General features: G+C 45.2%; 54 protein-coding genes, 1 pseudogene, 2 CRISPR repeat arrays and 1 other annotated feature (2 of these 58 running past the window's edge). Of the genes and pseudogenes, 8 read left to right on the plus strand and 47 right to left on the minus strand.

Translation table 11 applies throughout. From position 1 onward, the window contains the following. The 13 genes and pseudogenes from cas3 to G9G53_RS10660 form a co-directional block, all read right to left on the minus strand. A protein-coding gene (gene cas3 / locus G9G53_RS10605) for a CRISPR-associated helicase Cas3' (RefSeq protein WP_165147467.1) crosses the window boundary here: on the minus strand, positions 1 to 2,214 show its 5' portion. It extends 270 nt beyond the left edge of the window; the window shows 2,214 of its 2,484 coding nt (coding positions 1–2,214); its start codon is at positions 2,212 to 2,214; the stop codon falls past the left edge of the window. A 3-nt stretch (positions 2,215 to 2,217) separates the two neighbouring features. After that, complete coding sequence (locus G9G53_RS10610) at positions 2,218 to 2,532, minus strand: hypothetical protein (RefSeq protein WP_165147470.1); 315 nt, start codon at positions 2,530 to 2,532, stop codon at positions 2,218 to 2,220. Between the two features lie 532 nt (positions 2,533 to 3,064). Then, positions 3,065 to 3,432: a CRISPR direct-repeat array (repeat unit 32 nt; unit sequence ATTTCAATCCACGCACTCACATGGAGTGCGAC). A gap of 215 nt (positions 3,433 to 3,647) precedes the next feature. Beyond that, a pseudogene (gene cas1, locus G9G53_RS26910) lies at positions 3,648 to 4,115 on the minus strand (CRISPR-associated endonuclease Cas1); the annotation flags it as partial. Beyond that, positions 4,116 to 4,247 carry a hypothetical protein gene (locus G9G53_RS26915; RefSeq protein WP_425312600.1) on the minus strand — a complete coding sequence of 44 codons (132 nt, stop codon included), beginning with the start codon at positions 4,245 to 4,247 and terminating at the stop codon, positions 4,116 to 4,118. Between the two features lie 19 nt (positions 4,248 to 4,266). Beyond that, a CRISPR array of direct repeats spans positions 4,267 to 4,708; the repeat unit is 32 nt. A 246-nt stretch (positions 4,709 to 4,954) separates the two neighbouring features. Next, on the minus strand, positions 4,955 to 5,764 hold the full coding sequence (locus tag G9G53_RS10620) for an SDR family oxidoreductase (protein ID WP_039273536.1): 810 nt from the start codon (positions 5,762 to 5,764) through the stop codon (positions 4,955 to 4,957). Positions 5,765 to 6,029: 265 nt separating this feature from the next. After that, positions 6,030 to 6,866, minus strand: coding sequence for a hypothetical protein (locus tag G9G53_RS10625; RefSeq protein WP_165147473.1), 837 nt, complete (start codon positions 6,864 to 6,866; stop codon positions 6,030 to 6,032). Positions 6,867 to 6,878: 12 nt separating this feature from the next. Further along, complete coding sequence (locus G9G53_RS10630; RefSeq protein WP_013309992.1) at positions 6,879 to 7,631, minus strand: vWA domain-containing protein; 753 nt, start codon at positions 7,629 to 7,631, stop codon at positions 6,879 to 6,881. A gap of 84 nt (positions 7,632 to 7,715) precedes the next feature. Next, a complete protein-coding gene (locus tag G9G53_RS10635) occupies positions 7,716 to 9,761 on the minus strand; it encodes a hypothetical protein (RefSeq protein WP_165147476.1) in 2,046 nt (681 codons plus the stop codon). 201 nt (positions 9,762 to 9,962) lie between these two features. Next, positions 9,963 to 10,238 (minus strand): WXG100 family type VII secretion target, encoded by a 276-nt coding sequence (locus tag G9G53_RS10640; RefSeq protein WP_013309990.1) that lies wholly within the window; start codon positions 10,236 to 10,238, stop codon positions 9,963 to 9,965. 247 nt (positions 10,239 to 10,485) lie between these two features. Beyond that, complete coding sequence (locus G9G53_RS10645) at positions 10,486 to 11,022, minus strand: WXG100 family type VII secretion target (protein WP_029517064.1); 537 nt, start codon at positions 11,020 to 11,022, stop codon at positions 10,486 to 10,488. Between the two features lie 5 nt (positions 11,023 to 11,027). Next, positions 11,028 to 11,870: a hypothetical protein gene (locus G9G53_RS10650; protein WP_029517063.1), complete on the minus strand. Its 843-nt coding sequence runs from the start codon at positions 11,868 to 11,870 to the stop codon at positions 11,028 to 11,030. A gap of 16 nt (positions 11,871 to 11,886) precedes the next feature. Then, entirely contained in the window at positions 11,887 to 15,882 is a 3,996-nt protein-coding gene (gene essC, locus G9G53_RS10655; RefSeq protein WP_165147479.1) for a type VII secretion protein EssC, read from the minus strand. 67 nt (positions 15,883 to 15,949) lie between these two features. Beyond that, positions 15,950 to 16,270 (minus strand): hypothetical protein, encoded by a 321-nt coding sequence (locus G9G53_RS10660; protein ID WP_029517061.1) that lies wholly within the window; start codon positions 16,268 to 16,270, stop codon positions 15,950 to 15,952. Positions 16,271 to 16,659: 389 nt separating this feature from the next. On the opposite strand from G9G53_RS10660, the gene G9G53_RS10665 reads away from it, so the two are divergent. Continuing rightward, the gene (locus G9G53_RS10665; protein ID WP_013370782.1) at positions 16,660 to 16,899 is read left to right on the plus strand and encodes a hypothetical protein; all 240 of its coding nucleotides are present in this window, start codon (positions 16,660 to 16,662) and stop codon (positions 16,897 to 16,899) included. A gap of 129 nt (positions 16,900 to 17,028) precedes the next feature. On the opposite strand, the gene G9G53_RS10670 is transcribed toward G9G53_RS10665, so the two are convergent. Beyond that, positions 17,029 to 17,178 carry a hypothetical protein gene (locus tag G9G53_RS10670; protein WP_023988262.1) on the minus strand — a complete coding sequence of 50 codons (150 nt, stop codon included), beginning with the start codon at positions 17,176 to 17,178 and terminating at the stop codon, positions 17,029 to 17,031. Positions 17,179 to 17,394: 216 nt separating this feature from the next. Between G9G53_RS10670 and G9G53_RS10675 the strand changes: the two genes are divergently transcribed. Next, on the plus strand, positions 17,395 to 18,414 hold the full coding sequence (locus G9G53_RS10675) for a hypothetical protein (RefSeq protein ID WP_029517060.1): 1,020 nt from the start codon (positions 17,395 to 17,397) through the stop codon (positions 18,412 to 18,414). Between the two features lie 118 nt (positions 18,415 to 18,532). Here the strand turns inward: G9G53_RS10675 and G9G53_RS10680 are convergent, their stop codons facing one another. From G9G53_RS10680 to G9G53_RS10690, 3 genes are all read right to left on the minus strand, one after another. Beyond that, complete coding sequence (locus G9G53_RS10680) at positions 18,533 to 18,871, minus strand: L,D-transpeptidase (protein ID WP_029517059.1); 339 nt, start codon at positions 18,869 to 18,871, stop codon at positions 18,533 to 18,535. A gap of 82 nt (positions 18,872 to 18,953) precedes the next feature. After that, a complete protein-coding gene (rsgA, locus tag G9G53_RS10685; RefSeq protein WP_029517058.1) occupies positions 18,954 to 20,051 on the minus strand; it encodes a ribosome small subunit-dependent GTPase A in 1,098 nt (365 codons plus the stop codon). 479 nt (positions 20,052 to 20,530) lie between these two features. After that, positions 20,531 to 21,127 carry a DUF2087 domain-containing protein gene (locus G9G53_RS10690; RefSeq protein WP_165147482.1) on the minus strand — a complete coding sequence of 199 codons (597 nt, stop codon included), beginning with the start codon at positions 21,125 to 21,127 and terminating at the stop codon, positions 20,531 to 20,533. A 295-nt stretch (positions 21,128 to 21,422) separates the two neighbouring features. Here G9G53_RS10690 and G9G53_RS10695 point away from each other — a divergent pair, with 295 nt between their 5' ends. From G9G53_RS10695 to G9G53_RS10705, 3 genes are all read left to right on the plus strand, one after another. Next, on the plus strand, positions 21,423 to 22,394 hold the full coding sequence (locus tag G9G53_RS10695) for a YpdA family putative bacillithiol disulfide reductase (protein ID WP_165147485.1): 972 nt from the start codon (positions 21,423 to 21,425) through the stop codon (positions 22,392 to 22,394). Between the two features lie 22 nt (positions 22,395 to 22,416). Further along, positions 22,417 to 22,860 carry a DUF441 domain-containing protein gene (locus G9G53_RS10700; RefSeq protein ID WP_029517055.1) on the plus strand — a complete coding sequence of 148 codons (444 nt, stop codon included), beginning with the start codon at positions 22,417 to 22,419 and terminating at the stop codon, positions 22,858 to 22,860. A 115-nt stretch (positions 22,861 to 22,975) separates the two neighbouring features. Next, the gene (locus G9G53_RS10705; RefSeq protein WP_165147488.1) at positions 22,976 to 23,488 is read left to right on the plus strand and encodes an ADP-heptose synthase; all 513 of its coding nucleotides are present in this window, start codon (positions 22,976 to 22,978) and stop codon (positions 23,486 to 23,488) included. 133 nt (positions 23,489 to 23,621) lie between these two features. Here the strand turns inward: G9G53_RS10705 and G9G53_RS10710 are convergent, their stop codons facing one another. Then, positions 23,622 to 23,924: a HesB/YadR/YfhF family protein gene (locus tag G9G53_RS10710; protein WP_039273555.1), complete on the minus strand. Its 303-nt coding sequence runs from the start codon at positions 23,922 to 23,924 to the stop codon at positions 23,622 to 23,624. A gap of 583 nt (positions 23,925 to 24,507) precedes the next feature. On the opposite strand from G9G53_RS10710, the gene G9G53_RS10715 reads away from it, so the two are divergent. Both G9G53_RS10715 and G9G53_RS10720 read left to right on the plus strand, forming a co-directional pair. Continuing rightward, positions 24,508 to 26,265, plus strand: coding sequence for an ABC transporter ATP-binding protein (locus G9G53_RS10715; RefSeq protein ID WP_165147491.1), 1,758 nt, complete (start codon positions 24,508 to 24,510; stop codon positions 26,263 to 26,265). Further along, positions 26,265 to 28,352 (plus strand): ABC transporter ATP-binding protein, encoded by a 2,088-nt coding sequence (locus G9G53_RS10720; protein ID WP_165147494.1) that lies wholly within the window; start codon positions 26,265 to 26,267, stop codon positions 28,350 to 28,352. The genes G9G53_RS10715 and G9G53_RS10720 overlap by 1 nt, the downstream gene beginning before the upstream one ends. A gap of 124 nt (positions 28,353 to 28,476) precedes the next feature. On the opposite strand, the gene G9G53_RS10725 is transcribed toward G9G53_RS10720, so the two are convergent. From G9G53_RS10725 to G9G53_RS10745, 5 genes are all read right to left on the minus strand, one after another. Then, positions 28,477 to 29,445, minus strand: coding sequence for an S-layer homology domain-containing protein (locus G9G53_RS10725; RefSeq protein WP_165147497.1), 969 nt, complete (start codon positions 29,443 to 29,445; stop codon positions 28,477 to 28,479). Between the two features lie 107 nt (positions 29,446 to 29,552). Beyond that, positions 29,553 to 30,269 (minus strand): hypothetical protein, encoded by a 717-nt coding sequence (locus G9G53_RS10730; protein WP_165147500.1) that lies wholly within the window; start codon positions 30,267 to 30,269, stop codon positions 29,553 to 29,555. Then, positions 30,266 to 31,183, minus strand: coding sequence for an ATP-binding cassette domain-containing protein (locus tag G9G53_RS10735; protein ID WP_165147520.1), 918 nt, complete (start codon positions 31,181 to 31,183; stop codon positions 30,266 to 30,268). The genes G9G53_RS10730 and G9G53_RS10735 overlap by 4 nt, the downstream gene beginning before the upstream one ends. A gap of 30 nt (positions 31,184 to 31,213) precedes the next feature. Next, positions 31,214 to 32,944 carry an arginine--tRNA ligase gene (gene argS, locus G9G53_RS10740; RefSeq protein ID WP_165147523.1) on the minus strand — a complete coding sequence of 577 codons (1,731 nt, stop codon included), beginning with the start codon at positions 32,942 to 32,944 and terminating at the stop codon, positions 31,214 to 31,216. A 62-nt stretch (positions 32,945 to 33,006) separates the two neighbouring features. Continuing rightward, positions 33,007 to 33,263: a binding site (T-box leader), on the minus strand. Positions 33,264 to 33,340: 77 nt separating this feature from the next. After that, entirely contained in the window at positions 33,341 to 33,670 is a 330-nt protein-coding gene (locus G9G53_RS10745) for a four-helix bundle copper-binding protein (protein WP_165147526.1), read from the minus strand. A gap of 261 nt (positions 33,671 to 33,931) precedes the next feature. Between G9G53_RS10745 and G9G53_RS10750 the strand changes: the two genes are divergently transcribed. Continuing rightward, a complete protein-coding gene (locus G9G53_RS10750; RefSeq protein WP_029517048.1) occupies positions 33,932 to 34,447 on the plus strand; it encodes a MogA/MoaB family molybdenum cofactor biosynthesis protein in 516 nt (171 codons plus the stop codon). Positions 34,448 to 34,513: 66 nt separating this feature from the next. On the opposite strand, the gene G9G53_RS10755 is transcribed toward G9G53_RS10750, so the two are convergent. The 24 genes from G9G53_RS10755 to yfmF all read right to left on the minus strand — a co-directional run. Further along, positions 34,514 to 35,977 carry a nicotinate phosphoribosyltransferase gene (locus G9G53_RS10755; protein WP_165147529.1) on the minus strand — a complete coding sequence of 488 codons (1,464 nt, stop codon included), beginning with the start codon at positions 35,975 to 35,977 and terminating at the stop codon, positions 34,514 to 34,516. 118 nt (positions 35,978 to 36,095) lie between these two features. Beyond that, the gene (locus G9G53_RS10760; protein WP_165147532.1) at positions 36,096 to 36,662 is read right to left on the minus strand and encodes a cysteine hydrolase family protein; all 567 of its coding nucleotides are present in this window, start codon (positions 36,660 to 36,662) and stop codon (positions 36,096 to 36,098) included. A 67-nt stretch (positions 36,663 to 36,729) separates the two neighbouring features. Then, entirely contained in the window at positions 36,730 to 37,518 is a 789-nt protein-coding gene (locus tag G9G53_RS10765; protein ID WP_023988247.1) for an NUDIX domain-containing protein, read from the minus strand. A 65-nt stretch (positions 37,519 to 37,583) separates the two neighbouring features. Continuing rightward, positions 37,584 to 38,006, minus strand: coding sequence for a PaaI family thioesterase (locus G9G53_RS10770; RefSeq protein WP_025719091.1), 423 nt, complete (start codon positions 38,004 to 38,006; stop codon positions 37,584 to 37,586). 122 nt (positions 38,007 to 38,128) lie between these two features. Continuing rightward, complete coding sequence (locus G9G53_RS10775) at positions 38,129 to 38,581, minus strand: RicAFT regulatory complex protein RicA family protein (protein ID WP_165147535.1); 453 nt, start codon at positions 38,579 to 38,581, stop codon at positions 38,129 to 38,131. Between the two features lie 81 nt (positions 38,582 to 38,662). After that, a complete protein-coding gene (gene miaB / locus G9G53_RS10780; protein ID WP_165147538.1) occupies positions 38,663 to 40,216 on the minus strand; it encodes a tRNA (N6-isopentenyl adenosine(37)-C2)-methylthiotransferase MiaB in 1,554 nt (517 codons plus the stop codon). Positions 40,217 to 40,511: 295 nt separating this feature from the next. Then, positions 40,512 to 41,084 carry a phosphate propanoyltransferase gene (gene pduL, locus G9G53_RS10785; protein ID WP_013309962.1) on the minus strand — a complete coding sequence of 191 codons (573 nt, stop codon included), beginning with the start codon at positions 41,082 to 41,084 and terminating at the stop codon, positions 40,512 to 40,514. A 142-nt stretch (positions 41,085 to 41,226) separates the two neighbouring features. Further along, positions 41,227 to 42,315, minus strand: a complete 1,089-nt coding sequence (locus tag G9G53_RS10790; protein WP_165147541.1) for a low temperature requirement protein A — start codon at positions 42,313 to 42,315, stop codon at positions 41,227 to 41,229. Between the two features lie 177 nt (positions 42,316 to 42,492). Beyond that, positions 42,493 to 43,572 (minus strand): dipeptidase, encoded by a 1,080-nt coding sequence (locus tag G9G53_RS10795; protein WP_165147544.1) that lies wholly within the window; start codon positions 43,570 to 43,572, stop codon positions 42,493 to 42,495. Between the two features lie 121 nt (positions 43,573 to 43,693). Continuing rightward, positions 43,694 to 43,954 carry a stage V sporulation protein S gene (locus G9G53_RS10800; RefSeq protein WP_007430104.1) on the minus strand — a complete coding sequence of 87 codons (261 nt, stop codon included), beginning with the start codon at positions 43,952 to 43,954 and terminating at the stop codon, positions 43,694 to 43,696. A 129-nt stretch (positions 43,955 to 44,083) separates the two neighbouring features. Beyond that, positions 44,084 to 44,878 carry a TIGR00282 family metallophosphoesterase gene (locus G9G53_RS10805; protein WP_013309959.1) on the minus strand — a complete coding sequence of 265 codons (795 nt, stop codon included), beginning with the start codon at positions 44,876 to 44,878 and terminating at the stop codon, positions 44,084 to 44,086. A 77-nt stretch (positions 44,879 to 44,955) separates the two neighbouring features. Further along, complete coding sequence (rny, locus tag G9G53_RS10810) at positions 44,956 to 46,500, minus strand: ribonuclease Y (protein WP_013309958.1); 1,545 nt, start codon at positions 46,498 to 46,500, stop codon at positions 44,956 to 44,958. A 374-nt stretch (positions 46,501 to 46,874) separates the two neighbouring features. Then, positions 46,875 to 47,624, minus strand: coding sequence for a regulatory protein RecX (locus tag G9G53_RS10815; protein ID WP_069011415.1), 750 nt, complete (start codon positions 47,622 to 47,624; stop codon positions 46,875 to 46,877). A 195-nt stretch (positions 47,625 to 47,819) separates the two neighbouring features. Then, positions 47,820 to 48,881, minus strand: a complete 1,062-nt coding sequence (gene recA / locus G9G53_RS10820) for a recombinase RecA (RefSeq protein ID WP_023988239.1) — start codon at positions 48,879 to 48,881, stop codon at positions 47,820 to 47,822. 241 nt (positions 48,882 to 49,122) lie between these two features. After that, positions 49,123 to 50,391: a competence/damage-inducible protein A gene (locus G9G53_RS10825; RefSeq protein ID WP_039273576.1), complete on the minus strand. Its 1,269-nt coding sequence runs from the start codon at positions 50,389 to 50,391 to the stop codon at positions 49,123 to 49,125. Positions 50,392 to 50,486: 95 nt separating this feature from the next. Continuing rightward, entirely contained in the window at positions 50,487 to 51,074 is a 588-nt protein-coding gene (gene pgsA, locus G9G53_RS10830; protein WP_013309954.1) for a CDP-diacylglycerol--glycerol-3-phosphate 3-phosphatidyltransferase, read from the minus strand. Between the two features lie 209 nt (positions 51,075 to 51,283). Further along, a complete protein-coding gene (locus G9G53_RS10835) occupies positions 51,284 to 51,775 on the minus strand; it encodes a YajQ family cyclic di-GMP-binding protein (protein ID WP_013309953.1) in 492 nt (163 codons plus the stop codon). Positions 51,776 to 51,919: 144 nt separating this feature from the next. Continuing rightward, the gene (locus G9G53_RS10840; protein WP_023988236.1) at positions 51,920 to 52,084 is read right to left on the minus strand and encodes a hypothetical protein; all 165 of its coding nucleotides are present in this window, start codon (positions 52,082 to 52,084) and stop codon (positions 51,920 to 51,922) included. A gap of 84 nt (positions 52,085 to 52,168) precedes the next feature. Continuing rightward, entirely contained in the window at positions 52,169 to 53,269 is a 1,101-nt protein-coding gene (locus tag G9G53_RS10845) for a RodZ domain-containing protein (protein WP_029517040.1), read from the minus strand. 30 nt (positions 53,270 to 53,299) lie between these two features. Then, positions 53,300 to 54,073: a DUF3388 domain-containing protein gene (locus G9G53_RS10850; RefSeq protein ID WP_013370747.1), complete on the minus strand. Its 774-nt coding sequence runs from the start codon at positions 54,071 to 54,073 to the stop codon at positions 53,300 to 53,302. Between the two features lie 227 nt (positions 54,074 to 54,300). Continuing rightward, positions 54,301 to 54,555 carry a DUF3243 domain-containing protein gene (locus G9G53_RS10855; RefSeq protein ID WP_013309950.1) on the minus strand — a complete coding sequence of 85 codons (255 nt, stop codon included), beginning with the start codon at positions 54,553 to 54,555 and terminating at the stop codon, positions 54,301 to 54,303. Between the two features lie 102 nt (positions 54,556 to 54,657). After that, on the minus strand, positions 54,658 to 55,425 hold the full coding sequence (ymfI, locus tag G9G53_RS10860; RefSeq protein ID WP_029517039.1) for an elongation factor P 5-aminopentanone reductase: 768 nt from the start codon (positions 55,423 to 55,425) through the stop codon (positions 54,658 to 54,660). Positions 55,426 to 55,445: 20 nt separating this feature from the next. Then, on the minus strand, positions 55,446 to 56,726 hold the full coding sequence (gene yfmH / locus G9G53_RS10865) for an EF-P 5-aminopentanol modification-associated protein YfmH (RefSeq protein ID WP_165147547.1): 1,281 nt from the start codon (positions 56,724 to 56,726) through the stop codon (positions 55,446 to 55,448). A 2-nt stretch (positions 56,727 to 56,728) separates the two neighbouring features. After that, a protein-coding gene (yfmF, locus tag G9G53_RS10870; protein WP_029517037.1) for an EF-P 5-aminopentanol modification-associated protein YfmF crosses the window boundary here: on the minus strand, positions 56,729 to 57,671 show its 3' portion. It continues 338 nt past the right edge of the window; the window shows 943 of its 1,281 coding nt (coding positions 339–1,281); its start codon lies off the right edge, out of view — the gene reads right to left on this strand; the stop codon is at positions 56,729 to 56,731.

The raw sequence follows: 57,671 nt of genomic DNA on the forward strand, positions 1-57,671 counted from the left end.
AATTACCGCGGTAGTATGATCCTTAATGACTTGAAAATGGTCCGCTGCCGTCCTATAGCTATTCGCTAAGAATAAGGGAAGAATCGTCTCATTTTCTTTGCAATAAGATTGAAAATAAGTATTTTCTATACGATTGCCATATAATAGCTCAGTCATATTTTTTCTCAATTTAGGAATAAAATAATTTAAGTCGGTCTTTAACTCGGAATAATATTTTTGAAAATATATTTCCATGGACTGAGCTGATAATACGTTTCCGCCTAAGCAAGTTTTGTTACATTTTAAGTCAATAAACATTTTTCTAGAAATCTCTTTACCTATTCTGATTTCTTTTAATCGCTTGAGATCTTCTTCTTCATGATCAATGACATATACTTGCTTCATTCTTTCTTCTCCGTGGCGATTACATCTGCCCGCCGCCTGAGCAATGGAATCCAAACCAGCCAAGGACCGAATGACACACTTAAAACTGATATCCACTCCCGCTTCAATTAATTGTGTACTGATGCAAACGACAGGCTCTTTATGTTGCAGGTGATTTTTAACTTCCTCCAATATGGAATTGCGATGAGCTGGACACATGGATGTACTTAAATGGTAGATCGGGGCTGTACCACTTCCTTCTTTTAATCTGTGATATAGGTTTTTCACCACCGTTTTTGTATTTAAAATAACGAGCACGCTTTGTTCATCAGCAAGTCTTTCCTCAACAAAGTCGGTAAGTTTCTCCGTATTAAATTTCATATCCGTTGCTTTATCCACAATTTCAACCCGCTTAAACGCTTCTATAACATGGTTCAGGTCATGCACCATTTCTGCATCTGGTTCAATTTCTAGCTTGTTATGTACAAAATCTAATTCGGGTTGTGTAGCCGTGCAGAGAACAATACTTGAATGAGCATATGTTTTCAAAAAATTTACTGCTTGATTAAATAATGAAATACAGTGAGTAGGGACTTTTTGTACTTCGTCAAAAATAATGACAGACTCGCTTAAATTGTGAAGTCTACGAATATTTCTACTGCCACCAGCATAAAAAACATTTAAAAATTGCACCATTGTGGTGAAAATGATCGGCGAATCCCAATTGTCCTTAGCCAGCTTTAATTTTTGACGCGTACTCACAACTACATCTTCAAGCTCATTACTCTCTCCCTCTTCTACATCGTCCATGGCTACATTAGAGTGATGTTCCAGAACATTCGCATCGTCCACTATTATTTTGCGAACCTCTCGGGCATTTTGTTCAATAATGGTCGTAAATGGAACGACATAAATAATATGTTTCTTCTTATATGTTACAGCATGTTTTAAGGCATAACGAAAGCTGGCGAGCGTCTTTCCACCGCCTGTGGGGATCGAGAGTGTATGTATTCCAGAGGGCCTTTCTGCAAACTGTTCGCATTGTTCGGACATTTCTTTTCGAAGTAGATTAATAGGTGTATTGGCATCCTTGGCTGCTTGTAGGGATTTGATGTGCATCATTAATTTTTCGTAATACCCATGAAACAACTTTTGATGATTCATGGCTTCAACTGCGATCTTATCGCCTGTGTTCTTATTTTCTTCAAAGCAGCGAGTATTGGTTCGATCTGCATCTATCAAAGCGCTAAACACAAACTTGGATAAATACATCAATTTGAGTTCAAAATCTGCCCCATCATCTCGGTTCATATATTGATCCAACTCAGCCTTTGCTTGATTCACATAATCAAAAAATGTAGATTTCTCCATGACCTGCTTATAGAAAAGCGCTACTGCATCTTCAAATCCCGCTATCTCTAGGTCACGCACCCGATACAAAAGTTTTGATTCAAGCTGTGGGTTTAGAAAATCCTGCAAATAAGAATGGTGAGAAATAATAGCGTTTGCTACAACTTCAGTCAATATATATTTGATAAATAAATCCTGTTTATCGAATGTGCCTTGAGGTTGAATGTGAAAAAGATTAAATAATAACTTTCCACCCGCACTAGAATGATCTACACTTCCTCGCTTCGGTGGATTGTCAGGATTTTGTACCGCCAAACGTATGTAATTTTGAAACTTTTCCGTGTACTTCCCCAAGTCATGAAGCATGCCAGCGAGTCCGGTGATATGTCGAATACCTATTTTGTCTCCATAGGTTTCTGCTAATTGTCGGGTTTCCAATAGATGTTCGGCAACCGTTTGAATCTCTTGGTCGCTTTCCCGTATGTGGGCGATATATTGCATTTTTTAATCTCCTTTAATTTTCTTCGTGAATAACCTCTTCCAAGTAATGACTAACCACATCGGAAGCCAAAAAAGCATAAATAAAATATAGATCGCAGCAATAACACCTTTCTGACCTATTAAATGATAAAGATCATGTAGAGATTGATAAAGACCCTCTCTAGCTGTTGACAGTTCCTCATCGTTTTCCTCTGGGTTCTCTTGCTGCATTTCCTGTGCACGTTCAGTTAATTCCTTAGATACAAACCAATATCCCACGATAAGGCCTATACCTAGATAGATATAAAAATATAGACCAGGAATAGATAATAAATTCAACTATTTTCCCCCTTTGAGCAAATACTTAAAATGTGTAATCGTGTCATAAGGTACAATATCGATAGCATCTACAATCCCCACTTGGACATTCCTCGTTGTTAAGTGAATCCATAGATAATGATAATATAATTGTCCTAGCGTTGTAATTTCTCTTCCTTTCCTCTCTTATCTACTTAATTTAAGGATTTCGGTTTCACACCCATAGCGCAATATTCATTTTATGACTTTTGGGTGTTTATTGTGAAGAGACTTGTATTTCGCTTAAAAATACTAGACTCTCTTCCACTTACTAATCATATTAGATCTATTCTCGTTATGTAAACAAATATTATTTATAGTCATGTGGAAATAGTATTTTAGAGAGAACTAAACTAATAATCTTAAAGTTCATAAAACAAATTATATATTGACTCCAAACATGTAAAGCCTCCTGGGAGTTATTATGCAAGGTTACGAACACTATAGATACTTCAACCACATACTCGTATAGAGTACGACCAATGACCGCCTGCGGCACTGTTGGACATTTGTGATTTCAATCCACGCACTCACATGGAGTGCGACTTAACGCCGATACATGGAGAGAGCTTGAGGATATATTTCAATCCACGCACTCACATGGAGTGCGACTAAATCCGATGAATGGTTGGCAGTTAATTTAGATATTTCAATCCACGCACTCACATGGAGTGCGACTTTCCTACATGGAGCCCTTCTGCATCAGCATATATAATTTCAATCCACGCACTCACATGGAGTGCGACCGCGCTCTGTCCGCGGCAATGGGAACCCGTTAACATTTCAATCCACGCACTCACATGGAGTGCGACCCTCCAACAGCAGCAGCGCCCTAACCTGGTCTTCGCTATTTCAATCCACGCACTCACATGGAGTGCGACCGCGAAAATGCAGTAATTCATACCCTAATGATATCAATTCCACGCATTGTCGCAAAAACTGATGCCAAAAAGGCTTGTATCAACCATTGACTTTTACTGAAGGTAACTCATTCAATTACTTTTCGACAAATTTCGAGGTGCGAAGGACCCTGGTTTTTTATGTGAGCTTCACATTCGCACCTTACAAAATCAGTGGGCTTTCCATATCGTATACTTCTGGGAATAGGACACCAGCCCCCAAGACATTTTCTCATTCAAATAAGAATAAATAATTTTTTCCTGTTTCCGTTCCTGCCATGCCTTCAATACGATTTTCCTCGTATCATCGTCCATCATGACGGCCCCGTTTTCTTTTTTTAAATCCTTTGCCATTAATCAATTTTTTGTTAATCAATGTAAGGACAAAACGAAACGGTCGACATATACTCCTCGAAGCTCTTCCATCGCATCCAGTGCTAATGAGGCTCGTCCTAGACGATCTCTATGCAGAAAACCTACATAAGCATCCAAGCCCACAGCTTCCAGTGCCGATTTCATATCGTTGGACAGCAGTCTATAGGCAAAAGATAATAGGGCACTCACATTATCTAACGGAGGGCGTTTATGGCGTCCATGCTGCAAGATCAGCTCATCGAGAACGGAATTGTACTGAACTGCCACCGTCCCTTCCAAGCCACGTAAAATCTACAGTTCCTCTACTTCACGGACCTCTTCATGTTTTCGGATAAAGAGGCGCTCTCCACTTATACGACCAAGTGGCGACTGCTCCGTCATGATCCACGTACTCACATAGAGTGCGACTAGTGGCATAGGCACTAATGGCAACTCCCAATATATTTCAATCCACGCACTCACATAGAGTGCGACGAATCATTGGAGCTTATTTTCACTCTGGCGAAAGAGATTTCAATCCACGCACTCACATAGAGTGCGACTTCAGGCCACATCACCGCTGATTACTGGCAGGCGTGGCTTATTTCAATCCACGCACTCACATAGAGTGCGACTAATATGATCTTATTGTAATAAAAATTAAAAACATGATTTCAATCCACGCACTCACATAGAGTGCGACATCGGCACGCACTATTCACATTATTGCAACTGAAATATTTCAATCCACGCACTCACATAGAGTGCGACTATTGCTCAAAAAGATGCCCTTGACCTCAAGGATATTTCAATCCACGCACTCACATAGAGTGCGACATACTGAGATGATCTAATTGGATTAAAGTTTCATCTATTTCAATCCACGCACTCACATAGAGTGCGACAGCGAAAATGAAGGAATTAATACCCTAATGATATCAATTCCATGCATTTCCGAAAAAAACGATGCCAAAAAAGCTTGAATCGACTATTGACTTCTAACGAAGAAAGCTAATTTAAAACCATTTCGACAAATTTCGAGGTGCGAAGGATCCAGTTTTTTTATGTGAGCTTCACATTCGCACCGTAACCAAGACAATACACTCAGGATACCACAAAACATTTCTCTGTCCCAGAGAATGCTCTATTTTCTAAAACAATAACGACTCTGCCCCGTCAATGACAATTTGTGCGCCAGTAATGTGACGCGAATGATCTGAGGCCAAAAATGTTACCAAATCAGCTACCTGCTCGGGTTGACCCGGTCCATCAGCCAACGGTTGTCCTCCTTCGGGAAACTTGACGGGGATGGTAATTTGCTTTAACCCTTCCGATTTCTCCGTGGTTTCATCAATATTTGTCGAAATGGCACCTGGATAGATGACATTCACACGAATACGGAACTTGGCCAGCTCCAGCGCAGCCATTTTAGCAAAACCGGTTTGACCCGCTTTCGATGTGCTGTAGGCTGACATCCCAAAGCTGGTAAAGCGCTGATTTCCATTAATGGAGCTGGTAATAATAATGCTGCCGCCACCGTTCTTTTTCAAATGTGGTATTGTATACTTCACCGTTAGGAAGGTGCCGTCCAGATTCGTAGACAACGTTTGGCGCCAATCCTCAATGCTCAGATCCTCAATCGGTCCGACGACCCCGTTAATCCCCGCATTAGCAAAAATGATATGCAGTCCGCCAAATAATTCAACCGCTTCCAGGACTGCTTTTTCCACACGCACCGGATCGGCAATGTCCACGTCAAAAGCCCTCGCTGATCCTTCACGTATAGCATTAATTTCTCTTTCCGTCTCCAAAATACGATCGCTACTTACGTCAAAAAGAGCGACATTTGCTCCTTCTCTAGCCATTTGAATGGCTGTTGCCTTGCCAATGCCAGAACCAGCTCCCGTGATTAGAGCCGTTTTGCCTTCAAAGCGTGCGCCTCCTGCATATGTGTAGCTCATATGTATCGCTCCCTTTCAGTAATCTGTATAATCACAAGATTACCCAAAAGGATATACTTTATAATCACCATTTTTGCGCATTTTTTGCTATTCTTTTGCGATATTTAAGAAAAGTACGAATATTACGCGCATTAGCGCGTCTTTCCTTCTCCTCCTCGTTACATTCTATAAATATCTTAACGAATCGTAATGTTCTATGTATTCATCAAAAAAAGGACGTATACATCCATATCCATGGTTGTATAACGTCCTTTTGCTTATTCATTTACCACTGCAGCTCAATAAATGCAGCATCATCATCAAGTCCCCCGGTGTGGGATGCATCCAGCAATACCTGTATCTGCTCATCAGGGACAGGCTCGCGAATGGGGTCCAAATCGGATAAACCGTCCGTATATACCTGTAATCTCATCGGCATATCTGCGGATATGCTTCTTTCGTACCAATGAGGCTTCCCTCCAATCGGCCCACGGCTTGTAGACCAGCGCTCCGCTGTAGAGAAGGTATGATCGAATAGCTCGCTGATTTCCTCGGCACCATTCCATAGTCGCAAACGTGAGTCCCCTTGCCAGGCAAGTCGGAGACGACCACGGCTACCACGCTTCGGCAGTTCGATTTTACCGCAAATATACATGGACTGGCTACCTTGACGACGTTTATCTTCCAATACCGAACGCATTAAGCCTGATTCGTGATCCAAAGGTTGCCGATCCAGTTCCTCTGCCGCTGTACCTGCCAAACGTTCAAGGTACACTCTCAATTGATCAGCAGACAGATCTTGTCCCCGTTCCATCCAATCCAGTAAAGAAGAACCCAGATAGCGGGCCGCAAAATCTCCTCGGTAACTGAGCCCGACACCATCACACAAGACAAAACAACAGACGGATTTATGAATACGTACTGCGGCGAAATCCTGTCCGCTTTCTCCCATACTGGCAGATTCGGCAGACCTTCCATAGCCATAACGACACATAAAACGACTGTGATGAGATGATAAAGGCTGATCGCCTGTCTGAGAGCTTATGTAAGCAAATTGCTGAGTCAGCCTTGCATTCATTCCCTTTTTTTTGCTCACGAGGAGCAGGGACAGCAGTGGATTCATGCTTTTACCTCCTTACCGTACAGGCGTTGCGGCCGACATTTGGAACCCAATGGACACCAGTTCCGCACAGGTTCCGGGTAGCATCATAATGGCTCCTTCACCTAACTGATAATCTGCCTCAAATAGCATTTCCCGATAGCTTTCAGGCAGCACAGAAGACATATCACGCAATTTCACAGCATGTTCATCCTGCAACGGCGTATTATGTGTTAGACCTTTCCAGCGACGGGGGTCCTGAATAGGCGTTTCCAGCAACCTGTCGGATAAAAATATATTTTCCACCAGTACATTACCGTCCGGTACACTCATGCTCATAATACGCTTCGCAATCGGTTCCGGATCATCACCTGTGGAAACTCCATCTGTCATATGACAGACCAAAGGTGCAGGACAGTCCTGCATCCCTGGTAATTCCGCTTGCAAAATACGCTCAGCTTGCAAGAAGGCCTTTGCTGAATCTGAAAACCGTTTGGGTGTCAAATCGGGCAACGAACCAATGGCCGCGATTTCATCAATTCCCTTGACACCATTCAGCAGGTCATACACATCGTCACTATAAGCCAAAATCGCAATCCGATAGCGCGCTGTCAGCCGATTTCCTTTGGTTGACCGAAAAACCATCTGCCGGATCGCCAACGATATAGCTTCATATACAACGTCAATACGCCGCCGCCCCTCCATCAGCATGTTCATCGACGCGCTGATGTCAATCAGGTAAATGATCAGGGCGGGAGTGCGTTGTGAAGCCTGTATTGTATAATTCATGATTTGTACATGCTCCCCTCAGTTACCTTCTATCTCCATCTGTTTCGTATCTATCATTCCGTCCATATATAGACATATGAAATATTAAATTTTAGGCAGTCTAAAATTCGTGTCTCCTAAAAAGTTATAAATAGAGGAGGCCCGATATCCCACTTCACCTACCGAACGATAATAAGAAGGATTACTATCATATAGTGTTCTAAAACGCTTCGCAAAGCTCTTTGCCTTCGCAGCGCTGCCACCTTCCTGAGAGGCATACGCCTTGTTGTACAGGGAAATAAGCTGAAGAACGTTCTCCTTGTTTCGTGCATGCATGGACTCTTTTTGCTTTTGTTCCGCCTCGGCTGCTGCCTTACGAGCTGCCTCTTCCTGGGCGGCGCGGGCTTCCTGCTCTTTTTTCAAAGCCAAGTATTTTTCATACTTTGCCTGTTGATCATACGCTTTTTGCTTCGCCAACTTGGCAGCCGCCTGCTTATTTTGTTCCTTTTGAGCGAGATAAGCTTCATATTTAACCTGTTGAGCGATAAGGGCTTGCTGTTTCTTCTGCTCTTCCTGTTGCTTTTGAACAGCAAGTGCCTGTTGTTTGGCCTGCTGTTCCGCTTCCTGGCTTTGTTTCTCCGTCAGCAATTTTTGAGCAGCTTCCTGCTCGGCTGCCAGCTTTTCCTCGGCCGCCTTTGCAGCCTTCGCTGCCTCTTCCTGCTTGGCTGCCTCGATTTGCCGCTGATTGGACTGATCTGCAAGAATATTCACGGCTGGGATTCCAGCTGCCAATAGAACGACTGCGGCCGCAGTTGTCACGATAAACGCTTTGGAGCGATACCAGGCCTTTGTTTTTTCAGGTTGCTCTGGCGTCATGGGATTCAACTGCTCCTCTAGTCCTGTGATCGCAGCTGACACCTCCACATGCAAAGGACTGCCGTCTTCTACAAAATGATACAACGACCGGTATACTTCCAGCGCTGCAGCAGGTTTGTTTTGCTGCTCCAAATCACGTGCCTGTCGGAACAGCTTGTCCGTTACCCCACGCTCTCCTTGCTCCAGGGCGACCTGATTTAGCAGTGCAGCCTGTTCAGTCTTGAGCGGTGCAGGCGCTGACAAAGAGGATGCAGCTTCACTGGAAAGGCCACCCACCGCTGCCGATTCTATTGTTTCTGTCGCAGCAGGTTCCGGTTCTATAGCCTCAACTGAAATTTCCTGCTCAGTAACCGCATTAAGTACAACCAGCCATTCGCCAAAAGTAGGGCAACTGCTTAAATCCTGACTATCCCAAGCACGGCTGAACAATTCTACCACCTTGCTGCCCCAACGAGATTCCAGCGATTTTCGTAAAATAAAATAACGTTCGCAAGGCGTCTGCATTTCATGCTGATCAAAATAACTTTCGCCCCACGCTTTGTCGACTACTACACGGTCAGACCAGCCTAACATTTCTCCTATAATGATTGCCCCTGCAAAACGGTCTGCATACGCACTCCACAACCCGCTGTGGACGGTACGATGGGCGGCATACCCTGGCGAACCTGCCAATAGAGCGTCTGGACGATCCATTTTAGTACTATACATTTGTTCCACGTCCACCAATTCCACAGCTGACGTGCCTTCAGGCAGTTCCACTTCAGAAAAAAACGGAAGCATCACATTCGGCGCCGATAAATCGCAGTGCGCCAATCCTTTTTGCTCCATAGCTGAACCGATCCCTGCCAATGCTCTGGCTAAAGCCAGACTATCGGAAGCCTCAAGCTGACGCTGATCTGTGAGACAATCGAACCATGTCATACCGTGAACCCATGGCATCAGTACCGCATACAGCAAATCAGGCTGCTCGGCAATCAGACTTCCGTTTCTTTCTGGAGTGAGCACATCACGCTTGCATACCTGCAAACCGGGAATATCCCCGTATGCTTCCATATGCTCAGATTGATAAACCATAGCCGGGATGCGGAACTTCGGAAAAAACACCTTAAGGGCTTTTGCCTCATGTGGCGCTCCGTTTTTGGCATTTAGCTGGTATACAATTCCCTGACGCCCTGCTTGAGCATAGGCTAAACCGGGTGCAGCGGGATGTCGTCCAACCACATAAGCTGTGCCGTTTATGATCAATTCGTCTCCCGGATTCGGTTGAAAAGACATGAAACATCCCTCTCCTTACATCATTCAGTATGCTAGTTTTCCTCACCTTATTATATACATCTATGGATGGCAAGAAAACCGGGTATCCGAAGATCGCCCGGTTTTTCCTGAACATCCTGTGCCAAACCGTGAGGAATGGCTCACATATTGCTTCTTAATAGAGTGGTATATGATAAGTTAATGCCTATCAGGCAAGACAACTTATTTCGTTTGGTCAACCGTGCGGAATTTGTTAGCGATAGCTGTCAATTCTTGACTGATGCTGTTCAAAGTCGTTACGAAAGCTTGCATTTGTTTGCTAGCTTCCTGAAACTCTTGGAAGAAGCGTTGTTTAGTCATACCTTCCCATTGACCTTCCATACCTGAGATGGACTGTGTCAAACTGGAAACGATCTGCTGGCTTTGCTCACCACTTTGTTTAAATTGGTTAGCCACCTGATCAACCTGTTCTGGGGTAATTAAAATGCGTCCTGCCATTTTTTGAGTCCTCCTTGATGATAAATAATGTTTTTGTTTATCTGGTTCAAATTGTACTATGGCTATTTAATTCCCTACAAAAGGCAAAGGACCTAATTGTAACAATCCCACTTTTTAACTATAAAACAGCACCTAACAGTATAATATTAACAAAAAAACACCTAATAAGTCCCATAAAGCCGGGAATTGTGGAACGAGCTCAAGTAATTTTGCAATCGATCCAGATTGTCCCGGAACGCGATCCCAACTAAGCGACAGGCTGATCTCTTACTGTAGACGGATCAGTAAAATACCAATCCTGCGGACTGCTAGAAGACGCCTGCATCAGAATATCCTGATGCAACGTTTCTACATCCGAAGACTGTACACCAGAAATGGCATGTACGACAGACTGCGGGTTAGAAATCAGGCTGCTTCCTTCCGAAGCTTGCCCAGGCAGAATAGACGGTGATTGCTGATTCGACCAATCGAGCATCGTGACGGGTCGTCCCAATGGTTGGCTGGCAAATGACAGTATCGTTTGATAGTTGTGGTCAACAGACTGAAACTGCTCTGCCTTTCGGTTCAGTTGTGTACCTGATGTATGGAGGTAAGCATGGATCTGTTCTGACATCCGCTTGGCCTGCATCCAATGATTCAAGATCGCCTCGCGTGCAGATACATCCCAATCCAGCGATTGTAACGCTTGCTCCAAACCTGCTGTTAACTGTTGAATTTGCTCCGCCGCATGCTGTAGCTGCCCGCTAAGCCCCCGAAGCACATCCGGTTCAACTCGAATGCGCATATCCATCACCCTTCTTCTGTCACTTCTTCATTCACTGCCGACTGTTTCAACCAATTTAATAATAAATCCACAAACTGATCTCTTGAAGCCATAGCTGCAATCAGCCAGTCCCCGTTACCACTAGAGCTCATCCGAAATATCCAGTTCATTGCAGGACACAGGACAAAGGCTGCCCGTTGTGATTCCCACTCCCTGCCGTTCCAAACCAGCAATTGCAGTTCTCCCTCAGCTACACGGGAACTCAAAGACTGAGCCAGTCTTGCAGACCCCTCTGCATCTCCGCTAGCCTCGGTCAGTTTACTGCTGATCAAAGACACACTTTCCCCTGCCGATTGCTCGTAAATTTTATTAAACGCCTGCTTGGAGAACATTAGTGCGGGGGATTCAGGCACAAGTCGATCTACCCAACCCATTTTATCAATCAATGTCTCGCAAGCCTTTTCCACATTACCCAGATCGTACAATCGATACTCATCGGGTTCATCAGCGGATTTCACGAGTTCCACTACACGCTCGTTCGTGCAATGGAGATAGCCTTCAAATTGCTTACCTCCCCGCACATAGCGTATACGGCAAGCCCTGTTGGATAATCCCGCGATAGCGACTCTTGAAAAAACAGTAGGAGGCATTGCTAGCTCTTTGCCCTTATCTACCCGCTTTAGATAACCCTTTTCCAAAAGAGTAGCTTTTACTTGCTCCCACTCTTCCGCCAACTCCTCTGCTAGATAGCCCTTAAACGGATCTTCCACCCCAAGCAGTCGGTCAGAACCCAATACGCCTGCCAGAAAAAACAGTTCCTTCGCCTTGAGGGTTATTAACTTCTGCTTGGAAGCTTGAAACGTTAACATTATGAGCCACCTCCCTTCAAACTACAACATGCCATCGGTCACGAATTTTCGTTATCCAATCCTCACAGCTCACTTGCTCTGAGAAGGGAATTGCCGCTTTTATCCTGGTAAATTTGCGCCGTACGTAGTACCCCTGCCCAGGTGGCAGGACTTTTAGTCCACCAGTAGCGGCGTTCGCCTCCGAATAAGGGATACGAAAGAACGATAGATCATTCGAATCTAGTGTTCCAAATAGCATACCGCTTTGGCTTGCCTTGACATCATTAAACCAGTCCACACCAAAGGTAGGAAAATCAGATGGCACACCCGAGAGCACGACATGCACATTGCGATCACGTCCCAACCGTACAATGGCGGAGAGCTGATCCTTTATCATAAAATCATTCAGTTGCTTGCTTAACATATCCGCATCATCAATGACCAGGAGCAATTCGGGATCATTCCCCTCCTTGTTCCGTTGTTGAACAATATCATACACTTGCTGTACCAGAGGTCCCATTTCTTCCTCACTTTCAGCAGCAGCCTTAACATGAGGAAGATGTCGTAATCTAGATAGTCCCCCGCCTCCATAGCGTGTATCGATCGTATAGACTTCCAATTGATCGGGTGATGTATAATAAGCCAGCGATATAATCCAGCTCATTAGAAAGGAGGTTTTTCCACCCTCCATTGGACTACCCACAATAAAATTGGGCCCTTCTTTCAGATTCAGGAGAAAAGGCTCAAGATCGTCACTCTGTAGGCCTACAGGTACTTCGTAAGGTAGTGCGCCCGATGGTCCACTTGTCCGATCCCACTGCTGAAGCAGTTCCGATAGTGGAATCCGCTCAGGTAATGGTAGGATAGCTGGTGCGTGCTTGCCTTTCCATTCCTGCACAATGCCAGCAATATTGCGGCGTAGCCGTGCTGATCGCTCCGCCTCATCTTCTCCTGGTGAGGGCAGTGCCGTCTGGAACTCCAGCGGAGGAACATGCCCTTTAACCAGAGCGCGACCTGGAATTAACGGTCCTGGCGTTTTGGCTGGTCGCCCTACCGCATAGTAATAGTCACTCGGGTCGGACATTTCAAAAGAAACTGCATTCGGTATGTTACTGCGGAATTTCTCAAACACATCGGTAATCCGGTTCGCTGTAATGATAAACGTGATGCCTAGACTACCTCCTTCTCGCAAAAGAGATTCCAACAGTTCATTTTCATCTGGATAAGCATTACGGAAATTAAGATATCCATCAATAACTACGACAATTTGCGGGATATCCTCGACAGCAGAACGTCGATAAGAGCTTATTGTTTTGACTCCAGCCTCGGAAAGCATTTCCTTGCGTACGGCCACCATCTTGAACAGATAACGGAACAATCGCTTGATCCGGTCATCCTCCTCAGCCATCATAACAGCCCCGATTTGGGGAAGTTCCCCAAAGTCGCGCATCGTTCGACCCATGTCAATGATATAACCATTCCAATGATTCGCAGCAAAACGCTGAGCCGTGGACATCAGCAACGTATGCAAAAAGGTTGTTTTCCCCATGCCGGGCATGCCATACACAGCCCAATGACCATGATCTAGCGATGCATAAATTGGCTCCTGTCGCTGATTCGGCAAATCATCTACTAGACCAATAAGAGCCTTCAGATCCAAAGGTGATGATGTACTATCTATTTCGGTGCATACCGGCAAATTTGTTAAATCCAGCAATTCAGGCAGCGGCGGAAGCCACGGTCCCTGAAGTCGTTCGATCCCTGCCTTAGCAGCCTCATTCGCAATATAATCAATAAATACTTGAAGCTGTTTAGGGGCTTCTTCTCCTTTTAAGCCTGAGCTTGCCCGTTCGCCGCCCGTCAGTAGCGCTTCACGTTTTCCGTTCAGTCTCACCTCATGTACAGGTAGTGCAGAAGAAATATCGCTGTTGCCTATATACGGCGCACCGCTCCAAGCAAACTGCATCTCTTCAAATACTTCGTCACTACCCACTTGGAAATATCCTCGTCCCGGCTTCGTAATCCACGCGGCATTCGGTATTTTCAACATGTCACGGCTATCGCCTTCGCTTTGCACCCGTAAGCAGATGCGGAATCTGGAGTTACTCCAAATCTTGTCATCCACGACACCTGCAGGCTTTTGCGTCGCCAAAATCAAATGGACACCTAGTGTCCGCCCAATCGCAGCAATACTGATTAGCTCGTCCATAAACTCTGGCTGATCCCGCTTTAATTGTGCAAATTCATCAATAATAATAACCAGATGAGGCAGCGGTTGTTCCTGCCGCTGCCGGAGTAGTCTGTAATATTCATCAATATGCTGTAAATTGCCTGCATCGTTCAATATCTTCTGCCGACGAACCAGTTCTGCTTTAAGAGATATTTTGGCACGTTCAATCAAATTATTGTCCAAGTTCGTGATCGTACCCACAACATGCGGCAAGTTAACGAACGTGTTGGACATGCCTCCACCCTTGTAATCGATCAGCATAAAAGCAAGATCATGCGGATGAAACTCGGCAGCAAGCGAGGCTACGATGGACTGGATAACCTCACTCTTTCCTGAACCCGTTGTACCGGCGATCAAGCCATGGGGACCATGCCCTTGACGCTCTATCTTATCATGCAGGTTAATCATAATCTTCTTGCCGCCTGCTCGCACGCCCATTGGCACAGGTAAGGTATCAGGATGGCGGTTACGACGCCACCGATCTGTCACATCCAGTTCTTCCACACTTGCTACGCTCATCATATCAAACAGAGGCAGCACAGCGGGAATATCAGAAGCTGAGGAACGCTTCAAGCGAATAGGAGCCATGTACCGCGCTAATGCATCGGCTTCCTCTTTTGACAAACGATCCGGTTTAAAACTTTGCTGTTCAACCTCCGCCGACTCTGATTTACGGGCATATACGCCCTGCTCTTTGGTAGCCTCCACAATCAGCTGACACTGCATCGGCAAAGCCTCTTTACGAGAAGCCAGCACAATCGTACACGCATCAATGGCCCGGCCGTCTTCCAATAACAACGGCAGCAACGGTTCTTCCTCAATCAGCTGGGTGTCAGATAAAACAACGACATAACAAGGGACTTCCATCCCTTTGCCTTGACGATCATTACGATTATTTTTACGGCGGTTCAGTCTGGCAAACAGAAAATCTGCTAATTGATGTGCACTACTACTGCGGTCTGACATCATTCTCTGGATTCGGTCATCATCCCACACATGTGGAAGCCAGCGCATCCAGGTCCATTCACTTTCCTCTCGCTCGTCATAGAAGGAAGCAATTTTCACTTCATCTGGCGAGTGACGAACCGTCACTTGTGCCAAAATGACTCTTAACGCAGCAAGGGTATGTTCCCGATCGCCGACCAATCCAACCACTTTGGATTGAAACAGCGGTAATGCAATGGAAGCAGCGTCTACCAGACGAAATTCTTCTTCCAGTTCATCCGCAGCTCCCAACAAAGGATCTCGGTCATAACCGTCTGGGCGTGGAATTTGCAATTTTATATGAAAGGGAACTTGTCCAGTTCCAATACGCACCTGCAAAAAGTCCTCATCCTCCGGTGATCGTTCCCAAAGTGAACTGTTGCGGTTTTTGACAATTTGAGTGCATATTTGCGGGTCACCGTGAATTTCATATAGTGTGCGAATTTGCTCCTCGCGTTTCATTTCAAGTTCTTCACGATGCTTTTGGAGCTGTTCCCGGTACATGCGGTCCCGTTCCTCTAGCTTGCGCTTGTATTCCTTCTTATTATTTAGATAGACAAAAAAAGGAATCGTATAAGATGTAAGCATCATGACCACAGTGACCATTTGGAACATCAAATAGTTACTGTTGCCCATCTTGCCTGTTTTGCTCATATATACGTAAAAGCCTATAGTCACCAACGTCATCATTAACGGAATAAGTATAGATATAATAGAAAAAGACGGCTTGCTCGGCTCAGCCGGAGGCCGTAAAATCTCCAGCTTCTCCTCTCGGAGCGCCGGCCTTAATCTCGGGGATCGCTGGTATAATGCATTCAAGACAAAAGTCCCCCTTTTCGCTTACTATTTCATTTTACCAAGGTTTCATATAATTTCATGTGTGTATTTACCCATTTTTTTCATTTTGAAACAGAGAACGCCTTCCATACACAGGCGCTTCGTCCTGAGTTGTCGAAAAAGCGCGCTGAATACGCACAGTACAGCCTTCCCGCAAGCCGGATCCTGTAAGTAGCTGGTTATCTCCCACCCTGAACCAGAGCCCTTCCGGGAACTTTGCTTCCATAATATATTGCATGCCTTCCGCCGGAGGCTCGCCGAAAATGCGCACACCCAGCATCAGCTTTAAATGTTCCACCGAGTATTCATCAGCTACCTCGATGTCAAACCACTCTGTTTCCTGTCGTCCTGAAAGCACGGTCAGGATCATCTGTCATCCCTCCCGATCCTTAATATATAGCAAAGTTCACGCAAAAAGCCTATTTCCACGGAAATATGGCTATCGTAACTGTAGCATCCGACTATTAGACTGTCAATTTGTTACAAAATACCCACTCCAAAAATAAAATAGTGACTTTGGTCATAGTTTCTCATATTAGTAGAGTCATTGGTATCAATAATATGTATTGGATCGGTTCTAATATGGGTATATACGTCATTTTGTCGATTAGTTAGAACTAAATTCGATTGTTACCTAGATTGTTGTGAACACTTTGTAAATTTTTCAGACCTTTATGTTTTTATAAGGTGTTTTTAAGGTAATTTTAAGAAACGGGCACTACAATTAAGCCATGAAATAACTCAGGCGAGGTGATTTTTGTGAGAACATTAATTACATTTCAAAACAAACGTATTCCCGTATACTTCAATCAAGAAAATAAGCAACCAGTACAAAAAACATTAAAACTTCTAAGTAACACTTTGGAGAATAAAATCTCCAGCGGCAAGCGTGCCCTTCAAAAATGCCTTAACTCTTTGATCAGTATAGAGATTGTCGGTTGTGAAGCCATCCTGCATAGTGTTAGTGAAAATGATTCATTGGCATTGTCCCTCTATTAAGAGGGACTTTTTTTTGTCCACTTTAGACACACAAAAAAGAGAGGGACATTTCAGCACCCTCTCCATATCAGCAGCTTTAAAACATGATACATGTGACTTACCGCAGCTTATGGATTGATCAGACTTTATTTAAAGTATTCTGCGATAACCTTTTTTACCGCCTCGTTCCTTATTCTGCGCCTTCTCAATCCGTATTCTAAACAGTTCTAGTAAATTAGCGCGTGTATGCTCTTCCCGGCAGTTGTCCAGCTTTTTTAAGATAAAACGGTCAATGGACATATGACTCAGGCTCCTTTACAGCAAGCTGCCCCTGCTTTTCAAGGGGATGATCAGGCTATCCATTTTTAACCATTCTGCCTGTTGTTTAAACAGGTACGTTCCTTATAGGATAAAGCAGGCGGGATTACATACCCTTTAATAAGGGTAAATACATAAAGTTTCGATAATTTTATCACGTTAAGCCTGGAAGCTATGGACAAGGAGCGAACAAAAACCATGAGTAAACACATGATTACCAAAATAGTCTGCAACCTTTTATTCGCATTCTTAATTCTAACGATGCTGGCTGCATGCAGCAGGGAAAAAGCTTCAACCCGGAGTATAGCCCAACATGAAGCTGAAGCACGTGCCTACACCGTAACGGGTAATCCCAACCAAGGTGCATCATCCCTTGATGAACGAGCTGCCAATCATACACCTGTCCATCAGCAAGGCAGCAGCTATGTCGAAATATCAGGTGGCGTCAGCATTGATAAAAATACCGTGAAGGTTACAGGACATTCCAACCTCCCGGCCGGAGCACGGATCAAAGGGAATCTTGCGGTCAAAAACTCCCTGTTAACTGGGTACACGGATGAGACAACCGTTCAAAAGGACGGAAGTTTTGTACTCCAGGTACAACGCCCCGGAATACAGGGCAGTATGGATCTGACTGTTCTGTTCCGTCCAGATGACCAAGACAATGAAATACGAAATCTGTATGGCAGCGGTGGCAACAAATTGGAAGGTCCTTATGTATATCAATACGAAGAAAACAAACAGCTTCTGCATGAAGTTCGGATTGGGGCTGAATTTGATCCTGAACAAGAACGCAATACCCCTTTAGTTAAGCCCGTCTGGAACAAACCTAAGGACTACGGCAGCCCTCAAGTGTGGATTAAGCCTGATGTGAAGCAAGAGGGTAACTATTATCATGTATATGCGCGCAGCAATTTGCTGGAAGGGTCGGACGTCAAACTCAAGATTGATTTTCCGGGACGATGGCAGTTTGGCTACGATGATCAAACCAAAGTTATGCCTGACGGCTCCTTCAGCATGAGGGTCAAAAAGCCGAGCCTTGCCAACCGCTACATCATAATCATAAGTTTCGAACCAAACGAAGATATGTGGACCAACGCCAAACAGGCGTATGGTACACAAGGAGAACGTCTTTCGGGACCGTTAGTCAAATCTGCAGACGAAAAAGAGGGCTCCAAACAGATTGAAGCCCGTATCCCTATCCAACCCAAATCGTAACTAAACGCAGCATCTAACTTAAAGTTACGGCCGTTCGCCATGAAATACGCTTCACAGATACAGTCTATGACGCGGTTTCCACGTATGAGTAGATACAGAGTCTCATGTCGTCTAGCCGCTACGGCTGTATCGTGACTGGCGTGCCTATACTTACCCTCTCCTGAAGCTCAAGCACATCCTTATTCTGCATTCGAATGCAGCCATGTGACACCATCTTGCCAATGGACCATGGCTCATTGGTGCCGTGAATGCCATAATGCGGCTTGGACAGCCCCATCCAGAACGCTCCGAAAGGTCCGCCCGGATTAGGTTGTTTGTTAATAATCGTAAATTGCCCATGCGGTGTCTGTGTAGCCAGCTTGCCAATACCGACTGGATAATTAAGAACAATCTGATCTCCATCCTTCAAATATAAACGACGATCCGATAAATCCACCACAATGCTGTAGTTCGGCATATATTCACCCCTTTATACCATATGCCGACTACAACATAGATTTTCGTATATTTTTACATTTGATACTTCACTGCAGTTCGGCTCACCACTCCACATCACGTCGCCAGCCACTTCGCTGATCCCTACGCCCCGGGGTTGTGCTTGAACGACTATCTTTCCTGCGCCGGTCTGCTTCCTTACGCGCCTGATATTCCAGTTCCCGCTGCATTTTGCGATAATTGTTCACTCTGGATTCCGACAATTCCCCTCTCTCTATAGCTTCCTCCACTGCACATCCAGCTTCGCCCTTATGCTTGCAATCTGCAAAACGGCACTGCTGCGCCGTTTCCATAATATCCGTGAAGGTATGAGCGACACCCATGGAATCATCCCATAGATTAAGCTCGCGCATACCAGGTGTATCCAGCAAAACGGCTTGCTTTGCGATAGGAAAAAGCTGTCGGTGAGTGGTTGTGTGCCTGCCCCGACTGTCTTCCTCCCTCACATCCTGTGTCAGTTGAACCTCAGACTCGGAGAGCCAGTTTACTATCGTGGATTTGCCACTACCGGAAGAGCCTGTCAAAGCAACTGTAGAGCCAGGCTGAAGAAACGTCTCCAGTTGCTCTCTGCCTTCATTCTGCAAAGCAGAAATAACGATAACAGGTACACCAGGGGCAACTCCCTCCGCTTCAGCAACCCGTTGTTCGACATCTTCACAAAGGTCACTCTTACTCAAAACGACAACCGGGTTTACCCCGCTGTTCCAAGCCATAATTAAATACCGTTCCAGTCTGCGCATATTAAAATCATGATTCAGCGCATTAACAAGGAACAGCGTATCCACATTGGTAGCGATCAGCTGCTCCCTCGTCTCAAAGCCCGCTGCCTGTCTAGATATTCGACTTTTCCGCGGCAAGACGGCATGAATTACTGCATCCGACACTTCATCTGGCGTAGTGATTGCTAGCCAGTCCCCTACAGCAGGCATTTCCGCCGGATCGACAACAGCATGTCGTAGCTTACCTGAAGACACTCCCCAGCGTTCTCCATCCATTGTGATAAGCTTCACCTTTTGTCCGTAATCGGCAATCAAGCGAGCAGGACGTACCTGTGTATTTCCTGTGCGTTCCTCAAAGCCTTGCTTCCATTGGTCCCAAAAAACGTTCCAGTAATCAGACCAACCGTATTCATGTATACTCATTGTTTTCCTCCTGAATTCATTGTTCATTTTTGATCGTAATGTTATTTGATAGGTGTACATTTTCTCCCCGCATGCGAACAACGCGAAAAATCCGCAGGGGTTTCCCTGCGGAGGGTATACGATTCAGGTCGATGCGATCCGTTCGTTCACTTAAGCAAGCAGTCTCTCACAGACCACTCCCCAGAACCAACAACTGGATAACAAGACGCCTAACCATAAAAAATCCGCAGGGAATCACTCCCTGCGGATTTTGTTGGTTCTACTGTCCAACCAACTGCTAAGCCAAGACTATAGATCTATACAGTCTTTAACTGTGCATTGTCCGTGCGGGAGACAAGTCATTCTGCTGCTGAACCCATCCATTCATGTTCGTACGCATATAACATCGCCTCCTCCTAAAATTTCCTTTATCATACAAGTCCATCAATTGTCTGTCAAGGCAGCTACGAAACTTTTTTGAAATCTTTGTCAAGTTTCGTTTAGCGTACCTGATCCCAGCGCGTCCACATCTCACGCGGGTTCAATTCGTACATTTCCCGTTCCCTGTACATAAACTGATGCATAATCAGCTCACGCCGAATCGTTGCAAAATCCTCATGGTATTGCTTGATCCACTCGTTTAATTCACGTTCAGGATACATGCGGCCTGGCTCCAGCTTTTCTGCCAGCATCTGAAGTACGATCAATTTTTTCTTATACTGCGCAGGGATTTGGCGCAACTTGCCGTCCTTGGAAAAAAAATTGCGTAAGACCGATGCCTCCAGCGTTTCATTCAACTCTGACATCTCTTCCTCCCCCTCTCCTTTTTCGAAAATAAATCGCACCGTCGCCTCGGCATGCTGCCGGATCAATTCTGGATTCAGTGTAAAATACACCGTGTTTTTATCACGTCGTTCCTTAATCAACCCAGTCTCACGAAGTTTGGAAGCATGATGCGTAACAGTCGGTTGGGACAAATTCAGCTTTTTCGCCAAAGCTTGGCCATGCATCTCCCCACGGGACAAAAGAAGTAATATCCGCATTCGCATTGGATCAGCAAGTGCTTTATGATAATTGACCATTTTATCCAGTTGCATCGTTATTGCACCTCTTTTCACTAGTACATACTTGCTATGCAAACGAATTCAATCACATATAATTAGATATATATCTAATTATATGTTCACTAAATGTGGCTGTCAATCTTCACCGTCTGTCATCTTTTCTGAAAACGGCTGGATATTGTGTTCGCATTGCGGTAGGATTATTATTTGAAAACTTCTCACATACTGAGCGATTTGCTTCAATCCTGAGATCCGTTTTTAATCGTCAAAATAATGTTAACCCTACAAAACTGGCGTAATAAACCAATACAACTGGAGGTTCATCCAAATGCACGACGTAATCATTATCGGTGGCGGACCCTGTGGACTATCTGCTGCAATCGAATGCACCCGCAGAGGTTTGCAAACTGTCATTATTGAAAAAAGCAACATCGTTCACTCCATTTTTCTGTATCCGACGAACATGCAGTTTTTTAGCACCGCCGAACTACTGGAAATCGGTGATGTACCGTTCAGCACCCCTAATGACAAACCTTTTCGTCATGAAGCACTGGCGTACTATCGTAAAGTAGCTACACATTATAACTTGAACATTCAGCATTATGAGGAGGCCCAGTCTATTCATCGCCAGGATGACGGTACATTTACTGTACATACCCTGAGCAAAGGAGAAATAACCAAAACGTGTTCGTCACGCTATGTCGTTGTGGCTACAGGATATTTTGATCATCCGAACTATTTGGGCATTCCCGGGGAACAATTGGATAAAGTCACTCACTATTTCAGCGAAGCCCATCCCTATACAGGAACCCGGGTCGCAGTTATCGGTGGCAGTAACTCTGCGGTAGATGCTGCGATGGAATTGGTGCGGGTCGGAGCTACGATTGATATGGTATATCGTCGAAGCGAGTTGTCCCAATACATCAAGCCGTGGGTTCGTCCACTGTTTGACAGTATGGTACAAAAAGGGAAGATCACGCTGCATTTAGGCGCACGCATTACCGAAATTCATCCAGACCATGTCGTAGTCACTCCGCTGGACACTGAAGCATTCCGACTCGAAAATGATTTTGTACTGGCACTGACTGGATTTCACCCGGAACGAAAACTACTGGAGTCTGTCGGCGTTCATATGGCTGAAGATCTGGACAAACCAGAATTTAATCCTGCCACGATGGAAACGAACATCCCAGGTATATATGTCGCGGGGGTCATCGCTTCAGGCAGCAATGCCAATGAAGTGTTTATTGAAACAGGCCGCTGGCACGGGCGTCAAATCGCGGAGCATATCCAAAGCTAAATAAACGAAGGAGAACATCTGTATGGATTACAGCTCACTTATCTTACTGGTATTGGCTGGTCTTGGGATTGTTAGTGGCAACTCTACCGTGACTATTGCCATGGTTGTATTACTGCTACTGCGGGTAACCAGCTTTCACACTGCTTTCCCCTGGCTTGAAAAGTATGGCCTGACGATCGGAATTATTATTTTGACGATCGGGGTCATGACCCCGCTAGCCAGCGGTAAAATCAGTATCAATCAGGTGATGGAGTCTTTCCTGCACTGGAAATCTCTGCTCGCGATTGGTATCGGAATTCTGGTAGCCTATCTTGGCGGCCGCGGAGTAACTTTAATGTCTGGACAGCCCATTATTGTGACAGGTCTACTGATCGGGACCGTCATTGGCGTTGCCTTCTTTAAAGGAGTTCCTGTTGGACCTCTAATTGCTGCCGGATTGCTTTCCTTGTTAATCGGCCGCAGCTAAATTCGTACAACAAGTATAGGAATACATGATAGCAATCTGCATGTCGGGCTGAATTCAGTCCCGCTTTGTGGTATACTCATATCGCATAATTTGGTAAATGCAGGAGGCTTGACCGATGTCTCGACAATTTGTAACGGAAGCTGTAATGGTGGCTATATACGGCCAACTACTTACATCTCCCGCCCCTGTGGAATATATAGTGCCTTACACATCACTGCTAGAGCTATACGAATTCCAGGACAGCACAGAGCCGCTTATGGATAATCCTATGGACGATCAACATGTGAAGCGGAAGGTAAGCGAGTTAATCAGTTATTTTGAAGAACCGTTGAATCAGAAAAAAATTCGGCGTGCCCTTCAGATGCCTTGGGCCAAGAGCTTGCCTATTCTATTCGATGCCAATACATCACTTATTATCATTAATGCTGTTGATACAGCACATTACGGAGAATATTTTGATCCAATTGAGACTGAACTGGTGTTGACAGCTCAGCGTGAATCATTACCCATTCTGACGGATCAATTGGACTGGATTCACCGCATTATCGAAGCTTCCGTACCTGTACATGTGTACGACATTGATGATTTTGATTTTGCACTCGATGGTCCTATGCTTAACAACCCTTAACATACGACATACCTGCCTTAACCACAAAAAAGCGGCAGAGCATCATGTACAGGTTCATCTCCTGTAACACGATACTCCGCCGCTTTTCATGTCCAAGAACAATTATTTGCACGCTATGATTGACAGTGGAGCACTAAGCTTGTCCATCCTCAACATAGGTATAAATAATGTCATCATGTTCCTCCAAATACTTAACTTCCAGATGATGGCCCTTTAGATACCAGTAATCCTGGTCCTCCATATAAAACGTAATGCCAGCCGCTTCATGCTGTAATACGGGGTGCTGCGGAGGCTCTACGGCAATTCCCAGAGAAAAGCCTGGATGCAACCCACCGCCAGAGCTATAGCGAACAAAAAAACGGATCGAATCTCCACGTTTCAAACCAAGCTCCTTAATATACCACTGTGCCGCAGGTTCAGTTACCTGTATGCTCATGCGCTATTCTCATCTCCTTATACAATGACGTCTGCTAACTATATCATAGCATTTTTTAGAATGACCACCAACCGTCCTAACCCAGCCAGTTTTTTGGACAAGCCATATACATTTTTTTGAAAAAGGTTTGACAATTCGCAAAAAAGGGTGTTAAGATTCAACCATACGAGATCCATTTTGAAATTTATTACCAATTTGAACGATTACTCATGTTAGAATGAACCCATTTTGAGGAAGAAAGGAGTGTTACCGGTGCTAAAATTTCCTATTGCATTTTACCCACATCTACAAACACAACAACTTCATACCGGAGCATCTCCCCTGTCGCATCCTTCAGAATTGGGCCATTCATGTTGTATGGTTTAATACGAGTGGCTGCCTGCGTTTGAGCAGTTTTTCAGTGGTGAGTGTGCTGAAAATACCTGCGCGCCATATGATATTGAGATTTAAGGCATATCGTCTGCGGACGGTATGCCTTTTTTGCGCCTGTTGTCGGATCATACTTGTGGCAGCAAGCCCTGTTGTTTCTTCAAAATGGTACACAACTCTCGAATGAACTTGTCATGAAAGGATGGGATTCCTCTTGTTTTCAGTACTTAAAAATTTAAGCTGGTTTTTTAAAAGAGAACGAAGCCGATACTCCATTGGACTGTTTTTGCTGATAGCTGTTGGTGTACTGGAGCTTGCTCCACCTCGGCTGCTAGGTAGTGCCATTGATGAAATTGTGCGCGGTTCGATTTCCTGGTCCTCACTTTGGCATTATATTTTGTACATCATAGGCATTCTAGCCGTCATTTACTACATTACGTACATATGGATGCACAAGCTGTTTGGTGGTGCCAATCTGGTGGAGCGCTTACTGCGCACACGCTTTATGAATCATCTGCTGCGGATGACCCCTCCATTTTTTGAACGTAATCGCACTGGCGATCTGATGGCTCGTGCTACGAACGACCTTCGCTCCGTAGCAAGTACAGCGGGCTTCGGCATGCTGACACTGACAGACTCTACGGTCTATCTGAGCGTGGTATTAGTTGCCATGGGCACCCTAATCAGTTGGAAGCTGACACTGGCAGCTATCCTGCCCCTACCTTTTATTGCACTGGCTATGAGCATTTACGGTAAAGCCGTTCATGAGCGTTACACACTGGCACAAGATGCATTTGGTGATATGAACGATCAGGTGTTGGAATCCGTGGCTGGTATCCGGGTCATTCGCGCCTATGTGCAAGAGCGAATGGACGAAAAGCGTTTCGCTGATATTACTGACGATGTATTTCGTAAAAATCTGGCTGTCGCCCGGATGGATGCCCTCTTTGAACCAACAATCCGTTTATGTGTAGGACTTAGCTACGTCATTGGACTCGGGTATGGTATTTATCTGGTATTTCATAACGATATCACGCTAGGCGAATTGGTCTCCTTTAATATGTATCTAGGAATGATGATTTGGCCGATGTTTGCCATTGGAGAGCTGATTAACATTATGCAGCGCGGTAGCGCTTCACTGGACCGGGTCAATGAAACTCTCGATGTCCAGCCAGACGTTCAGGATGCCGCTCAACCTGTTCCAGTGGACCGCCTCGAATCCATCAGGATGAAAGACGTTACCTTCCGTTACCCAACCTCTACTATTGACAATCTGTCACATGTGAGTCTGGAGCTCAAACGCGGAGAAACGCTAGGTGTCGTCGGTAGAACCGGCAGCGGTAAATCCACTCTACTCAAACAGCTACTGCATGAATATCCAACAGGTAGCGGTGATATTTTAATCTCCGACATACGTTTGGAGGACATTGCAGTAGAACAACTACACAGCTGGATCGGCTACGTGCCGCAAGAGCAAATTTTGTTTTCCAAATCAGTGCGCGAGAACATTCAATTCGGGAAACCTCATGCAGATGATGACGACATTATGGAAGCAATCCGTACTGCTGCCTTCGATCAGGATTTAGGTACCCTGTCTGACGGGCTGGATACACTGGTCGGAGAAAAAGGTATCGCCCTGTCTGGCGGCCAGAAGCAGCGCGTTTCGCTGGCACGCGCCTTTATCGGTGACCCGGATATTCTATTGCTCGACGATGCACTGTCTGCAGTAGATGCCCGGACGGAAGCTAGAATTATTGACAATATCCGACGCAAGCGCTCAGGTAAAACGACTCTGATCTCTACCCACCGCCTCTCCGCTGTAGAACATGCAGACCGGATCGTCGTGTTGGAGCAAGGACGCATTATTGAGGAAGGAACCCACAGCGAGCTGCTTCATACTGACGGATGGTACCGACAACAGTATGAACGGCAACAAGTGGAATCTGATCTGACCTCAGGGGAGGTATCCTAATGAAACCCAATATCGGCAAAAGGCTATTCCAGTACGCACTGACGAGCAAAGCAGGCTTTATCGCCGCTCTCATCGCTTTGGCTATCGGAGTAGCCGCCGAGCTGGCTGGTCCCTTCATCGCCAAAACGATGATCGACGACCATATGCTCGCTATTGAAAAACCATTTTATGAAACAACTCGTGTGGACGACGGCACTGTAAGCTATGCGGGAACCCACTTTAAGCGTGAAGATCGCTTTGAGTCCGGGGAGACTAAAGGTCGCGAAGCGAGAATTTTACAAGTTGGAAAATCTTTCGTATTTGTGGATGGCTCGGTTCAAGTGGCTGACGGTAATCGCTCCTTTACGAACGGAACGCTGACTGTGACACGTGGCTCCGACACCTTTCGCTATGAAGCCAAGGCTCTGACAGCTGATGAACTGTATAGCTTTTACAAACCGGAAATGCCCGGTATCTTTCAACTGATTGGTTGGTATTGCTTCTTCCTGGTTATTTCCATTTTTGCTGAATTCGGCAAAACATACTGGCTGCAATCCTCGGCGAACAAGGTCATTCAAAAGCTTCGGCTTGATCTCTACGCGCACATCCAGCGGTTGCCAGTTTACTTTTTTGATAACTTGCCTGCAGGCAAGGTCGTATCCCGTGTTACGAATGACACTGAGGCAGTCAAAGATTTGTTTGTGGCTGTGCTGTCAAATTTCACTTCAGGGATTGTAACGATGGCAGGGGTATATGTTGCACTCTTTCTGCTGGACTTCAGACTGGGTCTTATCTCACTGTTTATTGTACCGTTACTGATCTTGTGGATTGTATTGTACCGCAAGGTCGCCACCCGCTATAATACGATCATTCGGTCCAGACTCAGTGAGATTAATGCGATTATCAATGAATCGATTCAAGGGATGTCCATTATTCGCGTATTCCGGCACCAGAAACAAACGCAGCAAGAGTTTGAAGAATTGAATGATGACTACATGAAGCATCAGAATAAAATGTTGAATTTGAACGCCTTCACTTCGCACAATTTAGTCAACGTGTTGAGAAATCTCGCCTTTGCCGTCGTGTTGTGGTATTTCGGATCTGAGGCGCTTGGCACTACAGGTAGTGCTGTTTCACTAGGCGTATTGTATGCCTTCGTCGATGTGCTGGGTCGACTGTTCCAACCTATGACGGGTATGGTCAACCAACTCGCTGTACTGGATACTTCCATCGTATCCTCAGGACGCGTATTTGAGTTGATGGACGAAACTGGAGAGCCGGTGACCGACGGCATGATGCCGCGCTACAAAGGCCAGGTAGAGTTTAACGACGTTTCCTTTGCCTACAAAAAGGATGATGTACTTAAACATATTTCCTTTACAGCACAGCCCGGCCAAACGGTTGCCCTTGTCGGACATACCGGATCAGGCAAAAGTTCGATTATCAACCTGCTATTCCGGTTCTATGATCCGCAAAAAGGAACGATCACCATTGACGGAACGTCTGTCAAAGACATCCCTAAGCAATGGCTTCGTCATCATATGGGTATTGTTCTTCAAGATCCATATTTGTTCACAGGTACGGTAGCCTCCAATGTCAGTCTCGGAGACAGCCGAATCACGAGAGAACAGGTGAATAAAGCGCTGCATGATGTTGGAGCCGACAAACTGTTGGCCCATTTGCCGCAAGGATTCGATGAGCCCGTTATTGAGAAAGGCAGCACCTTATCAGCCGGGCAACGCCAGCTTATTTCCTTCGCTCGTGCACTAGCCTTTGATCCCGCAATTTTAATTCTGGATGAAGCTACTGCCAATATTGACACCGAAACAGAAGCGCTCATCCAATCCGCTCTTGAGGTACTCAAGAAGGGACGTACGACCTTTATCATTGCTCACCGTTTGTCCACCATTCGCAGTGCGGACCAAATTTTGGTGCTGCATCGGGGTGAAATTGTTGAACGGGGTAGCCATGACGAGCTTATGGCTCAAGGCGGTCGTTACTTCCAAATGTATCAGCTCCAGTCGGGAACAGTTGCAACAGAATCAGATTCATCCTCTGCTACACCTCCTGCGCAAAATGACTTACTTACTGGCAAAGTCAGCATTTAAAGCTTGAATAGCCCTATTCTTTAGGGCTAACGATGAACATTTGGCATGAAAAAAACCAGCAAGTCTCCCCTACACATTGGAGACTTGCTGGTTTTATTTTATATAGGACATATGGCTTGTAATTTTATTTAGCTACAGACGTGCCTGTTCCTGTGGGTGGAAGCACTGTTCCATCTACTGCTTTGAGCGTAACCTTATACTTGCTGTCTACCAACGTACTTGTGTGGGTATCCGTAATGACCTGAATATTCATTTCCCCTGGCTTTGGACTAGTCAGCTTGTAGTAAATTACTGCATTCGTATCATCTACGTAGTCGATGTGATCCACTTCAATGCCGTAACCTGGATTAGGTGCCTGCAGACGGGTGATTGTCACTTTGTTCTGCTGGTCATTTGCCTTCTCTATACTCATACTAATATTGTTTTGTTGAACCGGATCTACAGGCTCAGCCGGATTTTCAGGAGTAGCTTCAACCGTTTTATGACTTTGTACAAATTCGGATGCGTTATAGACCATTTCTGCTGCCTCCATCCGCGTTACTTTACGATCCGGGTTAAAGTTGCTCTGTTCGTCCAATTTTGCAATTTTGGTCAGTAGCAGGAATTGAACTGCTGCGTTTGATTCCTGGTCTAGTTTATTGCCATCCGCTACATTAATTAACATACGGACAGTTGGATATTCACCCGTTGCACTCACTGCTTTATACAGAATATTAGCAAATTGTTCTCTTGTCATACGAGTGCTTGGATCAATATCTGGTGACAAAGGGATTTGGTGTTGGGCTGCAATCCGATAGGACTGAGCATACCATGCGGAAGCCGGAATGTTTGCAAAGGAACCCGTTGTGAAATCAGGCATTACCTGAAGATCCATTGCACGAACAACCAAGTGTACTCCTTGTGCATACGTGAGCGTTTGATCCGGTGCAAATTTATCCTTGGTTATTCCTTGAATAATTCCTTTGTCCTGAAGTGAGTTTACGATCTTCTCCTGTTCAGCTCCCTTTATATCACGAAAAGCAGAGGCCGACGTTGCTACTGCCAATGAGCAGATGACAAGCAGGGCAGCTGTCACGCTTTTGTTCTTTTTCATGAGATACACCTCCATGTTTACTTTGCTTCTACACTTACCGACGCAATAAAAGCATCAAATGTTTCAAATATGCACAAATTGGTTGCAAAACAGTGGAATACCTGCGATTAGTGTAACCCGTCTAACTCTTTTCTGCTCACAATCTTTATGTATGCACCTATCATTACAAAAGCATACACCGCGGGAAGCAGCAACGCCCAAATAACATCTTCCGTATGCATCTGATCCAGGTTCATCATTGCATTTACTATAAGATGAGCAGGGGGAAGAATCCATATCATCCACTGAACTCCGACGGGAAGCAACTCCGTCAGACGCGGTCCGGCAAGCGATGCAGTGAGCGCGATGATAACCAATGACAGGCTACGATTCATTTTCGCTATAAAAATTCGCTGGCAAAATAGGGATAAGGACAATCCTAGTAATGCAAGCGATAAATGACCTATAACACCAACGATCCATTGCAGCGTAGAAGGTACATGCTCAAACATTTTGAAAACTGCCGGGTAAATCACTGCAACACCTGTCATAAAAACAAGCAGTATATACGCGGCTATTAACTCAGCGCTAAAATAGATCCAGTGACGTCGAGTATGTTGAACTGACAGCTGCTTTTGTACCGGATGCTCGTGGTTCAATAGACTGACTCCCAGCCATGCGGAAGCAAAAAATAATAAAAGGGCAGTAACACTGTAGCTGTCGGCTATAGGGCTGGGCTTGTAAGAATAGATCAGCATCATGGCAAATAAATAGATTACAGCAGGCGGTACATAACGTCGTGAACGCGTATAGCTTTGCAATACGTAACGGATAGCAAAAATCATAAGGTCGTTCCCTCCCCCTTGCGTCCCCGACTTACAACAGAATGGGAAGCATCAGCAATATCATTGGACCACTTCGCGTCCTGATGTACGGAAACAATAGAGGCTCCTGACTGAATCAACTTCATCAACAGCCGATCTCCCGCCTCCTTCTCTACAGCCACACGAATACGATCACCATGATTATCGACCATCCACTCTGTCTGCTCACTAGAGAGCAAACTCTCTACCTCCGACGCCGAGATACCTGCGCATACAATCTGTTGTACTGTGCGCAGTACATGATGCGGGTCGTATTGTGCCACAAGACGCCCATACTCCAGAACAAGCACCTGCTGCGCTGCCTGCTGTACAAGCTGTGGCTCATGAGTGGAGGCCAATACTGTGATGCCCTGTTCCCTTAAATCGCACAGAAGCTGAATTAACGTAATTTGCGTTTCCTCATCCACGCCACCAAGTGGCTCGTCCAGCAACAGTAACTCCGGTCTCCCCAAAAGTGCCTGTGCCAGGTTAACCTTTTGCAGCATCCCTTTGGAAAAACCACGCATGTCACGATCAGCGGCATGTATTAATGCAAATTGCTGCAGCCGAAAATCAATTTCTCGCCTCAATTCGTCCCGCTGCATCCCCTGCATGAAGCCCATATGCTGTAAATACTGCCGTGGTGTAAAATTCAGCTGCGGCAGCCGATCAGGCGCATAACCAATGGTTATCAAAGATCCTGGTCGCCATTCGATACTGCCAGAGCTGGGCCGCAGCAATCCCGCCAGCAAAAGCAGCAGTGTGCTTTTGCCGGAAGCGTTTTTACCTACAATCGTAATCACATTTCCCTGCTCAATAGTAAAAGTAACGTCATCCAAGGCAGCTACATTTTTGTATCGTTTACTTACATTACACATGGTTGCAAGAATACTCATTTGTCTCTCGCTCTCCTTTATTCGCTTTGTTTACATCCGATTCGGTGCTTTCAGACCAAGAAGTTGCAGCGCGCATGCCAGAATATCGGCAGTTTGTTCCGCCAACTGAATACGCCATTGTCCACCGTCGACAATCCTTTCCTTGGCGTAAAACCGGTTAAACGCCTGGGCCGTATCCAATGCAAATCTCGCAATTACCGAAGGCTCTAGTTGGCGAGCCGCTCGTATCAGTTGACCGTGATAGCGACCCAATTGCTTAAGCAGCGCCCAACCTGCGTCACCCAATATTTCATCCGATACGTCATTCAAATCATGAGAATGGCTATCTTGGAAAAGGTCATTGTCGCTAGGGTTAGTATTAACATCAACATCGGCGCGAGCGTGAGCTTTCTCCAGAAGGCTGCGTATGCGCGCATGAGTATACTGCACATAAGGCCCGGTCTCGCCTTCAAAGGTCAGCGCCTCCTCCAACGAAAAGTCCACTTCATTCAGTCGGTTGTTTTTTAAATCACCAAAAATAATCGCCCCGATGCCAACGTCCTCCGCTATTGCCTGTTGTTCCTGTAAACCAGGGTTCTTCTGAGTAATGATGCCTTGAGCACGCGCTACAGCTTCATCCAGCACCTCCTCCAGCTTCACAACCTTGCCACGTCTTGTGGACATTTTCTTACCCGCAAACCGCATTAATCCAAACGGCACATGCTCACATTGCTCCGCCCATGCCTCCCCTGCATGCTTCAGCACCGCAAACACCTGCTGGAAATGCAACTTCTGTTCTCCACCAACGACGTACAGCAACCGATCAGCCTTCATCACTTCATGACGATAAATCGCTGTTGCCAGATCACGTGTCGGATAAATGGTGGTTCCATCCTTTTTCAGAATAAGACACGGAGGCAGTTCCTCGTCTTCCAGGCGAACTACGAGCGCCCCATCACTTTCCTCCAACAATCCTTTTGCTCTTAAATGATCAATAACTGCCTGCATCTTATCATTGTAAAAACTTTCTCCCAGCACATGGTCAAATGTAATGTTTAGACGCTGGTACATACGATCAAATTCACCCAGACTGATTTCAACAAAAAACTCCCATAGTTGTCGAGCCTCCGCATCCCCATGTTCCAAACGTCGGAACCACTCGCGCCCTTCATCCTCCAAAGTCGGATCATGATCGGCCTCCTGATGAAAACGCACATATAGCTTTAGCGATTCACCAATCGGATCATGTTGTAACTGCTCCTCATTTCCCCATCTTTTATAGGCCGCAATTTGCTTACCAAACTGTGTTCCCCAATCCCCAAGATGATTCACACTAATAGGTACATAACCTGTTTCACCAAGTATGCGATACAAGGCAGCACCGATAACCGTAGAGCGAAGATGACCGATACCAAACGGTTTGGCAATATTAGGCGAGGACATATCAATAACTACCCGCTGCCCGTTCCCGATATTAGGCCTGAGGAAATCAGCCTTGCTCAATTCAGCAAGCATAAGCGGAATATGAACCGATCGATCCAAGGTTATGTTTACATAGGCACCCGATGCTGAAGCGGTTAAACCTTCTTTATGGCCTACTAGTTCCGCCAATTCCAGTGCAATGTGCTGCGGAGACTTTCGAAACTTTTTAGCCAGCATAAAACAGGGAAACGCCACATCTCCCCATTCAGGCTGCGGAGGCACCTCAAATAAAGATAAAATTTCTTTCTCCTCCAAGCCCGTATGGGCTAATATCGCTTGAGCAGCAATCCTCATTAACATGATGATCTCTCTCCTTCTTTTTATAGAATCTAACAAAAAAAGCCCCCGCCTCTTGAAATCATTCAAGAGACGAGAACTTCAATATCCCGCGGTACCACTCTTCGTAAATCGGTTGTGCAGCTAAAGCTAACTACACAAATCGCGATTTCACTCCAATGACTAATAACGGTGTCTGCCGGGCTGATCTACTAGAAGTTCTGCTCGTTGGATCAACCGTCTCCCGGGTGCGCTTCACATCGGACCTCATACCGGCTTCCACCTCTTCCGGCTCGCTGTAATGATACGGCTCAGCTGCTACTCTCCCGTTCCGTGACGTTAATTCCATTCATTATACAAACCTATTCAGTAGAAAGCAACCTATTATTTCCTCTTCAGGCACTAGTTCCATATATGTAATTACACTGCCACCAATTGGCGGCATGCCTGAACGCAACGACGGCAGGCTTCTGCACAATGTTTACAATGATCATGGGAATGCTTGCTGCATTCAGCAGCACATACCTCACAGGCGTTGGCGCACAGCTCACAGATTTGCTCGGCAAAATCCGTTCCACGCTGCAGCATTTGGGCAGCAAATCCGCATATTTCTGCACATTCCCTACTCACTCGAATACATTCACGCAGCATAGCTAAATCATATTCCTTCAAACTCGCTACGTAACATACATTGCAAGCGTTCATACATTCCAGGCAAGCATCCACGCATTGTTGGTATGAATGATTCATATTACATTACCTCCCAGTTGTTGACCCTGCTGTACTATTACCCGCTGTCCCTTGAGGTTAACCATTTGATGTGCGCGCTTTCAATAAAACAAAACAATATAATCCCGACTTATGTAAGGAAGTGTACTATATTCCAGTGTGCAAATGCAAGGATATTAATCACATAGATTTTTAGCCCCTGTTTCTGACTTGCATACGCTCAGTCATTGCTCTATTGTAAAAAGTGTATGTCTAACCGCCGATCAAGGAGTGAACATTTTAATGAATATGTCTTCTGTAGAGGAACACCGTCAGGAATCCCCCCAACAAGTGAATTGCATGGTCGTGACTGTCTCGGACACACGCACCGTGGAAACAGATACTGGGGGACGACTGCTCATGGATCTACTAGAAACCAATGGATATACAGTTGTTCGATATGTCATCGTCAAGGATGACTACGAAGGTATTCAGCAGTTAGTATCCGAAGCAGCGGCACAGGATGACATCGAGGCTGTTCTTTTGACAGGTGGTACCGGTATTTCTCCACGTGATACTACATATGAAGCTGTCTCTTCTCTACTGGATAAGGAACTACCTGGCTTTGGGGAAATCTTCCGTTATTTAAGCTTTGCTGAGGACATTGGTTCAGCAGCTATCTTAAGCCGGGCTGTAGCTGGCACTGTGGGCCAGACAGCTGTATTTTCTATGCCTGGTTCACGCGGAGCCGTTCGTTTGGCAATGGAACGCATTATTGTCCCTGAGCTACGACATGTGATGAGAGAAATTTATAAATAAGCTCCTATTTCCTACATGCTCCAACACAAAGAGGCACCCCATGCATTCATGAGGTGCCTCTTCCAACTATTCTTTTTCTTCAACTTCGGGCTGCATATAACTGTCGATCAGCTTTTGCTTTAGCTCCCATACCTTCTCGCTCAGATTTACACGATAAATTTCAGGGTTCAGCTTCCGCAAATATTCTGGCCAGAACAGTTTTAACTGTGAAGTATGGTAGGCTCGAATTTCATCCAGCTCGGGAAGCTCATATACCTTCTGTCCATCTATAAAAATAGGCTCAAGCATCGGCACGGCTTCGTAATTTTCTACATACTTCTTCATATACGGATGCAAAGGGTTAAACAGCTTCAGGCGCTTACCATTACGCGGACGCTCTTCATCCGGAAAAGAAATATAATCGGCTACAGCTCTCCCTTTCTTCTTATCCACAATGCGATATACATCCTTTTTGCCTGGTGTGGATACTTTTTCTGGATTCCCCGAGATCTTGATCGTCGGCAACATTTCGCCATCCACTTCACGTTCAACTAGCTTGTATACCCCGCCAAGCGATGGTTGATCTGAAGCCGTAATAAGCTGTGTTCCTACACCCCATACATCAATACGTGCCCCTTGGGCTTTCAGGTTAAAAATCGTATTTTCATCCAAATCATTGGAAGCTACAATTTGTACGTAATCCAAACCTTCAGCATCGAGCATTTCCCGCGCCTGAATGGATAGATAAGCCAAGTCACCGCTATCCAGACGAATTGCATTCATACGCTTACCCTGACTCTCCAGCATTTTTGCTGTCCGAATCGCATGAGGAACACCGCTTTCCAGCGTGTCAAAGGTGTCTACCAGCAGTGTAACCTGATCTGGCAATACTTTCGCATACACGTCAAACGCCTCCTGCTCCGTCATAAAGGTCTGCACCCATGAATGGGCATGTGTCCCCTTCGTCGGGATTCCAAAATGTTCGCCTGCCAGCATATTAGAAGTCGCGTCAAAACCAGCCACATAAGCTGCTCGTGCTCCCCAAATCGCTGCATCTGCTTCCTGCGCACGCCGTGTTCCAAATTCGAGCAGTGTATCATCACTTGCCACCTGCTTGATGCGCGATGCCTTTGTCGCAATAAGCGTCTGGTAGTTCATAAAATTCAGCAATGCCGTTTCGACAAGCTGCGTTTCCATAATCGTTCCTTCAACACGTACCAAAGGCTCGTTAGGAAAAACAAGGGCCCCTTCTTTCATCGAATGGACCGTTCCACCAAACTTAAACTGGCGAAGCGCCTCCATGAACATGGGATCGTACTTCTCCTCCTGTTCAGACAGGTAGCGAATGTCCTCTTCTGTAAACCGCAAATTTGCAATATAATTCACAATGCGTTCCAGACCCGCGAACACGGCATATCCATTACCAAAAGGGAGTTTACGAAAATACGCCTCGAACACAGCTTTACGCTGGTGACTTCCGTTCACCCAGTGGGCGTACATCATATTAATCTGATATTTATCTGTATGTAATGCGAGGCTCGTTGACTGCATTGTAATCATCCTCTCTGACTGTCTCCAGGTTTGTGGCGCTACCGCCTCATCTGCCCAGATTCAGCAATATCCGGCTCCATTTTGTTATCGGACATTGGTACACAATCGTTAAGTTATTTTACTTCTTCTGGCGTAAAACCGTATCCTCAGCCGATCGTACCGCGGCTCCAAGACTTCCCTCAAAATGACCCAAAGCCCAATCATGTCCAGCTTGATTAAAGCTCGCCACAGCGTCCTTGTATACAGTAATAGCAAAACCTTTGTTATAAGCATCTACAGCCGTATGCAGTACACATATATCCGTACACACACCAATCAGATGAACTTCCACAATACCACGTTCACGCAGCCTGAGTTCCAGATCTGTGCCCGCAAAAGCACTATACCGTGTTTTATCCAACCAGTTGATAAGATCACTTTGTTGCTCATAGAGGCTATGAAGCTTGCCATACAAATGTCGTCCGTTGGTTCCACGTATATTATGTGGAGGAAACAGCTTGCTCTCTGGATGATAAAGGTCGTTCTCCTCATGCAAATCCACAGCCATGACGACAAAGTCCCCTTGATCTACATATGCCTGCGTAATTGCTGCGATCCGTTCATCCAACTCAATCGCAGGTTGTCCTACAGGCAAACTACCGTCCACAAAATCTTTCGTGTAATCAATCACAATTAGTGCCTGCATCGTACGGTCAGCTCCTTATCCTCAAAGTGAAATTGTACGTTCTATGCGTAACCTATTACATTAGACGTTACGTGTAGATAGATAAACGTGGTACTCTGTCACTAAAACGGTACAACTGTGCCGGTCTTTGTGAATACTGGTTGGAACTGAGCGGTTTGCCGTTCTCATCACGCACCTCTTCCAGAATTCCCTGTCTGCTACGAGTCGATGTTATTTTGCGAATAAAGTTTGGCTCTTCGAAGTCCGGTACGACACTCTGTATCACCTGATATAATTCACCCAGTGTAAAATGTAGCGGTAAAAACTGTTTGGCGATCGTCGTCTGAAGCATCTGCAACTGAATTTTGCGATAAGCATCTACTATGATATCCCGGTGATCGAATGCCAGTTCCAATTCCTCCAACGCTTCGCGGATTGTGAATAGCCCGACCTCGGAAGCATCATCGGCCGCCTGACGCTGTTCCAACATCCATTCTTCTACCAGCGCAAAAAATGCATGCGATATGATCCAGCCGCGCGGATCACGTCCCGGTCCACTATATACACCCAAATACTCTAGATGCCCGCCGTCCACACCCGTTTCCTCTAACAGTTCCCGCTTGGCAGCTCCATACATGGATTCATCTTCCTGACAAAACCCTCCAGGCAACGCCCACCGTCCTGCAAACGGCCAACTGCGGCGCTTGATGAGCATCACTTTCAGCTCCCGAATCGGCAATGTCTTTGTTACCGTCTTGCGCTCCCGCTTCGTTAAGGTAAACATAACGATATCCGCCGGAGCTCCATCTGGAGTGCGGTATTTCTTAATGTTATACGACGCCTTTTGCGCCTCTTCGTTTATACGATTGCTATCCATTGGCATCACCATATTATATCGTTTTGATAAATTCATTATGACATAATAAAAATTTTTGTCAAGCGTCAGGCCTTGCCTGAATCACTTGCTTGTGTACGTAATACTCGGAAGGTTGCTGTAGATGTAGACCCGAGTGTGCCTTCACTATCCCTTACTTCCGCCTCAGTGGTTATAGTCCGACCTCCCTGATGAAGAATCCGCGCCCTAACCTCCAGTCGGCCTTGCCTCATGGCTGACAAGAAATGAACATTTAGGTTCGTCGTTACACATGGATCCATATTTCGTGAAGCCATACTGACCATCCCCATCGCCTGATCCATCAATGAAGTAAGCACACCCCCATGGACAATCCCCATCACATTGGTATGCTCTTGTTTGGCTTCCAAAGCGATCTGTACCTCGTTTGCATCAGCTGCAATCAGCTCACACCCTAAATACTCCCAAAAAGTATTATTTTCGCCCTCTAGCATCTTACCCAACTTATCCATTCCCTTGCTTCCATCCCTTCTATGTTGTCCCATTTCTCTTGATGTCTTATAAACATATACGATGGCAAATTGCTTTCGAAAAAAAGGCGTGGAAGCTACGCCTCCACACCATAAATTTCATTCTAATCACTGCAATTCGACGAGGAAGTACTTTTTCCCTCTTCAACGTTCACCTTCTCAGCAACGGTATCACGGATCGCCATGATCACCATTTGCAGTAGCTCATTAATTTCCACCTGACTCTGCTGAAACTCCGTTACAATTGGAATACCGTCAAGTTCTTCCTGTAGCTCCTGTAGCTCGGCCTCGATTTTGGCAATCATTTTTTGATTTTTTAAGGATTCAAATGCAACAATTTCCTTTTGCTTCTTTTTCATCGTTGCAATCAGTTGCTGGATTCGCCCATGATCCTGAATCTTTTCTTCTGCTTTCCGGAATACCTGTACTTCCTCACTGCTACCCAAAATACCTGCTAATTCTTTGGCTTTTGCCAATATCATTTCGCGATTGACCAAATGATCATTCTGGCGCGCCGCCGATTGAAGTTCTGTTTGTTGCAACCGCTCCTCTGTCATTGTCCATCGCTCCTTTTCTCACTTAGACGGCCTAGCACACAGCCCTTTACCAGACCGCACGCAACCCGCTAGAATATTCTTTTATCCGTTAACTGCTACAGCCGTTTCAACCAGATCACCTTTGATGTAAAAGGTCATAGGTTCCGTAATTTTCACTTGAACAAAGGAACCAATCAGGTCCTGAGAACCCTCAAAATGTACAAGCTTATTGGAACGGGTCCGACCGGCAAGCACTTTGCTGTCATTTTTGCTCTCGCCTTCCACCAACACTTCAACCACTTCGCCACGCAATCGACTATTAAAGCGAAGGCTGTTTTGGTTCACAGCAATGTTCAGACGCCGGAGACGCTCTTTTTTGACCGACATAGGCACATTATCTTCCATCGAAGCAGCTGGCGTACCTTCACGTGGTGAATAAATGAATGTGTAGGCAAAGTCATAGCCCACTTCACGCACCAAAGATAGAGTATCTTCAAACTGCTCGTCTGTTTCGCCCGGGAAACCTACAATGATATCCGTTGTCAGAGAAACATGCGGAACAGCTGCTTTAATCTTCGCTGCCAGTTCCAGAACACGCTCACGGGTATATTTTCGGTTCATTTTCTTCAATATATCCGTATTACCGGATTGAACAGGGAGATGGATATGCTCCACCAAATTGCCACCCTTACCGAGCACTTCTACCAAATGGTCATCAAAATCACGTGGATGTGATGTTGTAAAACGTACACGCGGGATATTGATTTTGCGCATATCATCCATCAGATCCCCGAATCTGTAATTCAAATCTTTCAAATCCTTACCATAAGCGTTAACATTCTGCCCCAGTAAGGTGATTTCTTTAAAACCTTGACGTGCCAAATCCCGTACTTCACCGATAACATCCTCTGGACGACGGCTTCTTTCCTTACCACGTGTAAAGGGAACAATGCAATAGGTGCAAAATTTATCACAGCCGTACATAATGTTCACCCAAGCCCGCATACCCTCGCGCTTCTTCGGCAAGTTTTCGATAATGTCGCCTTCCTTAGACCACACTTCGACCACCATTTCTTTGCTAAAGAGTGCTTCCTTGACGAGCTGAGGCAGACGATGAATATTATGGGTACCAAAAATCATATCGACAAAACCGTGTTTTTGCATAATCCGGTTAACGACGTTCTCTTCCTGTGACATGCAGCCACACACGCCGAGCAGCAGTCCTGGCTTTTCTGTTTTGAGATGCTTGAGGTGACCCAGCTCGCCAAACACTTTATCCTCCGCATTTTCACGGATAGCACAAGTGTTTAGTAAAATGATGTCTGCTTCCTTCCGATCCTCGGTTGATTGGTAGCCCATTTGTTCCAGCAAACCTTTTATGGTTTCGGAATCATGCTCGTTCATTTGGCAACCAAATGTGTATACGATATAATGCTTTCCCTCACCGATATGCTTTAGCTCATCCGGGACTGCGTTATCATATAATACCTGTACATCCTCTTTACCGCGTTGCTTTTCTTTTCTATGGTTCGGCTCCGCCATAATGTTGATTTCACGTCCGCGAATACGGATCTTTTTGCTATGCTCATCTTCAGAAATAATCTTCGCATCCGAGAAATCAAAATATTTGGAGTAATCTTTTGTTTTCTTTTCCATTCCTTAGTCACTCCTTACACCATCTATTTCACGAGCTAATTTGTGATTTTACTGTATCTTTAGGCATGGGTAAATTTATTTTAAGTTCTAAAAAACCTTTAAAAAAGGCATTACACTAAATTATAGCATGATTTATAGGCCATCGCCATAGATCAACCGCAGATACCATTGAAAAGTGAACTCATGTTCTTTTTGTACATAAGTGAAGTATTTGTGAATTATATAGTATGTAAAAAGCCCGATTCTTTTGCAAGAATCGGACTCTTTAAGCCTTCCGGCATTTAAATCGTGTATATTAGTCTACGATTTCAGCGTTGTCACCGTTTTTCACACCGGCACCGTTCGCTTCATCTGTATCAATGTGCATATCCAAAGCAAAAGAATCGGACACACGTGCAAGAACATTTTCAAATACAAGACCACGTTCGCCGCCAACACGTACTTTCAGCAACTGCTTGTCCTTAATGTCCCATTTAGCTGCATCAGATGTATGGAAATGAATATGGCGGGCTGCTACAATCACGCCTTCTTGCAGTTCCACTTCACCAGCTGGTCCTTTTACTGTGATTCCTGGTGTACCATCAATGCTACCCGATTCGCGTACAGGTGCTTTTACACCAATAGCAAAGGAATCAGTGCGAGAAATTTCCAACTGGGAAGCGGGACGAGCAGGTCCCAAAATGCGAACCTTATCAAATTGGCCCTTAGAACCAATTACAGCTACCGTTTCATTTGCGGCAAATTGTCCTGGTTGGGACAAAGGTTTAAATTCGGTTAATTGATAGCCTGCTCCGAACAAAATTTCAATATGCTCTTGAGTCAGGTGAATATGACGGGCGGAAACGCCGACAGGTACGATTTTACTCATCGTGTGGTCACTCCTTTTTCTCTATACAATACTTTACACATCCATGCTATTATACTCCTATTTTGCCAAGAAAGAAAAGGAGAGCGTATAAAGTTCCCTTTTTCGCCCCAATCAGCGTTAAATATCATCCCATCCCTATAAATCAAACCGTCGTTTTAGCGAACAGGAGAAAGAAAAGCATGATTTCAGCTACAATGAGATGAGGGGGGACGACAATAAATATATTAAGAATAAACAGGACACAGAGTATTCCAGTTAAGAAAAAAATGATTCTGAGACGAGGTTTAAGATGACTTAATCTGTACTGATGGAATACCAGTAAAACCGACAAAAAGTAAATAAAAACAGAAGCAAAGGTAAAGCAAAGCACAAAAATATAGTCTACTTGTCCCAAAAACAAGAGCTGAATCGAAGCAGCTAGCATGCTAAGGGAAAGATAAATAAACAAATGACCATAAATAATAGTCTGTCCTGCTGATTGTTTTGATTTATCTACGCATTTCTCCATATTCTCAAAATATTGCCACCAGATTCCGATGACTAATACAAAAGCCAAAGCAGCAAATACAACAGAAGAAACCGTAAAATGATCGGATTGTAAAACAGAAAGCATACTTATCACAGATTCGCCAAGCAGAATTAAGGTGAACTGTGCAAAGCGTTCTAAAAGATGCTCCGTATGGATTGGTGTGATCACCAACTTTTTACGGCCAATCAAAGGAACGAGGATATCAACAGCTATACCGGTATATAAAATCAAATATCGAACCCAAGAGTCAAAGAATAAGGAGAAACTAGAGATGACTATTCCAACCCAAAAATAGGTTCCGAAAAAACGAGCTGTTTCCTGTTTATGAGCCGTTTCTTTCGGTGCCGAAAGTAAATATTGAACGACAGTTAAACCTCTTAACCCAATATAGCCAACAAAAAAAGATACGTAATACGCATTAAAATCTATATTCAAGCTGGCAGTCATGATTAACACGAAAAACAATTGCAGAATCATAAAGATTCGATGCGTTATACTGTCTTGACCAAAACGGTTGTTGTAGACAGTTTGCCCCACCCAAGCCCACCATATCGGGATAAAAATCATAATAAACTTTTCCATATGTCCCCACGAGATACTACCATGCTCAACATGTAGTAAAACATGAGTGGCCTTAGAGACAGCAGCTACGAATAGTAAGTCATAAAAGAGCTCAAGCCAGGTAACCTTTTTTATTAACATTGTGTAATGGAGCCCCCTCTGGTATAGCGGTGCAGCATGGTGCACCATCAGTCTCGCTCCATTGTCTGCCGTATTTCTGCAAATATTACTTAAAATATAAGATACTTCTCATTATTTCGTAATCGTTCTCGCTTTGTCAAGAGTGTTCGCAGCCAAAACATCTCCTTAAATAGCTATTTAAGAAGACATTTTAGAAGACATTTTAGAAGGCAGATTCGTTTGCAGGTATTCCAGGGCATGAGCTCCCAGCCATCCTTTGACTAGCTCCTCAGGGTAATGCTTCAGCAGCAGTTCTGCAAAAGCCGGATATTTCCCCGAGTGTTCCAAGCCTTGCACATGGTGCTCGATACCGTCAAAATCAGAGCCAAACATCAAATGCCTTTCGCCCCCTAATGAACAAATATGCTCAATATGCGGTAGCATATCCTCAGCAGTTACTGTACCCTGCTCTTTGAGAAACATGGTGACGAAGGTCAAACCAATCCGTCCGTTACGGGCGATCAGTGCACGAATCTGTTCATCCCGCAGATTACGAGGATGAGCACATCTCGCAAAGACATTCGAATGCGAGGCGATGGGCGGTAGAGTAGCCTCCTCCAGCACCTCCCAGAAGCCCTGTACGGACAGATGTGACACATCTAACAGCAGTCCCAGGTCATTACAGCGATTGACCAAATCGCTCCCCTTGCTAGTCAGCCCGCCACCTCTATGTTCCATAATGCCGTCAGCTGCCCAGTTCGCATAATTCCATGTCAGCCCAATCAATCGTATTCCCATGGCATAGCACAATTCTGCATAAAAAGGGTTCCCTTCCAGCGCATCTACCCCCTCCAGTGAGAGCAATGCCCAAGGTGCCCATGTATGATCCGTCCCATTACCATCCAAATACGTTATCTTTTCCGTGCGCTTCTCTTCTCCTGCCTGCTTTACTTGCTCCTCCTGATGCACTGCGGACGCATTTTTACACATTGCCAAGTCTTCCTTCCACAGCAATGGTCTCAACCCACCGGAGATAGAGGTAACATGCTGCCTGAACAGCTCAATTTGACGAACCACATGCTCAAATCTTGGAGTGCCTAATACCTGTGAAATATATATAGCAAACGTTTGCAACTGCACGTTACCTTCTAGCAAACGTTCTTTTGTGACATCAAGCGATGGATGACTGAAATCGATCTGCGCATCGAGCTGCATTTTACATAACACATCACAATGAAAGTCAACAACTGGCCAATTCACTTTTAGCTTATCATTCATGCATCTTACCTCCATTTATAGATTGAAGCACCACAAATTTATTTTAAAAATCATAGCGACAGACTCAAATGCAAAAAAGCCCGTTTACAAATCGTAAACAGGCTCAGGCAACTTACATTTATTATCTTGGCTCTACAATCAATTTGATCGCGGTCCGATCTTCTCCATCAATAACAATGTCTGTAAAAGCAGGAATACAAATCAAATCCACTCCGCTTGGTGCGACAAATCCCCGGGCAATGGCTACCGCTTTAATGGCTTGGTTTAGTGCACCCGCTCCAATCGCCTGTAATTCTGCATTTCCGCGTTCACGCAGTACTCCTGCGAGTGCGCCTGCAACTGAATTAGGATTGGATTTTGCTGATACTTTTAATACATCCATAGTAAGTACCTCCCCTGGGAATGATGATGGTTTGATTCCACTATTAGATGTTATTCGAGGGTCAGCAAAAAATTCCTGCTTTTTGGTGACAGTTTTCCTTATTCTTTCCTTAAGCAGCTCACAAAAAAGTTAATCCATCCGCCATTCATCTTCTTTGAGTCTGATTTTCTGAATTTTGCGGGCTTTTCCATCGTTATCATTCAGCTCTACGCTGATGGCATGGAAATGCCATTTGCCCATGTCCACTTGAAAACGCACCGGAAGCTGGGTCTGGAATTTCTGTAACACAGCCTCTTTCTGCATTCCAAGCACTCCCTCATAAGGACCTACCATTCCCGCATCTGTCTGATACGCAGTTCCTTGTGGCAAAATTGTATCGTCATTGCTCTGTACATGTGTGTGCGTACCTACCACGATTGAAGCACGTCCATCCAAATGCCAACCCATAGCGATTTTTTCCGAGGTTGCTTCGGCGTGAAAATCAACTAGGATATGTTTATGTTTTTTGCGCAACTCATCGACAATTTCATCTGCTGCACGGAATGGATCGTCAATAGCTGGCAAAAAGGTTCTACCTTGCAGATTAACAATAGCCAGCTCCTTACCTCCACCCTTTACAACGGTATAACCTCGGCCCGGTGTTCCTGGTGGAAAGTTAGCCGGGCGAATGATCCGTGGCTCATCATCTATAAAATCAAATATTTCCTTATTGTCCCAAGTATGATTTCCCATCGTAATCCCATGGACGCCCCAATCAAAAAACTCTCTGGCGATAGCAGGGGTTATGCCTCTTCCCGAAGCTGCATTTTCTCCGTTCACGATAATAACATGCGGATTGTATTTTGATTTGAGCGAAGGAAGGTTTTCCCTCAGTGCCTTTCTGCCTACACTGCCGACGATGTCTCCAATAAATAATACGTTGATAGAAAGCCCTCCCTAGTCTGCCTTACATAAATGAAAAGTGGCCCTACAAACAGCGGCCACTTTTCATTGAAATGCTTTTATTTTGCGTATTCTACCGCACGGGTCTCGCGAATAACAGTAACTTTGATATGTCCCGGATAGTCCAGTTCATTCTCAATCGTTTTCGTAATATCGCGGGCCAGTCGGAATGCTTCCGCATCATCAATTTTCTCTGGCTGTACCATGACACGAACTTCGCGTCCGGCTTGAATCGCGTATGATTTTTCAACGCCTTCAAAAGATTCGGAGATGCGTTCCAGCTTCTCAAGACGACGGATGTACGTCTCTAGCGTTTCACGCCGCGCTCCCGGTCTTGCTGCTGATAGAGCATCTGCCGCCCCAACCAGCATGGCGATCACTGAAGTCGCTTCGCAGTCGCCGTGATGTGAAGCAATGCTGTTGATGACGACCGGGTGTTCCTTGTACTTCTTCGCCAGTTCCACGCCAATTTCAACGTGCGATCCTTCCACTTCGTGATCCAGCGCCTTCCCGATGTCATGCAGCAATCCTGCCCGTCTTGCCAGTACAACGTCTTCGCCCAGTTCCCCGGCCATTAGACCTGTCAAGTATGCAACTTCCATCGAGTGCTTTAATACGTTCTGTCCGTAACTCGTACGGAACTTAAGACGTCCCAAGATCTTGATCAAATCCGGATGCAAGCTATGCACGCCCACCTCAAAGGTGGCCTGCTCACCATATTCACGGATTCGTTCGTCCACCTCTTTACGGGATTTTTCCACCATCTCTTCAATACGAGCCGGATGTATCCGTCCGTCCGCTACGAGCTTTTCAAGCGCAGTACGCGCAATCTCTCTACGAATCGGATCAAATCCGGACAATATAACAGCTTCCGGCGTATCATCAATAATGAGGTCAATTCCTGTAAGGGTTTCAAGTGCACGGATATTACGGCCTTCGCGCCCGATAATCCGGCCTTTCATTTCTTCGTTCGGCAATGTGACAACAGAAACCGTCGTTTCTGCTACATGATCTGCCGCACAGCGTTGGATGGCCAGTGTGATGATTTCACGAGACTTTTTGTCCGCTTCTTCTTTGGCCTGCTGTTCAATTTCTTTAATCATCTGAGCTGTTTCATGACGAACTTCCTGCTCTACGTTGGTCAGAATAATACTTCTTGCATCCTCCATCGTCAGATTGGAAATACGCTCCAACTCAGTTACCTGACTCTTGTAAATCAAATCAATTTGCTGCTGGGTTTCATCGATTCGTTTCTCTTTGTTGGCCACCTGTTCTTCTTTGCGTTCCAGCGATTCCAATTTTTTATCCAGCGATTCTTCTTTTTGCAGCAATCTTCGTTCCTGTCGTTGAATTTCATTGCGACGTTCACGAGTTTCTTTTTCAGCTTCGGCACGGATGCGGTGAATTTCATCTTTCGCTTCCAATACCGTTTCCTTCTTCAGCGCTTCTGCCTCTTTTTTCGCGTTCTCCACGATTTGCGCGGCAGCTTCTTCCGCACTGGAGATCTTAGCTTCTGCAATAGATTTGCGAATAAAATAACCAATCCCGAACCCAAAGAATAACGCGGCTACAGCAACGAGAACGAACCAGATCGCAGTCATCATACTGTTCACCTCCCCGTTGGTTCCTCCAAGGCATTCCTTGGGACTTTTTGCAATTGTCACATTTACTTTGATCGTCAAACTAAGATAACGACACAAGGTCGTTTCATTTCATATGCACATGCTTTCACATGTACAATTCCGCCTGGCATAGCGGCATCACTTGTTATTTGGCGATGAGAACTCACCGGTGGATTCCGCTTTTTTGGAAGGAAAAAGGGCGTTCCACAAGTATCGTTTCATATATATTTTATTATTTGACAAATGGCATTGTCAAGGGAATGCAAACATTAGTAGAGTACCATGCAGCTTTCCATGTAATAACTAGCTCATCCTATCCGTTCATACTAGCCCAAGGTTCAGCAGCCGTTTGGCAATTATTCCTCCCACTGCAACAATTCCTCGTCATCTGAAGCAGCGTCATGCTCGGCCGCAGTGAGGTGATTGACCACTCGGCGTGTCATATCCCCCGAATATCCGCGTCTCATGAGAAAAGGGTAGGTTTTCCTTTTTTTCTCCATTATATCACCACGTACCTGATTCCATTTCTTACGTCCGATCGTCAAAGCACTCTCCCACTCCTCATTATCGGTGATTTCACCTAACGCTTCCCCAATAGAGGCTTTAGAGATGCCTTTCTGACGGAGTTCTTGCCTAACCCACATCTTCCCCTTACGTTGGCTAGTTATACGCTGCCTTGCCCATTGGCGGGCGTACAAATCATCATCCACGAGTTGCTCCCTTTCCAGTCGGACCATTACTTCGTCAATAACAGACTGATCCAGTTCTTTTTGCACCAAACGCTGGGCAATTTCCTGACGTGTGCGAGGCTTTCGCCCCAAATATCGAAGCGCGAGTACATAGGCCTGTTGCTTTTCATCTGCCAGAACAATATCTTCCAGTTCTTTTTTGACGAATGACGTTCCTTTGAACATATTGTACTTGATCATTACATCTTCTAATACAGACAATGAATACGGGCCAAAATGAATGATATAGCGTCCACGTTTGCGTCCCTGTCCCTGCTCTACCCTAGTAATCATCAATTCCTCATGATCCGGAAAAAGAGAAATCTCTTGTTGCTTATTTGCTTCCGCAGAATATTCATCTTCATCGTCCAACTGCAATATGTTTCCCTCACTTTGAAATTCACGAAAGCAGTCTTTGGACAACTGCTACGCAAAAGTTAGATTCCGCTGACAAAGCAGCTTTAATTGATGCAAAAATGCCCTGCACAACTGTGCAGGGCATCAGAATCATGCTATTCAACCGGATTGTGCCATAACCCTGGCTCCAGTTCACAAATCAGGATTCACCAAGCTTTATTCAAGCTCCAACAATTCCTGTTCTTCCTTGGCTTGCTGTGCCAACTCTTCTTCTGTAGGCGGAGCAACCGTCGTAATCAAATTGCTTGCCACCCGAATTTTTTGCTCGATCGTACTAGCAATGTTCGGATTTTCCTTCAAAAATTGCTTCGCATTCTCACGTCCCTGACCAAGGCGCTCACCTTCGTAGGAATACCAAGCTCCACTCTTGTCGACAATGTCATGCTCCGTACCGATATCGATCAAGCTACCTTCTTTGGAAATGCCCTCACCGTACATAATGTCCACTTCAGCCTGACGGAATGGAGGGGCAACTTTATTCTTCACGACTTTAATACGTGTGCGGTTACCCACAATGTCGTTACCCATTTTCAAACTTTCAATACGACGAACATCCAAACGTACCGTAGAGTAAAACTTCAAGGCACGTCCACCTGGTGTTGTTTCAGGGTTACCGAACATAACACCTACTTTTTCACGTAGCTGGTTAATAAAAATAGCAATAGTTTTCGATTTGTTAATGGCTCCAGACAGCTTACGCAATGCCTGCGACATCAGACGTGCTTGAAGACCGACGTGGGAATCTCCCATTTCGCCTTCAATCTCTGCCTTCGGCACAAGTGCCGCTACGGAGTCAACAACTACAATGTCTACTGCTCCACTACGTACAAGGGCTTCGGCAATCTCAAGCGCCTGCTCTCCTGTATCTGGTTGCGATAGTAACAACTCATCAATATTGACACCCAGCTTGCTTGCATACGACGGATCAAGCGCATGCTCGGCGTCGATAAAGGCGGCTTGTCCGCCTGTTTTTTGCACCTCTGCGATAGCGTGAAGAGCTACTGTCGTTTTACCGGATGATTCCGGTCCGTATATTTCAATAACCCGGCCTCTTGGAAAGCCGCCCGTTCCTAACGCAATATCCAAAGCAATCGAACCACTGGGGATCGTTTCCACTTGCATGTGGGTAGACTCACCCAACTTCATAATGGAACCTTTACCAAATTGCTTTTCTATTTGACGGAGCGCCATATCCAGCGCAGCACGACGATCTGACAATAAACTCACATCCTTCATTGTTTGTACTTTAATAATACCTTGTTTTGACACGCTTGCCAAGCATTTTTTCGAACATACATTCGTTTTTTTATTCACACAGCTCTCTTCTGTAATTACACCTGTCTCTTAAAACAAAAAAAGAACCGCTGGCAAAAGGCTTTGCAACGGTTCTTCCGATAAGGTAATTATATCATGAATATCTATCTAAAACAACTCTACGACCCACACTGTACATAAATGATTAAGAGAGTTTCTCGTTCTCTACCAGCCTGCGCCACAATCTGTACAGAATCGCTTTGACTGATCGCAGTCGGATTGTTTCGCGGTTACCACTCAATCTCAGTTCATGTACTTCCGTTTCCTTGTCGCGTTCAGCAATGCCAATATACACTAGACCGACTGGCTTCCGTTCGGAATACCCAGGCCCGGCTACACCAGTAACTGAAAGTCCAAAATCGCTGTCCATGATCATTCTCGCCTGCTCTGCAAGCACAAGGGCCACTTCCTTACTCACTGCACCTGGCGCTTGATCCCCTTCCAAATAATCACAAGGCACGTTGAGTAATTTCATCTTCATTTCATTGGAATAGCACACGATGCCACCTTGAAACATAGTAGCACTGCCAGGTATAGAAGTGAGGTGTTCCATCAGCATTCCACCTGTACAGCTTTCTGCCGCACTCACAGTGAGTCCGCGATTGGCCATTAGATCTACGATAACCTTCTCCAGCGTAACATCTTCGCTTGCATACATAAATTCCGAAAGACGCTGCTGAATTTCTACTTCCGTAGCCGTCAGCTTAATCAATGCTTCACTTTCGCTGGCCGCCTTGGTGGATATACGGATCGTGACTTCCCCTTCCTTGGCATAAGGAGCAATCGTGGGGTCTGTCTGGGATTGGATCAGATCTAACAAACGGGTTTCAAGAGCTGACTCACCAATCCCTGCAAATTTTAGCATTTTTGAATAAATTGGCATTTCCTCACCGCTCAATGCCTGCTGAAGCAACCAAGGTTTGGCCTGGTTTGCAAACATCGGTTTGAGTTCCTTAGGAGGTCCAGGCAAAACTACATAAAATTTACCATCCTGTGCAATTGCGTCGCCCACAGCTAGCCCTGTCTCATTTTCAAGCGGAGTAGCACCTTCAATAGAAAGCGCCTGCCGGCGGTTATTTTCGGTCATTTCTACCCCACGGTTACGAAAAAATTGATCTAGCTTGTCCATTGCAAGACGATCTATGTGCAATTTTCGCCCCAATACAGACGCTATCGCATCTTTCGTCAAATCATCCTGGGTCGGTCCCAGACCGCCAGAAAATAAAATAATATCCGCACGCTTCTGAGCAATTCTTATGGCTTCCTGAAGCCGATCTATGTTATCGCCAACCACAGTCTGAAAATATACATCGATTCCAATTGTAGCCAACTCTTGTGACAAATATTGAGCATTTGTATTCACTATTTGTCCGAGCAATAACTCTGTTCCTACCGCAATTATTTCAGCTTTCATCAATTCTTCCTCCTGTACTGCGAATATGATGGGAATTATATAAAGAAACAGCAATAAGTTTAGTCCCTATTGCTGTTTCCATAAAATTTATACTGTTAAACCTTGGAGGAGCTCAGCAAATGGATATTTTTCACGAAATAATCAATACCCGAATAAATGGTGATCAACACCGCTGCCCATATCGCTATTAAATCAAACGGTATACCAAGAAAAACAAACGGGAAATTATTAATGAGCAGCGCTACTATAGCAACAATCTGAATGATCGTCTTTAATTTGCCCCAATTGCTTGCAGCAACCACAGACCCATCCAGCAAGGCAATCTGACGCAGCCCCGTAACCGCAAACTCACGGCTAACAATCACAACAACAATCCACGAATCAATTTTCCCCATTTCTACCAAGGAAACCAAAATGGCGGTTACCAAAAGCTTATCAGCAAGGGGGTCCAACAGCTTGCCCAAATTGGTGACCATATTATTTTTACGTGCCAAATACCCGTCAAGACCGTCCGTGCTGGCTGCTACAAGGAAAATGATAGCCGCAATCAGCTGATTATACGGCAGCTTGAAAGCTCCGATCTCAATCGGTGGCGGATAAAAATCAAAGTCCACCAGCAAAGCCAGCATCATCACCGGGATAAGGCAAATCCGCGTTATTGTAATTCTGTTGGGTAAATTCACAACACACTCTCCCCTGATTATCGTACTTGATTACAAATGGCAGTTTTCGGATTAAATTCAACCCTATGTAAATCGCTTTCGGCGAGCGCTATACACCTGAATTGTCTGCATTTTCGTTACAAGTATAATATGGCGCAAAACGCATGTCAAAATAACCTGCCGCACATCAAGCAACGTTTTTCCTGCAAAATATATGAGGGAAAACGTCTTTATTTCATGTTTGTAAATTGAAGCTCCAATGGCAAATCAGCTTTACGTAGCAATTGAATGATCGCCTGTAAATCATCCCTGTTTTTCCCGGTCACCCGGATTTGATCACCTTGAATCTGACTTTTAACTTTTAGCTTGGAGTCCCGAATAAGAATGTTAATTTTCTTGGCATTATCCTGATCAATTCCCTGCTTCAGCGAAAGACGCTGACGCACTGAACCTAGAGAAGCGGGTTCCAATTTGCCATACTCCACATTTTTGAGGGACAGACCTCGTTTAGCCATTTTAGACTGCAAAATATCAATCACCGCATTCAGCTTGTATTCGTCTTCCGATGCAATCGTAAGAGCTTCTTTCTCAAGCTTGAGGCTACTTTTGCTATCCTTGAAATCAAATCGTGTTTCAATTTCACGCTCCGTCTGATGAACCGCATTTGTTAACTCCTGCATATCCATTTTGGAGACGATATCAAATGAATTTTCTGAAGCCATCGTTTCACTTTCCTTTCCACAACAAAGTTCAATATCTAATTATAGGCTAGTCATTTACAAAAATCCAATAATCGGTTGACTAAAAAGGCGTTCTTGCCAGTTTTCCTGACAAAAACGCCTTTATTTCATTTACGGTCAAAATATCTAATTATGGCTTCGTGTTGGAGTTCGGAACATATCCAAAAGTCCAAGCACAATGTGAGCAAGACCAAAGCCCAGTATGCCATAGCCCCATGCATTCGGTGTCAGATAATAGCCCAGTAAACTGACAATTATACCGAGCCCAGTCACAATCCAGCTGACGGTCATAACGTATACACCTCACTTTGCGGAAAATGAAATGACTGCCTTTCCAGGAATTACAGTCATTAGTATTTCCTCGCACCAAGGCGTTTATTCACCATTAGTAGTTGTAGAATCTGTACCACTTTGTGCTGAATCCGTACTGCTACCTGTCGTAGAATCTGCAGGTAAACCCGTCACCCCTGCACTCGTTCCGGTCGAAGAGGCTTCTCCTTGCTGTATCAGTACACGAGTAGTCGATTTATTATCTGTTATCGGTTGACCTGCTACGGAAATATCTGTGGCAGAAGACCGCCCTGATTTGATATATAAACCTTCTGGACCAATATCGAAAGACATGGCATCTCCACTTTTAGTCATACCATAACTCAGCTTTTCTCCACGGGAATTTTCTCCCTTGTACACTTCAAGCCAGCTTTCACCCGTAGCTTTAATATCAACCTTGGCTGTGGCTCCCGTTGCACTGGAAACTTTAAAAATCGTCGTCTTGCCTTGCTTGCCGTCCTGTGCCACAGTTACACCTTGTTGTGGAGTAGTCGTATCCGGCTGTTGTCCAGTATTTGGAGTAGTAGCATCCGTATTCCCCGTACCATTTGGCTGAGTTTGCCCGGTTTGCCCCGCACCAGGAGTCTGCCCACCAGCACCATTTGGAGCCGTCGTTTGACCATTGTTCGGCTGTGTCGTAGTGGTATCAGGAGTAGACGTGTTTGGTGTTGTACTCGGTGTTGTACTCGGTGTTGTACTCGGTGTTGTACTTGGTGTAGTAATCGGTGTTGTGTTTTCTGCTGTTTTTGGAGTTGAATGGTTGTTGCTCACCCAATAAGCATAAATAACCCCAACAATGAGAACTAGAAAAAGCCACATTAACGCTGTAGGCAACCATTTAAGATTACCAATCGTGGCGGGACGGCTGGAGCGTTTCTGTGTAACAGGCTCCATGACTGCTTCCGGTTCAGGTTCAGGCACATTGCTTTGATGCCCTTCCAGAATCTCATCAGGATTCAACCCGACCGTTTCAGCGTATGTTTTAATAAAAGCTCTGACATAAAAGCTTCCCGGCAGCACTTTGTAATCGCCCGTCTCAATGGCTTCCAGATAACGTTTGCGTATCTTCGTCATTTCCTGAACATCGTCAAGGCTCAATCCTTTTTGCAGCCGGGCCTCCTTTAATTGCTGACCCAGTTCTGACATGTCATCATCTCCTTGTGTAATTACGCTTATTTAAAGATCTTCTGTATAACTGGCTGTAAAGGTATCATAAATAATTTCCTCAGCCGGATTATTGCGAAGTTCAATAATGATATTGAAATCGTCAAAGCTGTATCCCGACTCACGTACAAATACATCAGGATGCTCAATCACTTTAGTACTTGGCATGCTCATAATTTCCTGAAGCAGGTGATAATGTCTTTCATTTGACCGAATTGTACTCACAATACCATCAATAATAAACACATTGTTTGGGTTCATTTCTTCTTCAGAGAGCTGACTGCGTACCGTCTGTCGTAGTAGCGTCGAAGATACAAAAGTCCAACGCTTCATTGCGCATACACTACTGGCAATAATGGATTCCGTTTTGCCCACACGTGGCATCCCGCGAAGACCGATCACCTGATTGCCGTCCCTCTTTAATACTTCACCCAAAAAATCGACCAGCAACCCAAGCTCATCGCGTGTAAAGCGAAATGTTTTACGATCATCCGAATCCCGATCGATGTAACGGCCATGTCTTACTGCCAATATATCAACCAGTCTCGGAGCACGTAAGGCCGTGACTGTAATGTTGCTCGCTTTTTTTAACGTGTCTCCGAGAATACGTATCTTCTCATCATCGTCTGTTTCAAGCAACATTCCCCGTCTTTCACCTTCAACACCGTTGATCGTCAGTATATTAACCCCCAGAATACCAAGCATGGAAGCAATGTCTCCCAGCAGTCCGGGTCGATTTTTATGTATCTTGTACTCCATGTACCACTGTTTCGTTTCTTCCGTCACGTTAGCACCTCATTCACATTCAAACCGTCAACAACTCCAAATCAAAGCATTATTGTATCATAAAATAACATCTTTCGACAAAACCAATTATTGAAATTTGATAGGCTGCATTGTGTTGTAAGCCTCAATCACGTTTATGATATATAAATTACAATGGAATTACAAGAACAGCTCTGTAACCATTACAGAAAAGCCCCCAAAAGGGAGCTTTTCATGTTGGTTCTTACTTATGCGTTGCTCTTGGCCAATTTAACCATTAGCCGGGCGATGGTGTGACGCTCGTCCTCATCGGCAACTCCCCACAGTTCTTTCAATGCGCGGTTGGAGTGGTTGGCTGGATCGACCTTCTCATCCAGAAAATCACCGATTTCATAAGCAAGCTCTGAAATGGTATCTTGGCTGATTCCCAGCTTCTCCGCTTGCTCTACACGCTGACCGAGGAACTTTTTCCAAACATCAAAATTCTGAACAACTGTTGACATACTTAAATCCTCCTTAGATGATTCAGATTTAAAATCAACAGTTGTAATATGCTCTTCTCAGACGCTTACTATACTGGTGGATTCCTCCAAGCGCTATTTCCCTTAAGTCACCCATCCTCCGTTAGGACTTATGACCTGGCCATTAATATAACCTGACTCAGGAAGCGCAAGAAAATAAACCAGGGATGATATCTCATCAGGTCGAGCCAATCGTCCGGCAGGAATTTCTTCTTCCAAACTGGTAATTTCGCCTTCATCTAAATGATCCAGCATCGACGTATTCACTGCACCTGGAGCTACTGCATTCACTGTCACCCCGGAAGGTGCTACTTCTTGAGCCAGCGCTTTAGTGAAAGCGTTAATGCCTCCCTTCGTGGTGGAATACAACACCTCGCACGAAGCGCCACATATCCCCCACACGGAGGAAACATTCACAATGCGGCCATAGCGTTGGGAAATCATATGTGGCATAAAAACCTGCGTACACAGAAAGGTTCCCTTAACATTGACTGCCATCACTTCGTCCCATTCCTCTTCCGAAACATCTGTCAACAGCCCATAATGAGATAATCCGGCGTTGTTCACAAGAATATCCGGCTTCATCCCGTGATTATCCAGCTTTTCCCGCATGCGTTCGATCTGCTCCTTGCTCCGCAGATCCGCTGACACGGTCATAACCTTGCCCGAATAAGCCATGCAACGACGGGCAACTTCATTTGCTTTTTCATGGGACTTCATGTAGTGAATGACCACATTCATCCCTACAGCTGCAAAACGCTCAGCAATAGCCGCACCAATTCCGCCACTCGCTCCTGTAATCAGCACAGTTGTATCGCCAATCGCTTTTAATTCTCCGCCCTCAGTGGTCATCGTTTCCCTCTCCCTGGACATTACGGACTCACCACTAGTGATATTGCAAGTTGATCCCACTGGATATGATCTTTCAGACGGCGATTTACATCCTCAAGCGTAATACTTTCATAAACCGGAAGCAGTTGGAAAAAATCACTGCCCCGGAAGCGATGTCTTGTAAATTCATGCGCAATATTTTCTGGTGAATTGAGTGTACGCAGATAACCACCGATTTTCTTTTTGCGTGCCCGTTCAAAATGTTCTGCTGCGAAGCCCTGCTTCTGGATGGACTCCACCTCTTCACGTATTCTCGCCAACAGCCGATCCGGGTCTTTGGTATCTCCACCGATTGCGGAAAATGCATATTGCTGCGTACTATTGTACTCATGGCCAAAACTGTCCGAAATCAGATCCTCATCGTAGAGCTTTTGATACAGTTGTGTACTGGAACCAAATAGGAGATCAAGCATCAGCTTGGTTTCCAGATCATGACGAAGCAATTCTTCACCCGTTAAACCTACTTCTGCCTCCTTGAATCCAAACAGTAGCTTTGGCAGAGAAACGGCCAGCTTCACCTCACGACGTGGTTCTGCAACTGTAGTGGGTTCATCGTCGAAAATCCGCTCAATCTCTCCCTGCGGCTTATAGTCCTTTTTGGCCTGATTGTTACGTACCAGCTCTATTACTTCAGCTGGATCCACTCCTCCCACTACAAAAAGAATCATATTGCTTGGGTGGTAGAAAGCTTCATAGCAACTGTACAGCGTTTCCTTTGTAATCGTACTGATGGATTGAATCGTACCTGCGATATCAATATGCACCGGATGGACCTTGTACAACGCCTCGATCAGACCAAAGTAACTCCGCCAATCGGGGTTATCTTCATACATATTGATTTCCTGGCCAATAATGCCTTTTTCCTTCTCTACATTTTCATCTGTAAAGTAAGGATGTTGAACAAAATTGACCAGCGTGGTCAAATTTTCTTGAATACGCTCAGTTGCCGAAAACAGATATACGGTTTGATCAAAGCTCGTAAATGCGTTCGCCGATGCACCATTAGAGGAAAAGGTAGCAAAAATATCTCCTTCAGGCTCTTCAAACATTTTATGCTCCAAAAAATGGGCTATGCCATCCGGCACCTTTACGGGCTGTTGACCTTCTACGCGGAAATGATTATCAACCGAGCCGTATTTAGTCGCAAATGTGGCGTACGTCTTCTGAAAACCCGGTTTGGGCAACACATAAACGTGTAAGCCGTTATCCATTACTTCATAGTACAGCGTTTCCTGCAAATGCTCATAAGGTATATGCTCCACCGTTATTCCCCTTTCTGGTCTCTCAAGAAATAAATAGTGTCCAGTCGGAACGTCCGGGCGGCATCCTGAACATCCTGCACCTTGACTGCCTCCACCTGACTCAGCAGCTCATCTACCGTCCGCTCTTTACCGGAAAGCTGTCTGTTAAAATCATAGGCGATCATCTCAAAAGCGGAATCCTGCATCTCCTTCAGCAAGTTGCGAATCATCGCCTGCGTTTGGGTCATTTCCAGCTCAGTAATCGCTCCGTTTTGCGTATCTTCCAGTTGCTTGCGGATAATAGTAACCGCTTTTTCATAATTAGGAATTTCAATACCAGATTGAATCGTACCAATCCCTTTATGCCCGTCATATCGCGATGAAGCGTAATACGCCAAACTTTCCTTTTCCCTTACATTAACGAACAGCTTTGAATGCGGATACCCGCCCAGAATGCCATTGTACATCAGAGCGGATGCATAGCGATCGTCACCATACGTAATAGGGGTCCGCAATCCCATGTTGAGCTTGCCCTGGTTCACATCAAGACGCTCTACAACAGTTTGAACATCACGCTCTACCGACTTGGGCTGTTCCGGAACATACCCTGCTTCCGCTGAACGGTTCAATTGAAAATAGCGATCAACAAACTTCTCAACTTCTTCTAGCGTCGTATCTCCCACAACGTATAAATCCATGCTGGCATGATTCAGCCATTCTCCATAAGCCTCATACAAGCTCTGTGCATCTATACTGTCCAGATCAGATCGTTGACCAAGAGGGTGCAGACGATAAGGCTCATCTTTGCACATTTCCTCCATGCAGCGCTCACCAGCATAACGTATTTTATCGTTAACTATAGATTCCAGCTTCTTGCGCACATTTTCTCGTTCCTGCTGAACGTATCCAGTTTGAAATGCATCATTTTCCAATGCAGGCTTCGTCAGCACTTCTCCAAGGAAAGCA

This window comes from Paenibacillus sp. EKM206P (assembly GCF_011066155.1).
GTDB classification, from domain to species: Bacteria; Bacillota; Bacilli; order Paenibacillales; family Paenibacillaceae; genus Paenibacillus; species Paenibacillus polymyxa_D.

Coding starts and splice junctions, on each gene's coding strand:
- G9G53_RS10845 (WP_029517040.1), bottom strand. CDS start 53,269: ATGTCAGAACTGGGTCAGCAATTAAAGGAGGCCCGGCTGCAAAAAGGA.
- G9G53_RS10795 (WP_165147544.1), bottom strand. CDS start 43,572: ATGAATGATAAGCTAAAAGTGAATTGGCCAGTTGTTGACTTTCATTGT.
- G9G53_RS10745 (WP_165147526.1), bottom strand. CDS start 33,670: ATGAATCATTCATACCAACAATGCGTGGATGCTTGCCTGGAATGTATG.
- G9G53_RS10775 (WP_165147535.1), bottom strand. CDS start 38,581: ATGACAGAGGAGCGGTTGCAACAAACAGAACTTCAATCGGCGGCGCGC.
- G9G53_RS10770 (WP_025719091.1), bottom strand. CDS start 38,006: ATGGATAAGTTGGGTAAGATGCTAGAGGGCGAAAATAATACTTTTTGG.
- G9G53_RS10695 (WP_165147485.1), top strand. CDS start 21,423: ATGCACGACGTAATCATTATCGGTGGCGGACCCTGTGGACTATCTGCT.
- G9G53_RS10620 (WP_039273536.1), bottom strand. CDS start 5,764: ATGAGCTACACATATGCAGGAGGCGCACGCTTTGAAGGCAAAACGGCT.
- pduL (WP_013309962.1), bottom strand. CDS start 41,084: ATGAGTAAAATCGTACCTGTCGGCGTTTCCGCCCGTCATATTCACCTG.
- G9G53_RS10790 (WP_165147541.1), bottom strand. CDS start 42,315: ATGTTAATAAAAAAGGTTACCTGGCTTGAGCTCTTTTATGACTTACTA.
- G9G53_RS10645 (WP_029517064.1), bottom strand. CDS start 11,022: ATGCGCATTCGAGTTGAACCGGATGTGCTTCGGGGGCTTAGCGGGCAG.
- G9G53_RS10855 (WP_013309950.1), bottom strand. CDS start 54,555: ATGTCAACAGTTGTTCAGAATTTTGATGTTTGGAAAAAGTTCCTCGGT.
- G9G53_RS10800 (WP_007430104.1), bottom strand. CDS start 43,954: ATGGATGTATTAAAAGTATCAGCAAAATCCAATCCTAATTCAGTTGCA.
- miaB (WP_165147538.1), bottom strand. CDS start 40,216: ATGGAAAAGAAAACAAAAGATTACTCCAAATATTTTGATTTCTCGGAT.
- G9G53_RS10660 (WP_029517061.1), bottom strand. CDS start 16,270: ATGATCCTGACCGTGCTTTCAGGACGACAGGAAACAGAGTGGTTTGAC.
- G9G53_RS10720 (WP_165147494.1), top strand. CDS start 26,265: ATGAAACCCAATATCGGCAAAAGGCTATTCCAGTACGCACTGACGAGC.
- G9G53_RS10755 (WP_165147529.1), bottom strand. CDS start 35,977: ATGCAGTCAACGAGCCTCGCATTACATACAGATAAATATCAGATTAAT.
- G9G53_RS10625 (WP_165147473.1), bottom strand. CDS start 6,866: ATGAATCCACTGCTGTCCCTGCTCCTCGTGAGCAAAAAAAAGGGAATG.
- G9G53_RS10725 (WP_165147497.1), bottom strand. CDS start 29,445: ATGAAAAAGAACAAAAGCGTGACAGCTGCCCTGCTTGTCATCTGCTCA.
- ymfI (WP_029517039.1), bottom strand. CDS start 55,425: ATGACCACTGAGGGCGGAGAATTAAAAGCGATTGGCGATACAACTGTG.
- G9G53_RS10630 (WP_013309992.1), bottom strand. CDS start 7,631: ATGAATTATACAATACAGGCTTCACAACGCACTCCCGCCCTGATCATT.
- G9G53_RS10825 (WP_039273576.1), bottom strand. CDS start 50,391: ATGAAAGCTGAAATAATTGCGGTAGGAACAGAGTTATTGCTCGGACAA.
- G9G53_RS10670 (WP_023988262.1), bottom strand. CDS start 17,178: ATGTCCATTGACCGTTTTATCTTAAAAAAGCTGGACAACTGCCGGGAA.
- G9G53_RS10705 (WP_165147488.1), top strand. CDS start 22,976: ATGTCTCGACAATTTGTAACGGAAGCTGTAATGGTGGCTATATACGGC.
- G9G53_RS10675 (WP_029517060.1), top strand. CDS start 17,395: ATGAGTAAACACATGATTACCAAAATAGTCTGCAACCTTTTATTCGCA.
- G9G53_RS10680 (WP_029517059.1), bottom strand. CDS start 18,871: ATGCCGAACTACAGCATTGTGGTGGATTTATCGGATCGTCGTTTATAT.
- rsgA (WP_029517058.1), bottom strand. CDS start 20,051: ATGAGTATACATGAATACGGTTGGTCTGATTACTGGAACGTTTTTTGG.
- G9G53_RS10690 (WP_165147482.1), bottom strand. CDS start 21,127: ATGCAACTGGATAAAATGGTCAATTATCATAAAGCACTTGCTGATCCA.
- argS (WP_165147523.1), bottom strand. CDS start 32,944: ATGTTAATGAGGATTGCTGCTCAAGCGATATTAGCCCATACGGGCTTG.
- G9G53_RS10765 (WP_023988247.1), bottom strand. CDS start 37,518: ATGGATAGCAATCGTATAAACGAAGAGGCGCAAAAGGCGTCGTATAAC.
- G9G53_RS10735 (WP_165147520.1), bottom strand. CDS start 31,183: ATGAGTATTCTTGCAACCATGTGTAATGTAAGTAAACGATACAAAAAT.
- G9G53_RS10730 (WP_165147500.1), bottom strand. CDS start 30,269: ATGATTTTTGCTATCCGTTACGTATTGCAAAGCTATACGCGTTCACGA.
- G9G53_RS10640 (WP_013309990.1), bottom strand. CDS start 10,238: ATGGCAGGACGCATTTTAATTACCCCAGAACAGGTTGATCAGGTGGCT.
- G9G53_RS10635 (WP_165147476.1), bottom strand. CDS start 9,761: ATGTCTTTTCAACCGAATCCGGGAGACGAATTGATCATAAACGGCACA.
- G9G53_RS10840 (WP_023988236.1), bottom strand. CDS start 52,084: ATGACCGTCAGCTGGATTGTGACTGGGCTCGGTATAATTGTCAGTTTA.
- G9G53_RS10750 (WP_029517048.1), top strand. CDS start 33,932: ATGAATATGTCTTCTGTAGAGGAACACCGTCAGGAATCCCCCCAACAA.
- rny (WP_013309958.1), bottom strand. CDS start 46,500: ATGATGACTGCGATCTGGTTCGTTCTCGTTGCTGTAGCCGCGTTATTC.
- G9G53_RS10700 (WP_029517055.1), top strand. CDS start 22,417: ATGGATTACAGCTCACTTATCTTACTGGTATTGGCTGGTCTTGGGATT.
- G9G53_RS10760 (WP_165147532.1), bottom strand. CDS start 36,662: ATGCAGGCACTAATTGTGATTGATTACACGAAAGATTTTGTGGACGGT.
- G9G53_RS10710 (WP_039273555.1), bottom strand. CDS start 23,924: ATGAGCATACAGGTAACTGAACCTGCGGCACAGTGGTATATTAAGGAG.
- G9G53_RS10835 (WP_013309953.1), bottom strand. CDS start 51,775: ATGGCTTCAGAAAATTCATTTGATATCGTCTCCAAAATGGATATGCAG.
- G9G53_RS10650 (WP_029517063.1), bottom strand. CDS start 11,870: ATGTTAACGTTTCAAGCTTCCAAGCAGAAGTTAATAACCCTCAAGGCG.